Origin of the sequence: Brevibacillus sp. BC25 (assembly GCF_000282075.1) — a bacterium.
GTDB lineage: Bacteria > Bacillota > Bacilli > Brevibacillales > Brevibacillaceae > Brevibacillus.
The window spans coordinates 1-57,671 of record NZ_AKIX01000062.1 but is presented as its reverse complement, the minus strand read 5'-3'; the positions used below and the strand labels follow the sequence as shown (position 1 = coordinate 57,671).

Sequence of the window (57,671 nt, the reverse complement as noted above, 5' to 3'; positions counted from 1 at the left end):
CTGGCAACATCATTTACCTCGATTCCAGCAACTGGTACCTGTCTGGTGGCGGATTAGTATCCACTGCTGGCATGGCAGAAGAAGTTCTGAAAGAAGTTAAATGGTAAGAGGCTAGAAAGGAAAGTGGCGACAGCCGAAGGGAGTAAGACATTCCCTGGGCTGTCGCCTTTTCATTTTTTAGAGCGTGCTGATTTATACCCGGGGCTCCTGTTTTGCAAACTCCTGTAACATCGCTTTTATTTGTTCTACTAATAAAGCAGGTGCCTTCTTTGGTGAACCTGAGTCAAACGGCGGCTGGGGATCGTATTCCAAAATCAACTGGACTCCTTTACTCATATCTTCTCCCAATTCCCATGCAACTAATTGGAGTGCCATGTCGATACCAGAGGAAACACCGGCCGCTGTAACGATTTTGCCCTGACGAACGACTCTTTCCTCTGTTGGAGTGGTTCCAAGGGATTGGAGTAGTTCGAAGGAACCCCAATGAGTGGTGGCAACGGCTCCTTGTAACAAGCCTGCGGCGCTCAAGATCAGAGAGCCATTGCAAACAGACGTAGTCCATTTCGTTGTTTCATGTATGTGTCGAATCCACTGTAGGGTTTCTTCGTCATTCATAGGGGTTTTATAATTGGGTGGACTGCAACCGGGAACAACAAGAATATCAGCGGAAGTAACTTCAGAAAAACTGTAATCGGCATGTAAATAACCCATATTGGAGTCAAGTTTGATTAACCCCTGTTTCTTAGCGACAAACTTCACTTCACATTTCAGCGTAGCAGCGAATACATCGTATGGACCAATTGCATCTAATGCGGTGATGCCGTCGAAAAGCAAGATTGCAACCTTCATGATGATCTCTCCTTTGAAATGGAATATTTTTCTGGCAAACAAATACTAACATACCTATACGGGGTATATCTATGTCGGGATTGTGACTAACTGTAAGGTTTTCTAATCCCGTGTAACGAAGAGGGATAAACAATAGGTATAGCAAAAAGCCGGTTACACCGTAAAACATGGTGAAAACCGGCTTTTTGCTAGCGGATTCTAACAATTATCTGGCTCCAACCAGCTTGCGCTCTTCCGTGTAAACAGGTTGGGTAGTGTTTTCGTTTGGTTGCTTTTGATCCACAGCATGAGACAGCTCATAAGGGAGGCAGAGCGGTACACCCGTGCGAGGATCAATAAGGATGTCTGCTTCGATGTTGAATACCTTACGCAGCATCTCAGGCGTCATGACTTCAACAGGGCTTCCCTCAGCGACAACGGTACCGCGAGAGATTGCAACCATGTGCTGTGCATAACGGGTTGCGTGGTTCAGATCGTGGACGACCATGACGATCGTACGATTTTCTTCGTCATTCAGCTTTTGCAGAAGCTTGAGAACCTCCAGCTGGTGAGCCATATCCAGGAATGTCGTAGGCTCATCCAGGAACAGGATGTCTGTTCCTTGCGCCAGTGCCATCGCAATCCAGGCGCGCTGGCGCTGACCACCGGACAGCTGGTCAACCGGACGATCATGGAAATCGACCATGCCGGTCATGGAGATAGCCCAATTTACAATCTCCTTGTCTTCCTTGCTCAAAGAGCCGAAGCCTTTTTGATGGGGGAAGCGGCCATACGTAACGAGCTCAGACACGGTCAAGCCATCGGGTGCGGTTGGGTTTTGCGGCAAAATCGCCAGTTGCTTGGCGACTTCCTTGGTCGATTGCTGGTGGATCGATTTTCCGTCCAAAAATACTTGTCCGCCGGTTGGTTTCATAATTCGGGCGAGAGTTTTGAGGATCGTCGATTTACCAGAACCATTTGCACCGACCAGGGCAGTGATTTTTCCAGAAGGAATGCTGATGTTCAAGTCTTTGACAATGGAAAGCTCACCGTATCCGATGTCCAGCTTTTGCGTGTATAAGCGCTCCACAATGGGCCAACTCCTTTTTAAAAAAGTATGTACGTATATAATCAATCGTAGTAATGATAATCATTTTCACTAAGTTAAAGTATATAACGGAACGAGGTCAAATTCAATATGTAAAAAGCCAACCTGCTCACATGCGTGAACAAATTGGCCTTGGGTTAACAAATGATTATCCAGTGTTAGTAGGTGATATGAGCGATGATCCCTTGTTCGTCGTCCAATACCAGCTCGATACCGGCAGAATAAGGGTTGCGCTGCATCTGGGTCTCCAGGTAGTAGCGAATCGCTTCAATCATATTCATCTCGATGAAGACTTGTTGGCGTTCCATCCAGTGTACTTCAGCAGAGAAGCCATACTCTTCGTCCCACATCAGCTCGACGGAGATGTCTTGTGGCTTCAGCTGCTTTTTGTAGGCTGCGTGAATGCAGATCGCATTAATGATATCTTGTTCGGAAAATGTTATCTTTTCCATGCGTTCAGTTCCTGTTCTTTCTCACGCTTGTTTTTGAAGTAGACGATCACTTTGCGGATCAGGATAATCACAGCGAGGATCGCCATCAGGTTGATCATGAAGCCAAGGATGGAGCCCAGGATACCCATGTCACCGAACAGGGACCCGAACAGCAAACCTGCCAGACCACCAATCATGAGACCTTTCATGAATCCGCCGCTTTTGCTTGCTGTAGCAGCAGGAGTTGTTGTTGTACCTTTATTAGTTGAAGCATTTACATTCGTATCTGCTTTGTTAGGCGTTTGCGTGTTCGTAGGAGCAGTATTAGAGTTGAAGGATTTTTTCCCGGACTTATAGCCTTTCGCGTCGGCATGATCAATGAATCCTCCGGCTGGAGCGAGTACGAGCATTACGGCAACCAACATCATGATGAGTTTTTTCATGTTATTTGAGTAGCCCCTCTCATTTAAATGACTTGTATATATAAGTTTACATGAATATCGAGCGGAATTCCAACGAACTTTCAGTGACGATCGGTCTAAATACCTACAAAAAAGCCCCTGACAAGCGATCTCGTCAGGGGTTCTTCGATTTACGCGCTCTTTTTCAGTTTTCGGGCTGCCCAGTTACCCAACGATTGAATGAGCTGTACCAGGACGACGAGGATAATGACGGTAATGATCATGACTTCGATGTCCCATTGCTGGTAGCCGTAGCGCAAGGCGAGATCGCCGAGTCCGCCGGCACCTACTGCCCCAGCCATAGCAGTAGCCCCAATCAAACCGATGGTTGCGATTGTCAGGCAGAGGACGATGCCAGGCCGTGCTTCACGCAGCATGATGCGAAAAATAATCTGCGTCCGGGATGCGCCCATCGCCTGGTACGCTTCGATAACGCCACGATCTACGTCATGCAGGGCCGTTTCCATAAGACGTGAGATGTAAGGTGACGTATAGACGATGAGCGGTACTATTGCTCCTTCAATCCCAATCGAAGTGCCCACGATCAACTCCGTAAAAGGAATGATGGCGACCATCAGGATGATAAAAGGCAGCGAACGCACAATGTTGATGATCGTATTCAGGGTGTGATAGATGATTTTGTTCGGGAAAAGGTGATTCGCTTGTGTGATGACCAACAGAATCCCGAGCGGAATTCCGATCAACGTCGCAATGAACAAAGAAATTCCAACCATGATGACAGTTTCTTGCAGAGATTGCCCGAATACCGGAATCATTTCAATCAGACGCTCCATTAGCTCCGCACCTCCTCTGGTGACACAATATCTACACGGTAGACGGATTCGCGCAAGTAGCGAATGCCATCCTGAATGGCCTGGTCTTCACCAGAAATGTGCAAAAGCAAAATGCCGAGCGCCGTTCCCTTAATGGTTGTAATCGAGCCGTACAACAGATTCGTACTAATCGGAAAACGTGCCGACAAGGTACCAAGAACAGGATCGAGAGCAGCATCACCGCGAAAGGCAACGCGAACAATTTTGGAAACGGGTCCGGTTTCTTTTATCTTGGACAAAATCTCCTGTGGTACCTGATCGTCGAAAACCGTTTTGATAAAATTACGGGTCGTTTGCTCTTGCGGATTGCTGAAAACATCCAGAACAGAGCCTTGCTCGATGACGACGCCATTTTCCATGATGGCTACCTGGTCGCAGATTTTTTTGATGACCTGCATTTCATGCGTAATTAGCACGATGGTCAGGTTGAACTTTCGATTGATGTCGAGCAACAGCTCCAGAATCGATTCGGTCGTCTGCGGGTCGAGAGCGGAAGTCGCTTCGTCACAGAGCAGGATTTCCGGATCAGTCGCAAGCGCACGAGCGATGCCCACCCGTTGCTTTTGTCCACCGGATAGCTGAGAAGGATAAGCGTTTGCTTTATCAGACAAGCCAACCAAGCCGAGAAGGTCTTCTACCTTGCGCTTAATGACATCTTTGGGGACGCGATTCATCCGCAAGATTTCCGCGACATTGTCAAAGACATTATAGGAAGAGAGCAGGTTGAAGTGTTGAAAAATAATCCCGATCTTTTTGCGAGCTTGCCGCAGCTCTTTTTCCTTGAGGGTCAGCATGTTCTGGCCATTGACGATCACAGAACCGCTAGTCGGCTTCTCCAACAGGTTGATGGTACGGAGCAGGGTACTTTTCCCTGCTCCGCTAAAGCCGATAACCCCGTAGATTTGCCCTTTTTCCACCTGCAGGGATACGCCCTTCAATGCTTCTACCTGCTTGTTTCCTACTTGATACGACTTATGAATATCGGTTAGCTGTATCATAACTAGTTCTCCTTGTTGTTCTTGATGTTCCTGGCGTCGACCTTACCAGGACGGCAGTACAGCTCCTTCAAAACGTTCGTCGATGAATTTTTTCACTTCTTCCGAACGGTAGATGTCCACCAGCTTTTTGACAGCTGGGTTGTCTTTGTTGGTTTCGTTGGCTGCCAAAATGTTTACATAGGGAGAGTCGGCCGTCTCAGCGAAGATCGCATCTTTTTGCGGGGAGTAGCCGGCTTCCATTGCGAAGTTCGTATTAATCGAAGCGACTTCTACGTTCTTCAGCGAGCGTGCCAGGAAAGCAGCCTCCAGCTCTTTGAATTGCAAATTTTTTGGATTTTCTACGATGTCCAGTGGTGTTGCGTTGTCACCCACGCCATCCTTGAGCTTAATCAAACCAGCTGCCTGATAGAGCAGCAGGGCACGTGCTCGGTTGGTCGGGTCGTTTTGAATGCCGACAACGCCGCCAGCAGGGATGTCCTCGACTTTTTTATGCTTGGTGGAGTACAGGCCCATCGGGTACGTCACGGTTTTTCCGACCTCGACGATCTTTGTTTTGTGATCTTGATTGAACTTCGCCAAGAACGGGATGGTTTGGAAGCTGTTTACATCGAGATTTCCTTTATCGAGAGCTTGGTTCGGCTGTACGTAATCGTTGAAAACGACGACTTCGACGTCGAGCCCTTTGCCTTTTGCGACTTCTTTTACTTTGTTGAGAATCTCTTCGTGCGGGCCGCCAGTGACGCCTACCTTGAGTGAGGTTTGTTCAGCAGCAGTGCCGCCGTTAGCAGGTGCAGCTTCTTGTTTACCGCCGCAAGCCGTTATGAGCGATGCAGCGAGCAGCAGTGTAGTGAGCAGTAGACCAGTCTTTTTCATGAAAATACCCCTTTTCTCTGGATGTAAGATGGAATAGAAAAAGCCTCTTCCGACAGAAGAGGCGAAGACTGCGAGTATGTATCCACACTGCAACAATACCTCTCTTATCTGTCGGAATAAATTCCGCTGGATTTGGCACCGTATCGTTTGCGATAGGTTGCCGAGGTGTCATAGGGCCAGTCCCTCAACCTCTCTTCATAAGAGAATGTGCTATGAAATTATCATTCCAAACATTGTTGTTAATTCTTATTTGGATAGTTGGATTATAACGACTGATTTTTTAGGTGTCAACTGTTTTTGCAAACGAATGACTTGGTGGAAAAATGTGAAATTGATCTAAATACGAATATTCTATTGAAGAATTGAAAAATCATTTGTATAATGAGAGCGAATGAACCCGATACCAGCTATCGCAGGTGATGACATGACTCTAGTGGACTCCAATGAAACCAGAAAAAAGCTGTCTGCCATCTATAATGAGATAGCAAAAGAGTTGTTCGGATTTGGAACGACTCTGCTCCGAGTCACGATTGAAAATCAGATGATTACGTTCCAAGCCAAGCATCGCCGCTCTCCGCGCTCACAAGCGTTGGAAGGAGAAGCACCGGCCCTCAAGCTCGAAGTCGATTTTCGGATGTCCCTTCTTTATAAGAAGAGACTGCGGGAGCGATTGGAAGAAGAGATGGGGTTGCCGTTGGAAGCCGTGCTGCGGGACTATGATGCGCCTACACAGTGGGCGATCACAAATGTTATTTTAGCTGAATCAGAACTGAATACCTGACGCAATCGTTCGGATTTTTTCTTTTGATCTATCTTAAGGGGAGACCGTAGACTTTGCGTAAAAACGGGTGTCACTTCTCTTTGTTTACGAAGAAAAGTGCTCTTGTTTAGAATGATAAGTTCTAATCAAGGGTACTTTTCTTTTTATTGTATCACCATATTTTGTCATCAAATGAACCCAACTGGAGGAGAATTACGATGAAAAAATTACTTGCTGGAATCCTGTCTTTTTCTATGATGTCACTGGCTCTCGCTGGCTGTGGCAGCAATGATCAACCACAAGCGGGAGGAGCTGGCGGCGAAGCCAAGGGTGAGCCACAAAAGCTGGTCATCTCCACATGGGGCTTTTCCGAAGACTTTTTCCGCAAAGAAGTATATGAGCCGTTTGAAAAAGAACATAACGTGAAAATTGTGCTGGAAATCGGGAACAACGCAGAGCGTCTGAACAAAATTCGCCAAGGAAGCTCCGATGTAGACTTGATCTACCTCTCTGACTACTATGCACAGCAAGGGATTGAGAGTGGCGCATTTGAAAAAATCGACCGCAGCCGCATCCCGAACATGGATCAAATCTACGACATCGCCAAAGCACCACTGGGCGAGGAGTACGGTCCAGCTTACACGATTGGCCAATTCGGGATTGCCTACAATCCAAAGCTCGTGAAAACCGAGATCAAGGATTGGAAAGACCTGTGGAACCCAGAGCTGACGGGCAAGCTGACACTGCCTAGCATTACGTCCACAACTGGCCCGATGGTTCTCGACAGTGCTTCTACGGTCGCGGGCAGCAAGGAATTTAACGAGGATCAAGCCTTCGCGAAAATGAAAGAAGTCAACCAAAGTGTAGTGAAGTTCTACGATAAGACTTCCGAATACGTGAACATGTTTGGTCAAGAAGAAATCGGCGTAGGACCGATCATGGAAATGTACTTCAAAGACATCAAAGCCGCTGTTCCAGAAGCTGTTTTCGTACAACCTGCAAGCGGCGGATATGCGGTCATGAATACGGTTAACATCGTAAAAGGCTCGAAAAACAAAGCACTGGCTGAAGACTTCATTAACTACCAGCTGAGCAAGGAAGTTCAGGAAAAAACAGCAAAAGCAAAAATCGATTCTCCTGTAAACAAGTCTGTTCAACTGACAGAAGAAGAAGCAAAAGGCGTAACGTACGGGGAAGAAACCGTAAGCAAGCTGAAAATGCTGGACATGAAATTCGTTAACGAGCACTCCAAAGCATGGATTGACCGTTGGAATCGTGAAATCACGCAATAACGAACGATAGAAAAACAAAGGTCGAGGGTATAGACAATTTCGGATATACCCTCGTTTTCATGATGAACGTGAGGAGGACCACTCGTGCAAAAGATCATTCTTGACGTGGATACGGGCATTGATGATGCGCTTGGCATTATTCTCGCTGTGAAGAGCGGGCAATTTGATCTGGTTGGCATCACTACGGTGAATGGCAACGTATCGCTACGAAAAGCCACAGAAAACACATGCAAAATTCTCGATTTCTTGCAAGTCGGCGAGCAAATCCCTGTTGTCTGTGGAGCATCTGAACCTCTGCTGCGGCCGTTGTTTTTCGAGCACGCTGTACATGGTGAAGATGGCTTGGGAGGTGCCCTTGCCGGAGTTCCGATTTACAAGGAACCGACTGCTGGCTTTGCTCCTGATTTCATTGTGGAAAACGTACTCGCGCATTCCGGAGAGATTACGCTCATCATGACGGGGCCGCTGACCAATTTGGCACTGGCGGTGAAAAAATGCCCAGAGCTGGTCCAACACGTCAAGGAAGTCATTTTCATGGGTGGAGTGGTCCGCGAGCATGGCAATGTGACGCCGGTTGCGGAGTATAACATGTACGTCGATCCTGAGGCAGCCAAGGTTGTGTTTCATGCTGGATTCCCGCAATTGACGCTGGTTGGATTAGATGTGACGCGAAGAGTGTTGCTAAACGAGGAGCATATTCGCGAGCTAGGAGATACACCGATGGGCGAGTACGTAAGACAGAGTACGTCTGATTACCTCCATCGCTATTTCGGGCGAAATGGCGTCTATGCGTGCGCCATGCATGATCCATTGGCTGTCGCAGTCGCACTCGATCCCAAGCTGGTGAAGACGCAGAAACTGTATGTAGATATCGAAACGAGAAGTGAGCTGTGTGATGGGCAAACGGTTTGCGACTTTCAAAACCGCCTGAAAAAAGAACCGAACATAAACGTCTGTCTGGACGTAGATGCAGATGCGTTCTTTGCGCGTTTTATCGGCGCATTGAAAGCCTGACGATACCGTGAACAGGAGTTAATCAGATGAGAAAAACGGGTCTTTATTTATTGCTGTTGCCGGGTGTGCTGTTTTTGACGCTGTTCATGGTCATTCCAATCGTGATGACGATTGCATCCACCTTTTATCAAGATGGTAGCTTTACGATTCAAGGCTATCTGCAATTTCTTACCGACGCGTACTTCCTGAAAATTATGCTGACAACGCTACAGGTCAGTCTGGTCACGACGATTGCGTGTGTTCTGATTGGTTTTCCTGCCGCGTACTACATTTCCAAGCTGGGCCCACGCAAAAAGGGTATCTTGCTGGCATTGGCGATTTTTCCTTTGCTGACTAGCTCTGTCGTGCGGTCGTTCTCTTGGATGATTATTCTCGGAAAAAAGGGCTTATTGAACAGCTCGTTGCTTGCAATCGGGCTCATCGATAAGCCGTTGGAAATATTGTATACGCCGACTGCGATGATGATTGGTTTGATTCATCTGTTCCTGCCGCTGATCATTATTACGCTGGTAGGGGTGATGGAAAACATCGACCCAGATTTGCTGAAGGCGGCGGAGAGCTTGGGTGCTTCCAAGTTAACTGCCTTCTGGAAGGTCATTGTGCCACTTAGTGTACCGGGACTCATCATCGGTAGCATTCTGGTGTTTGTCGGAAGCTTGACCGCCTACACCACGCCTGCCCTGCTAGGTGGAAAACAGCGGGTCATCTCCACGTTCCTGTATCAAAATGCGATTACGCTCAATGACTGGCATTTGGCATCCGTCATTGCCACGATCATGATTGTCATTACATTTGTCGTCATCTATTTCATGAACAAGCTGGCGACGAAATTAAATCCGAAGGGGTAGAAGCTATGCAGGAGAAAAATCGCGGGTTGGCCCTGTTTACCTCTCTCGTCTTTCTGTTTTTGTTAGGGCCGCTCATTATCATTTCTTTTACGTCGTTTGAGCCGGGGAGCGTCTTGAAGTTTCCGCCGGAGGGCTTTTCCTGGCGGTGGTACGAAAACATTTTCAATGTAGAAATGTTCATGACGACATTCAAGACGTCGATGTTCGTTTCCTTGCTGGGGAATCTCTTGGCGCTCTTGTTGGGGATTCCAGCAGCCTATGCGCTCAGTCGCTTTGATTTTCGTGGCAAGGGCATTTTGAATGGCATTTTCATCTCACCTGTCCTGATTCCAGGTATTGTTATGGGCTTTGCCATGCTGAAATACGTCATTGTCGTATACAATTTGCCGATTTATGCGGGACTTCTCGTCGGTCATACGGTGCTGATGCTTCCGTTTATCATTCGCGTCATTGCATCTTCCTTGTCCAATTTTGACTTCGCTATTGAAGAAGCGGCTTTAAGCCTTGGGGCAGGTCGTCTCGAAACCTTTTTCAAAGTCGTCTTGCCGAATATTCGCTCCGGAATTATTGCTGCGATTCTGATCGCTTTTCTGGAGTCGTTCAACAACGTAGATATCTCTGTTTTCATGACGGGACCAGGGGTAAGCACGCTGCCAATCCAGATGCTGACGTACGTAGAAAACAACTTCGATCCGACGATCGCCGCTATTTCCGTGCTGCTCATGATTTTTACGGCTATTCTCATGTTTATCATTGAACGTCTGATGGGGCTTTCCTACTTTACAAAACGATAACGGAGGCATCAACTCATGGCATTGCTCACGCTGGAAAACGTATCGGTTGCCTATGACAATCAATATATTTTGCAAAACTTCAATCTCAATATCGAAAAAGGACAGCTCATCTCTTTGCTCGGTCCGAGCGGTTGCGGAAAGACGACGACACTCCGACTGATTGCAGGTTTTCTGGAAGCAAAAGATGGCCGTTTCATGTTTGACGGAAAAGATTATACGCGGGTTCCGGTCAACAAGCGCAACTTCGGGTTTGTGTTCCAGAGCTATGCGCTGTTTCCACACCTTTCTGTTTTCGATAACGTGGCATTCGGCTTGCGCCTGCGCAAGGTCAATGAAACAGAGGTAAAGACCCGGGTGCAGCAAATTCTCGAAGTCGTGAGTCTCGGCGGCTATGAAAAGCGTTTCCCGAAGGAGCTGTCCGGTGGTCAAAGACAGCGCGTGGCGATTGCTCGGGCACTGGTGATTCAGCCTGACCTGCTGTTGTTCGATGAGCCGCTCAGTAACCTCGATGCCAACCTGCGGATCAACATGCGCGTAGAAATCCGTCGCATTCAGCAGGAGCTGGGAATTACGACTGTGTACGTATCGCATGATCAGGAGGAGTGCTTCTCCATCTCGGATCAGGTAGCGATCATGAACAAGGGTGTGATCGAGCAGCTCGACGATCCAGCCACGATTTTCAAATATCCGAAGACGGAGTTTATCGCTCGCTTTATCGGTTTTACCAACTTCATCGACTTCGCAGAGCGCACCGAGCAGAACGGAGAAATTGGCCTGCGTGTCGGTGACCATCATTTTACCGCGTCCAAAAATCCGGGCACGGCGAATCCGTCTGGCAAAAAATGCGCAATGCGACCAGATGACCTCCTTGTGACAACAGAAGAGAGCACCGAGTCGGGAATGAACCGTCTGCGCGGAACGGTAAAGGTAAGCACGTTTTTGGGACGCAGCTATCAATATGTCGTGGAAACAGAGTTGGGCGACTTCACGGTCAATCAGGAAATGGAGACGCCGTACAAGACTGGCCTGAACGTCAATCTGCTGTTTCCAAAAGACAAAGTGATACTCGTGGACTAAAGACAGGAGGTTATTTTCGTGAAGGTCGATTTGTTGATTCAAGACGTCCAAGTGTTTAATAGCTATTTTAAAAAGTTCATCAAAGGAAACGTCGCTGTTTTGGATGGACGATTCTTCTATATTGGGGAGCGGAGTACGGAAACATTTGAAGCTGCCGAGATCGTGGACGGACAGGGCCGCTACATGATTCCTGGTTTGGTCGATATTCACTTGCATATTGAGAGCACGATGGTGACGCCTGAGACATTTTCCTTTGGTTTGATTCAAAACGGAGTGACGACGATCGTACCAGAGCCGCATGAGATGGCCAATGTGTTCGGAATCGAAGGGATCAAAGAGATGATTCGTGCGAGCCGTGATTGTGTCGTTGATATGTTGTACGCGATCCCGAGCTCCGTACCAGCTACCTCGATGGAAACGACAGGTGGGTCTGTCGAGATTGCAGATATGGACGAGCTCTTGCGTTCCGAAGAGATCATTTGCCTCGGCGAAATCATGAATTACGTAGACATCATCAAGGACCCTGACTGCAAGACGAATCGCATCCTGGAGCATATCCGCAAGACGTATCCAAAGCTCGTCATCGAGGGGCACGTCCCGAAATTGCTTGATTTGGACCTGCATCGCGTCATTTATGCGGGAGTGGACTCCGATCATACGCACCAGACACGTGAGGGCATGGAAGCGAGAATTGCAGCGGGCATGTTTCTGGAGATTCAAGAAAAATCAATGACGGATGAAGTCATGGACTTTTTTGTAAAGGAAGATGTTTCTGAGCATTTTTGTTTTGTGACGGATGATGTGATGACCGATTCTTTGGTTAATCGTGGACATTTGAACCATATCGTGAAAAAAGCCATTAAAATGGGCATGCAGCCAGAGCGCGCGATCTACGCGAGTACATTTACCCCAGCCAGACGTATGAACATGACGGATCGAGGGGCGATTGCTCCTGGTAAAATAGCGGACTTCCTGTTGGTGTCTGATCTGCATGAACTCAATATCGAACGCGTCTATAAAAATGGGAAGAAAGCTTACGACGTCAAGGAAGAGTACCGACAAGTGGTCAAAGAGAAGCAGTTTCCTGCGCACTTTTATGAGAGCATCAAGCTATCGCCACTTACAGAGCAAGACTTCCACGTCACAGTAGATGTGCCGGACAATCGTTATCCATGTCGGGTCATGCTCGTTCAAAACGGTTCTACTTTTACAGAGGATCACCGTGGAATCGCTGAGGTGCGGGAAGGACAACTCTTGTGGGAGGAGAGCCCGTACGGCTTAATCGCCGTCTTTGAACGCTATGGCAAAAACGGTAACCGCGGCTATGGCTTGATCAGCGGCGATACGATCAAGCGAGGGGCTGTAGCCACCAGTTATTCGCATGACAACCACAATCTCTTGGTTGTCGGACACAATCCGCACGATATGATGGTCGCAGCCAATGAAGTCATCCGCAACCAGGGCGGCTTTTATGTAGTCGAGGATGGCAAGGTGATCGCGAGCCTTCATTTGCCGGTCGGAGGCATTTTGACAGAGGAACCATTGGAAAAAACCGCAAAGGAAGTCGAACAACTACGCCGTGCTATGGAGTCGCTCGGTTACGATCACTACAACCCGATCATGTCGATCAGCACGCATTCCTTACCGGTCAGTCCAGCCTTGAAGCTGACGGATCTGGGGTTGATCGATGTAAATGACGGGAAAATAGTTCCGTTGCTTTTGATGTGATAAAAGTTGTCTGCTGAGAATATTATTTTCGGCAGGCAACTTTTTTTGATCAAAAAGTCCCGAAAGATGCATATAAATTTTCATGCATAGGTATACACTCCTGAATAATCTCCTATTTCCTTACTGGAATTCAGGTAATTGGTAGGTTTTGGTTTAGGTATTCAGAATCTGTAATACTGGAAAAATTTTCTGTAATATGGTATTCGATCCTAATCCAGAAAAGAGGAGATAAATAAATGGATAACGTAGGGTTGAGAAACAAACTGTTCAGTAAAGGGCTGTCGCTTTTGTTCATGCTGGCAATGATGCTGGTGGCGGGCGCAGCTACTCTCGTGTTCGCTGAGAAGGCCTCAGCTCACGGGTACATCGAATCACCAGCGAGTCGCTCTTACTTGTGTAAGACGGGGCAAAACACAGGCTGCGGTCAAATCCAGTATGAACCGCAAAGCGTGGAGGGAATCGGTTCGTTCCCGCAATCGGGTCCTGCCGATGGTGAATTTACCGGTGCAGGCCGTTATCCTGAGCTTTACACACAAACAGCAGATCGCTGGACCAAGGTTACCTTGCAGGGTGGACAAAATGCGTTTACTTGGAATCTAACAGCCCCGCATAGTACAGCGGAGTGGAAATATTACATCACGAAAAAAGATTGGAATCCTAACAAACCGCTTGCCCGAGCGGATCTGGAACTGTTCTGCTCGTTCCAGGACGGAGGGAAAAGACCGCCATTCACGGTAACGCATTCGTGCAATGTACCGACAGATCGTAGCGGTTACCACATTATTTTGGGTGTTTGGGAAATTGCTGATACGGGCATGGCCTTTTACCAAGCAATTGACGTGAATTTGATTAACAATGGAACAGGTATCATAGAAAAGCCTACCGTTCCTGGCAATGTGACTTCTGTATCACAAACAGCTACAAGCATTGAGCTTGGCTGGACAAAATCCGTGGCAACTGACGGAATCAAGCAGTACGATGTGTATCGCGATGGCAAATTAATCGCATCTACCAAAGAACCAGCATACACGGACAAAGATTTGACGCCTGCTACGGCTTACAGCTACACCGTTGTGGCAGTCGATGGCAAAGGGAAAGAGTCTAACGCTAGCAAAGCACTAACCGTTCGCACAAAAGCAGAAGATATCGTGGATACAGAAGCACCGACGGCACCAGCAGGAATCATGACTCACCATCCAACAGAGACAGAAATCGACCTCATGTGGAGTCCTTCCCGTGACAATGTTGGTGTGGTGAAATATGAGATTTACCGTGATGGCTCCCACGTAGGAACAGTTGAGCGGCCTTCCTTTGTCGATAAAGGATTAACGGCAGGAACATCTTATACGTATACGATCAAGGCAGTTGATGCTGCAGGAAATATTTCCGAAGAGAGCGCACCTTTTGCTGCAAGCACAACGGAGAAAAAGCCTGAAGTACCAGGTGAAATTGCTGAGTGGGATTCCTCTGCTGTGTATGTACAGGGCAACCGTGTCTTGTATGATGGAATGGAATTCGTAGCAAAATGGTGGGTTACTGGTGAACAGCCAGACCGTTCCGATGCGTGGAAACTGGTGAGCGATGTCGTACTGTCGTGGGATTCCAGCAAAGCGTATGATGGTGGAGCGCAAGTGAACTACGGAGACAAGGTTTATGAAGCAAAATGGTGGACCAAGGGCGAAGAGCCAGGGAAAGCCGATGTATGGAAGCTGGCTGAATAATGTAGCAAAGCCCGGGTGAACTGCCTGGGCTTTGTTGTGTAAATGCAGCCACTATTTTGCTGATTCCTACTTGTTTTGATATACTTATAATTTGAACGATAAACAGTCTCCGACCACAGTTGATGCGGGATTGTTTGCCCATCTTATAAGGTTAGAAGGAAATGAAAAATGAATGAAACCTATTCGCTAAAAGAAAAATGGCGACAGTTTTTGGCTGTTTTGCTTCCGATCTTGATATCACAACTGGCGCTGTTTTCGATGACGTTCGCTGATACCATCATGTCTGGACATGCCAGTCCGACAGATTTGGCGGGGGTAGCGATTGGGGCTAGTCTATGGACACCTGTTCAAGCAGGCTTGACGGGGATTCTGATGGCTGTCATGCCGATGGTTGCACAGATGGTTGGGGCAGGGAAACAAAATCAGGTGCCTTACACGGTCATGCAGGCCTTGTATTTGAGTGTAGGGATTGCGGTCGGTGTCATCATCGTCGGTGGTTTGGTGCTTGATCCGATCCTGAACTGGATGCAATTGGAGACTGAGGTGCGCACGATTGCTCGCGGCTTCCTGCATGCAATCGCTATTGGAATTATTCCGATGTTTCTTTATACGGTGTTCCGTTGCTTTATCGACGCATTAGGACAAACACGGGTAACGATGTTCATTACCCTGCTTTCGTTGCCGATTAACGTACTACTGAACTACGCTCTTATCTTTGGTAACTTTGGTTTGCCTCGACTGGGTGGAATCGGTGCCGGGCTTGCATCTGGCATAACGTACTGGTGTATTTTGCTGATTACTCTGTTTGTCGTGAATCGTGTACATCCATTCGTTGAGTTCGGTTTGTTCTCCCACTTTCATCGGATCTCGATGAAAGCATGGAAAGAGCTGCTGAAGCTGGGGCTTCCCATCGGATTCTCGATCTTTTGCGAGGTTAGCATTTTTGCGGCCGTCACTTTGTTCATGAGTGAATACAGCACGATTACGATTGCGGCGCATCAGGCCGCGATGAACTTCGCTTCATTCCTGTACATGGTGCCATTGAGCATATCCATGGCGTTGACGATTGTCGTCGGCTTTGAGGTTGGAGCCAAAAGGTTCCGGGACGCGAAGCAGTACAGTTATTTGGGGATAGGTATCGCTCTTGGTATCGCCCTTTTGTTCGGAATCAGCTTGCTGATGTTTAGCAAGCAGGTGGCTGGTTTTTACACGACCGACATCGAGGTGTTGGAGCTTGCCCAGCATTTCTTGATGTACTCGATCCTCTTCCTGATCTCTGATGCCGTCGCGGCTCCTATTCAAGGGGTACTGCGCGGGTACAAGGACGTGACCATTACCTTTATCGTTGCGCTGATATCTTATTGGGTGATTGGCTTGCCTTTGGGATACATTCTGGCGAAATTCACTTCGCTTGCAGCATTCGGATACTGGATTGGTCTGATTACGGGGTTGGCTGCTGGTGCCATCTTCCTTTTTGGACGTCTGCTGTCGTTACAGAAACGCATGATTCGCAGCCATTCATAAGGAAACAGATAAGCGGAAAATCCCTAATGTGGGGGTTTTCCGCTTTTTGCATGAAGAATGAAAGCCCCGTTTACACTAGATGAAAGACCAGATATACTTCTTATCATAGACGATGGAAGATAACCTGACATCAATGCAGATGGGGGGAGAGACTCATGTCACTCTCGGTATTCACGACGTATGATTTTTTGCTAAAACTAGGAGTTGCACTATTTCTAGGCTTGATGATTGGTATGGATCGGCAGCTCAAGCACAAGCCGCTGGGTGTAAAAACCAGCATGGTTATTTCGGTTGCGAGCTGTCTCATTACGATTGTCTCGATTGAATCCGTGCATCGGTTCTCCGTTCCTGGACACACGAATATGGACCCGCTGCGCTTGGCTGCTCAAATTGTGAGCGGTGTAGGTTTCCTTGGGGCTGGTGTTATTCTACGCCGGAGTAATGATGTCATTTCGGGTTTGACCACAGCATCGATGGTCTGGGCAGCTTCTGGACTTGGGATTGCAGTAGGAGCAGGATTTTATTTTGAGGCAGTGACCGCGACGCTCCTCATTATTTTGGCGATTAATTTGTTCCCGATCATTCTTCGCTTGATTGGTCCAGAATCGCTTAGACAAAGAGATTTGTCGATCAAGATTGTGGTCGAAGGCGGGGGCGATTTGGATTTGGTGTTCAAGCAGATTAAGCACCTCGAACTGCAAGTCAAGCGGGTGAAGGTCAAAGACTTGGACAATAGTTTGCAAAAGCTGGAAATGATGATTACAGCATCGGAAAATACGTATACGACGGATATATACAGCTTGCTGAAGGCCGTCGATCATGTCATTTCGGTAGAAGTAGAAAGCAGATAATAAGGAATACTAGAAGACGGAGGCCATGTGTGGCTTTCGTCTTTTTTATTTCAAGTGGCTGTAGTGAGGGAAGAAGCGCATTTCCAGTCTACGCTTCGGCCTCCGCCCTGCTGATGGTGAAGACTGTCCGCTCCGGAAAAAATGGCGGGAGCGCTTCAAACGTAGATGTTTCGAAGAAGGATTTCATAAGTGAAGCTGAAATTCCCCGCCATTTTTCCCTGCGCTGGGTCGGGCTCCAGAGGCGCTTGGACTGGAAATGCGCTTCTTCTACGCGGCTTTTGTTTACTTCTTGAAAGGGTGCTCATGAAGTCTCCCTGAATCACTTACAAAACGTTGTAAAAGCTCCTACTACACTCAATCGATGCGAAAGCACTGTCACATGTCTGGAAGGAGACCGCCCGAACGAAGAGAGGATACAGGCGACTGGAAGACATGTGGCAGGGCTTCCCCCGACCCCAACCGTTTGAGGGCAACATTATTTTTCATTTTTCCAGAAAAAACACTTCATCCCTTGATAACAAGAATGAAAATCATTATCATTTTAATAGAGAAGAACTGCTTCATTTCCTTTTTGACATAAGTAAAATGTTCGATATTGAGGAGGATGCGAGATGGAATTCAGAATTGAAAAGGACACGATTGGAGAAATCAAGGTTCCGGCGGATAAGCTGTGGGGCCCCCAAACACAACGCAGCTTCCAAAACTTTGAAATCGGCGAAGAAAAAATGCCGCTTCCACTGATTCGCATGTTTGCCATCCTGAAAAAAAGCGCTGCTCTAGCGAATCAAAAGCTGGGCAAGCTCGACAATGAAAAGTCAGAAGCGATTGTGGCGGCAGCAGATGAAGTGATCCAAGGAAAATGGGATGAGCATTTCCCGCTGGTTGTCTGGCAAACTGGCAGCGGCACGCAATCCAACATGAACGTCAACGAAGTCATTGCTCACCGCGCGAACCAATTGCTGCAAGAGAAGGGCAGCTCGACTCGCATCCACGCCAACGATGATGTGAATAAATCGCAGAGCTCCAATGATACATTCCCGACAGCGATGCACATGGCTGGACTGGTCGCTATCGAGGAGCAAGTACTGCCTGCAATTAAGCTGCTACAAGCAACGCTGAAAGAAAAAAGCGAAGCCTATATGGATATCATCAAAATTGGTCGTACGCATTTGCAGGACGCGACTCCGCTGACGCTGGGCCAAGAATTCAGCGGTTGGGTACGCATGCTGGAAAAATCGGAAAAGATGATCAAGGAGAGCAATGAGTACCTGCGTGAGTTGGCGATTGGCGGTACAGCGGTAGGAACAGGCATCAATGCGCACCCGCGCTTCGGTGAAATGGTCGCAGCAGAAATCAGCAAGGAAACCAACCACCAATTCGTGACCGCAGAAAACAAGTTCCACGCGCTGACCAGCCATGACGAGCTTGTTCATGTACATGGCGCCCTGAAAGCACTGGCTGCGGATCTGATGAAAATCGCCAACGACGTGAGATGGCTGGCGAGCGGCCCACGTTGCGGAATCGGTGAACTTATCATTCCGGCGAACGAGCCAGGCAGCTCCATCATGCCAGGGAAGGTGAATCCGACACAAAGCGAAGCGATGACGATGGTCGTATGCCAAGTGATGGGCAACGATGCTGCCATTGGCTTTGCTGCTAGCCAGGGGAACTTTGAACTGAATGTGTTTAAGCCAGTGATTATCTACAACTTCCTGCAATCCGCAAGATTGTTGGCAGACGCGATGAAGTCCTTCAATGACAATTGCGCAGTAGGTATCGAGCCTGATCTGACAGTGATCAAAGAAAACCTGAACAACTCGCTGATGCTGGTGACGGCACTGAACCCGCATATCGGCTATGAAAATGCGGCAGCAGTTGCGAAGCTGGCTCACAAAGAAGGCATCACACTCAAGGAAGCGGCGATCAAGAGCAATTTGCTGACCGAAGAGCAATTCGATCAAGTCGTGCGTCCTGAACAAATGATTCATCCAAAAGAATAGCATCTTCATAAACAAAACCGATGGTCCCGTGATTGTGGCCATCGGTTATTTTTTTAAGAACCATTACAGATGCGATCCGCCACTGGCGTCAATCAATTGACCGGTTACCCAACGGCTGTCCGAGGAAGCGAGAAAGGCGGCAATATCCGCTACATCACCAGGCTCTCCCCATCTGTTGAAGGTGGAAAGTCCAGCGGCGTACTTCTGCCCATCCGGATTATTTTGCAACGTGCCGGCATTCATCTCCGTGTTAATAATGCCAGGCAGGATCGCGTTTACCGTAATGTGACGGCTCCCCAGTTGTTTAGCCAGAGCTAGCGTTAGTGTGTTAACAGCCCCCTTCGATATACTATAAGTGAACACACTTGGGGAAGCTGCACGAGTCACAAAGGATGAGAGATTGATGATGCGGCCTTCCTCTCTTAAGCGAGGCAAAGCTTGTTGGATCATAAAAAACGGCGCTTTGACATTGATGTTCATGACCTCGTCAAACGATTCCTCGGTAGCCTCTTCCAATGTTAAGATTTGTCCGATCCCAGCGTTATTGACGAGAATGTCAAAACGATGATCTCCTGTACGTTTCTGCAGTGCTTCGTCCAATGTCGCATATAAATCGCGAATGCCATCAAGGGTACGCAAGTCCGCACCGATTGCGAAAGCTTGGCCTCCCGTTCGTTCAATCTCATGTACGACTGCTTCTGCTTCTTCTTGTCGTCTTCCATAGTGTACGACGACCAATGCGCCATCCTGTGCCAGACGTAATGCGATGCCACGACCAATCCCACGGCTTGCTCCGGTTACCAATGCAATTTTCCCTTTTAAATTACTCATGGTTTCATCTCCCTTGATTGAAATTCAAGTTAGTTATAACACAAGGGGATGTTTGAAATATTGCTCTCTCATTCGCTCGGTTGGTCTCGTGAACGGAATGGCGATAATGTTAGAGAACAATTACTTGCTTTACCTTTTCTTTAACAATTCTTGTTATAGTGATGCTATCTATATCTACCATGTACGAGTTCGGAGGTGTTTGTCCGTGAGGATTTTGATTGTAGATGACGACAAAGAGATTGTAGAGCTGATGGCGATATATTTGAGCAACGAAGGGTATGAGATCGAAAAGGCTTTTGACGGTCTGGAAGCGATGGAGAGGCTGGGGCAGAAGCCGATCGATCTCGTCATTCTGGATGTGATGATGCCGAATCTGGATGGGCTGGAAGTTACCAAGCGAATACGAAAAAACTCGACCATCCCCATTCTGATGGCGAGTGCCAAAACGAATGATATGGACAAAATCCTGGGCTTGATGACGGGCGCAGACGATTACGTGGCGAAGCCGTTTAATCCGCTGGAAGTGATTGCGCGGGTCAAGTCTCTCCTGCGACGGTCGAACTACACGCAGCCAAGCAAACAGGATCATGTGATTGAGGCGGGGCCATTGATTATCGACAAGCAAAGTCACTTCGTGCAGACAAAAGAAGGCACCCCGATCAAGCTGACGGCATTGGAATTTTCCGTCCTGCATCTTCTGGCAAGTCATCCGAATCGAGTATTCAGCTCGGAAGAAATTTTTGACCGCTGCTGGAAAATGGAGAATTTCGTTTCCTACAAGACGGTGATGGTTCACATCAGCAACCTGCGGGAAAAACTGGAGAAGGCGACCAATGGCGAAAAGGTGATACAGACGGTCTGGGGGGTCGGCTATAAAATTGAAGCTTAGAGCCAAGGATTTTATCCGCATCCTTTTCGATTTGCTGCTTGGCCTCATGATCATCTACGCTGTTTTTCAGTTGGCTGCTTTTCTCGCTAACAACTATTTCTACAACATCCCGCAAATCAGAGATTACATCTGGAAGCTGCGGGTCAATTTCGATATCAATTCCTTTAAAATCCCGATTATTTTAATCGCGACGGGTATGTTTGTAGCGTGGTCTGTCATTCGTATCCGCAAGTACCTGGAACAAAAGCAGATGGAGCAAATCATAAACGAACTGCATTTCATTGCGAAAGGCAATTATCATCACCAGATTTCCATTCGTCCGAACGGCAGCTTGGGCCAAGTCGTCGATAGCATCCATGCTCTGGTCAAAAGCGCCTTGGATGCGATGGAGGAGGAGCGGCGGCTGGAACAATCGAAGGATGAATTGATTACCAATGTTTCCCATGATCTGCGAACGCCGTTGACCTCCATAATTGGCTACCTGGGACTGATTGAGCAGAACAAATACAAGGACGAGGAGAAGCTCAAGCATTACGCTCATATCGCCTATGAAAAGGCCAAACAGATGAACGTACTCGTCAATGATTTGTTTGAGTACACGAAGGTCCGCAATCGCGGGGCGTATTTGAAGCGAACGCAGTTTGACTTGGTAGAACTGGTTGAGCAAGTATCGGTCGGCTTTCGACTCGTGGCGAATGAGGCAGGGCTGCGTTTAATCGTAGATACGCCTGATCAAAAAATCGAAATGGCGGGAGATACCGACAAGCTCGTTCGTGTTCTGGAAAACCTCATTTCCAACGCTGTGAAATACGGACGCGATGGTACGGAAATTATCATTCGCGTCTTTCAGCAAGGAGAAGGTATCGCGATTTCTGTCGCCAATAACGGAGCGCCGATCCCGGCTGAATATGTGCCGAGCTTGTTTGAACGCTTTTTTCGGGTGGAGGGCTCACGCTCGAAAGAGACAGGAGGCTCGGGTCTCGGTCTCGCTATCGCCAAAAGCATCATCGATCTGCACCAAGGCAGCATTTCCGTCGAAAGCACAAACGAATGTACAACCTTTACCGTTTGGCTACCACGTACAATTTCAAGCATTTGAGAAAAGCTTTACTTTTTCTTTACCTTTCGTTTCCGTTAATTTTAATCGAAAAGTCTATCCTGACTGCATGAAGGTTACAGCCTTTGTTTTTGCAGATGTAGGAGGGCTTTTTTTATGAGGAAAACAACATGGGCTGTGCTCATGCTGACCATATTCGTCGGGTTGACGCTTTTGCGCGATTCAGACTCAGTAGAAGCAGATTGGAAATTCCAAGGACCCATTACGCTAACGGAAAAAACATACGAGAAGGTCGATGCACAGGCAGCGATTCTGTTGGATAGCCAGACAGGAGAAATCATGTACGAACAAAATGCCGATACGTCTTACCCGGTAGCAAGCATGTCAAAAATGCTGACCGAATATATGCTCCTCGAAGCCATTAAGGAAGAGCGAATCGATTGGGATGACGAGATCGTCGTATCTGGGAGTGCGGCTGCGACTGGGGGATCACGGGTCCATCTTGTCGCAGGAGAGGCCTATCCGATAAAAGACTTGTATGAAGCGATGGCGATTGGCTCTGCAAACAATGCAGCGGTGGCAATCGGCGAATATTTGGCGGGCAGCACCTCCGCCTTTGCGGAACAAATGAATTTGAAGGCAGCCGAACTGAATCTGAGGTCTTCCTCGTTTGTGAATACGACCGGATTGGATACTGGATATGGACAAAATGAAATGACAGCTCGCGATGTAGGAATGCTCGCGTACCACTTGCTCAACGACTTCCCCGATATTGTCAAATTGACGGTCGAGCCATCCGTGGAGCTGGCTTCCACCAAAGAGAATGTCGCTAATACAAACCTCATGCTCAATGGGGAAAACGCTGACTGGAGTGTCGCAGGGCTAGACGGGCTCAAAACGGGTTATACGACTGCTGCGGGGTATTGCTTCACGGGTACAGCGAAGCGGGGGGACAAGCGGCTCATTTCTGTCGTAATGGGCGCTGAAGAAGATGCCACTCGTTTTACAGAGACAAAAAAGCTAATGGAGAGAGGGTTTGACAATGGATAACGTGCAAAAAATGGAGAGACCGACAGAACTGCTTGCTATTGCTGGTTATGCAGTGTTTGCCCTTTACTTGTTTCTCGTCGTGAAGGTACTGCTGTTTAAATTCGGCAGTTTGGATGTCACCTTGCTATTAGATCAGTGGAAAATCATTTGGAGCGATCCGTCTGTGATTGTGGAGCGGTTGCGCTACCGAAGTAATTTGGTGCCGTTTCATGAAATCGAAAACTATGTCAGATTGATTCGAAATAACCAAAGCTGGCATAGTGCGGTGAACTTCGTAGGCAACGTGATCGCCTTCATGCCACTAGGATTCCTGCTGCCACTCCTGTTTCCAAAAAAAGCCGGTTCCCTGTTCAGAGTCATCCTGCTATCCCTGATGCTTAGTCTCGGTGTCGAACTGACACAGCTCGTGATGGATGTAGGAACGTTTGATGTCGATGATTTGCTCCTGAATACAGCGGGCGGGATATTCGGGTATATCGTGTACTTGTTCATTTGGGTCATACAGAAAAAACGGTTCATCTATTCGGTAACTTCATAGGCTACTTATTAGGCACCCATGTGGTGCTTTTTTGATATTTGATAGTATGAGAGGTATCGATAAACGACCAAAGCTGGTGAGAAGAAAAAGCACAGGGCTCGCAGACCTTGACAACGCCTACCCAGTCGGAACTTAAAAAAGGGGACCACGCTTGTCGAACACCTCTTCCTTGAGAAACTTCCGCCCGTAGGGTGGCTTTGGCTCGACGGTCCCCTTTTTTAAGTGTAGACGGCCAGTGAATCCCTCCATGCTGGCGTGTCAGAGTCGAAGAGAACTGTGCTTTTTCTTCTCCTCCACCATGTTGACCCAAACACAGCAGCCCCCTTGTTTTGTCCCAATCCCTATGTTTAAACTAGTAGAAACCCATTGAAAATCTGTCGAAAGAGAAGGTGATTCTCTTTGTTAGATAAAGCACAAGAGATTTTACGAAAGTACTTTGGCTACGAATCATTTCGAGAAGGCCAGAAAAAAATCATCACGAGCCTGTTAGCTGGACATGACACCGTAGGCATCATGCCCACAGGTGGCGGGAAATCCATCTGTTATCAAGTCCCAGCGATGCTCCAGGACGGCGTAACCATCGTGATCTCCCCACTCATCTCGCTGATGAAGGATCAGGTCGACGTGCTGGTCAGCATGGGCATTCCCGCCACCCAAATTAACAGCTCACTGGATTATAGCGAGGTTCGCGACCGACTGCGTATGGCGGCTCGAGGAGAGTACAAGCTGTTGTATATCGCTCCAGAGCGTTTGGAATCCGAGGCGTTCCAAAACCTGATTCAGGATGTACCGATTTCGTTTATAGCAGTGGACGAAGCGCATTGCGTCTCGCAGTGGGGGCACGATTTCCGTCCGAGCTATTTGGCGATTGCCCGTTTTCTTCAATCCTTGCCACAGCGCCCACTCGTCGCAGCCTTGACGGCGACAGCGACTCCGGAAGTAACAGAGGACATCAAGCTACAGCTACAATTACAGGACGAGCGCCTTTTTATCACAGGGTTTGGTAGAGACAATCTCATCTTGTCTGTACGCAAGGGGGAGAACCGTAGAGAATTCATTCAGGCGTACTTGCGAGCGAATAAGCAGCAGGCGGGCATTATTTATGCGGCAACGAGAAAAGACGTGGACGCCTTGCATGCAGATTTGGACAAGCGTGGCTTTGCTGTGACCAAATACCATGCAGGACTGACGGAAGAGGAGCGTGCGGCCAATCAGGAAGCATTCCTGTACGATGATGTCCGGACGATGATCGCGACCAACGCATTTGGTATGGGCATCGACAAGTCCAATGTGCGCTACGTCATTCATTACAACATGCCGAAAAACCTGGAGGCGTATTACCAAGAAGCAGGCCGTGCGGGACGCGATGGGGAGCCAAGTGAGTGTATTCTACTGTTTCAGCCACAGGATATCCAGACGCAAACGTTTTTCATCGAGCAGAATCAACTGCTGGACGAGCGCAAGGAGCTTGAGTACAAAAAGCTGTACGCGATGATCGACTATTGCCGGACGCCGCGCTGCTTGCAGCAAAATATCGTGCAGTACTTCGGCGAAACAGATGCTGCCGTATGTGGACGATGCGCGAACTGCACCGATGAGACTGAGCTGTCCGATATTACGCTCGAAGCGCAGAAGATTTTCTCCTGCGTCAAGCGTATGAGAGAGCGCTTCGGTGCCGCACTCGTCGCGCAGGTACTCAAAGGCTCCAAGAATAAAAAGGTTACCCAGTTTTCCTTCGATCAGTTGCCTACGTACGGTCTGATGAAGGAATACAAGGAAAAAGAGATCGCAGACTTGATCCAGCTCCTCATTGCCGAAGGCTATTTGCAAGTGACGGAGAGCCAATATCCAATCGTAAAGCTGGGGGAGCGGGCATTGCCAGTTCTGCGGGGCGAAGAGCGCGTCGTGCAAAAAATCGCGATACGTCCTGTGCAACTGACAGAGGATGACGAGTTGTTCGAGCATCTGCGTGCATTGCGCAAGGAAATCTCGACACGACAAAAGGTACCACCGTACGTGATTTTCCCAGACAGTACCTTGAAGGAAATGAGCAGTGTTTGTCCGACTGACAAACAGGCCATGCTCCAGATCAAAGGAGTAGGCGAGGCGAAATTCGAGAAGTACGGAGAACTCTTTTTGGAGTGTTTGCAGAACTATGCAGCGATCAAGTCGTGACATTTACGTCACGGCTTTTTTTGCTATTTTTCCTTTCATATGCCTGCTATAGTTAGATAGCAAACCAGAATTTTCATACATAAAAGAATAGGAGGACAATAAGAGTAACACCATTGAGGGCACTGACAGATTAAGAGAGACAGAGGGGAAAATTATGAAAAAACTAGCGAAGGGCTTATTAAGTGTAGCACTTACAACTATGGTGCTAGGCAGTGCGATGATGGGGATCGCCGCACCGGTAAAGGCCGCAGAAACACCTACCAAAATTACGTTGCTGGGTACATCTGACATTCACGGACGATTCATGCCGTGGGATTATGCTCTGGATGGCCCGAATCCAAATGGCAGCATGACGCAGTTGTTCACGATGATTAAAGAGATTCGCAAAGAAAATCCGAACACCGTGTTGCTGGATGCAGGCGATTCGATCCAAGACAACTCGGCAGAGCTGTTCAACGACCAACCGCAGTCTCCTATCATGGTCGCGATGAACGAAATGAACTATGACGCGTGGGCTTTTGGCAATCATGAATTTAATTTTGGACTCGATGTATTGGATAAGGTCAGTAGCCAATACAAAGGCTCTGTTTTGGCAGGGAACATTTACAAGGAAAATGGCGAGCGTTTCTTGCCTGCGTACACGATCATTGAGCGTGGCGGTGTAAAAATCGGCGTCATTGGGATGAACACGCCGATGATTACTGATTTCGAAAAAGGAACCGATCATCTGGATGGCCTCGTGATCAAAAATCCGGTAGAAGAAACCAAGAAAGCCGTAAAAGAGTTGGAAGGCAAAGTAGACGTCATGATCGGTCTCATGCACATGGGCATCGAGAATGAAAACGGTATTCCGGGTACGGGCGTAGCAGATATCGCAAACGCCGTTCCAGAACTGACTGCGATTTTTGCAGGTCACATGCACAAGCTCGTGAAAAAGGAAGAGATCAACGGCGTCCTGATCACAGAGCCAGACAAATACGGTACGCATCTCTCTCGCATTGACCTGACTTTCGAAAAGAAAGACGGCAAGGTCGTGCTGACTAACAAGGAAGCGACTGCGGTCCCTGTAAAAGGCGCAGATGGCACACCAGCAGTATCCGATGCAGCGCTGGAGACCAAGCTCAAGCCTTTCCATGAGTTCGCACGTGCAGATGCCAACATCGTCGTAGCAGAGCTCAAAGGCATGAACCTGGTACCGAAAAACGAGGTCGAGGGCATCCCGACGGTACAAATTCAGGAGACGCCGCTATCCGACTTTTTCCATGAAGTGATGCTCTACTATAGCAAAGCAGACGTGGTTGCTCACCAGATCGATAACGACAAAGCAAAGCTGGACGTAGGTCCGATCAAGAAAAAGGATATCGCCTACAACTACCAATATGCGGGTGGCGAGATTACCGTTTACAAAGTAACCGGAAAAGACTTGAAAGACTACATGGAATGGGCTGTGGGCTACTTCAATTCCACGCGCCCTGGTGATGTGACAGTTAGCTTTGATCCAAAACGCCGCGCTTCCAAATACAGCACCAACGATTTCTTCGGTGGCGTGAAATACGAAATCGACCTGACCAAGCCATACGGTAGCCGCATCACGAACCTGCGCAAGCTCGATGAGACACCGATCAAGGCTGAAGATACCTTGAAGCTCGGAATGAACTCATACCGGATGGAAGCTTTGCAGGCAAAAGGTGGCGCATTGGAAGGACGCAAGTTCGAACAGCTGTGGTCTTCCAAAGACAACAGTGCGTTTGGTGAAACGGGTGGAACGATCCGCAACCGTGCTATTGCGTACCTGAAAGAAGTGAAAAAGGGCGTTTACGAGCCAAAAGTACAAAACAACTGGAAGATTACAGGTGTGGACACCACAGCACCTGAACGCAAGGACATAGTTGAGCTGATCAATGCAGGCATTCTGAGCGTTCCGAAAACAGCGGATGGCAAATACACCAATATCGCTTCCATCAACATAAAGGACGCGGTAACTAAAGAAGAAATCACCGAGCTGTCTGCAAAAGCAAAAGTCGATGCAGCGAAGTTCGCGACAATCAAAACAAAAGGTGAATTTTATCATCAACTGAACGAAGCAAGAAAGGCTACAGAGAAATCGGTCACACCGCCAACCAAAACGCAGCAAAAGAAATAACAGAGATGAGCGCAAGAAAGCCGTGACGCGAGTAGTCACGGCTTTTTCTTTTTCTATGACGCCAATCTGTCAACGAACAATTCTTCTGCGATACTTTACCAAGTACAATAGGAACCCGAGCAACAGCAACCCTTGACCAACAATCGCACCAGAGACGGAGATGCCGATATAGGTGATCAGGTAGTAAATGCCGGAGCCTACTGCCATTAGCAGATTCTCGATGAAGTTCTGAATCGCAATCGTTTTCCCGGAACCGACCATCCGCTTGCCTTCGTCCTGCAAGACGGTATTCATCGGGATAATGAACACGCCGCCCATGAAACCGACGAGAAGCAATAGACAGATGGCAACAAAGGTGATGTTCGTCCAAGGGAATAGCACGATGATGAGAAACATTCCGAATCCGTATGTCAGCGATCGAGTGAAATGAGACAAAGGAATGAGCTTGGGTGCGAGAAAAGCTCCGGCAATAATTCCGATGGATGTCGTTGCGAGAATCAGCGATACAGAGAAGCTCTCCGGGTTAATCCCAAGCGCGAGGGGAATCCAGGCCAGAACGGCCACGCGCAGGACAGCAGAGGACATCCAGAACGCTCCGGTTCCAATCAGGGCAAAACTCGTTTCTGGGCGATTCATCAGGTGCTGGAAGTCGATGAAAAAGCGTCGTGCTTCTGCCCCATAGCGAATGGATGCATCCCCTCTCATACGAGGAATGAAGAAAGTCATACCAAGCGACAGTAGATAGATCAGCAGACAAATTCCTGACGAGATTAGCGGCGCTGTCATGTTCGCGATGGCTCCACCACCACCGATTCCTGTCAAAATCGCAAAGATCGTATAGGCTTCGATGCGTGCATTCGCATGAAACAGTTCATCTTCATTTCGAGTCAGCTCCGGCAAGATTCCATACTTGGCCGGAGAATACACGACCGCTCCGACTCCTACTGTGAAGTAACACAACATCAGCATCAAGATGCTCGACTGATCAATGAAAAACAGCAGGACGACACCAAGCGCTTTAATCAGGTTGCCGATCACCAGCACGATAGACTTGGCATGCTTGTCGGCAAAAGGCCCAACCAGTGGAGCGAGAAAGACGTAAGGAAGAAAGAATGAAATAGATACGAGTGCAAGCATCGCGGGAGAAAAACCGTTCTCCCGCAGCAGATTCGCGATGACAAACAAAATCATGTTGTCGGCAAAGGCCGATAGAAATTGAGTGAAGTACAGGGCTTGTAGTGGTTTTAATCGTATGTTCACATCATTTTCCTCCCGTTTCGGCCAACTGTTTCAGACTGACGTAATCCGTTTTGCCGCTACCGAGAAGTGGTAGAGCTTTGATTACTTGCATCGTACCTGGTATGAGCAGTGGCGAGTATTGTTTTTCCGTCAAATACGCGCGCAATTGGCTCAGCTGAACCGATTCATCTGTGGTAAAAAGCAGGACACGCTCACCTTTTCGCTGATCATTCACTGTGATCGCAGCAAAACCAGAGTGTCCGAAGCATTGCATAGCCAGTTCTTCAACCAGATTGAGCGAAACCATCTCGCCGCCGATTTTGGCGAAGCGCTTCAGACGGGATTGGATGCTGAGAAAGCCGTCCTTGTCAGCTGTAACCAAATCACCTGTGTGGTACCATTCCTCAGCGGGAACAAAGCCTTTTCCGTGAATCATATAACCCTTCATGACGTTTGGACCCTTCACCAAAAGCTCTCCGCCAGCATCGATTCCTTCTACTGCTTCCAGCTTGGCGGACATTCCTGGCATTAAACGCCCGACGGTTCCTGGTTTATTAGCCAGCGGGGTGTTGAGCGACAGGATCGGTGCTGTTTCCGTTGCCCCATAGCCTTCAAAAATCCGCACACCGAACTTTTCCATCCACAGATTGCGAACATCGTCCTTCAGTTTTTCTGCTCCTGCAAATACGTAGCGCAGGGAGTAGAAGTTGTAAGGGTGGGCCATACGTCCGTAACCAGCCATAAAAGTTGAGGTTCCGAAGAGAATCGTTGCGTTTTGATCATAGACCAATTCCGAAATCGCCTTGTAATGCAACGGACTTGGGTACAGATAGACTGGAATTCCTTTGACGACTGGCACAAGCGTTCCTACGGTTAATCCGAAGCTGTGGAACATCGGCAGTGCATTGAAAAACTTGTCGCGACTCGTGATATCGATCACGCTGGTCACTTGTTGGATGTTTGCGTACAGATTCGTATGCGTCAGGATGACACCTTTTGGCTTGCTCTCACTACCGGAGGTGAAGAGGATCAGCTCGTTCTTAGCCGCTGAAGCTTTTTTCTTCCGCAAATAAGAGAAGAGTGCAGACACTTTGTCAAAAGCAGTCGCGGATGCTTTCAAATCCTCGAGATAAATAATTTTCATGCTCGGTGAAAGACCTGCGATGATGTGTTCCAGCTTTCCTTTTTCAATGAATACACGCGAGGTCAGGATCGTATCGATATGAGCAGTCTCACAGCAATCCAGAAGCGAACGAATGCCAAGTGAAAAGTTCAGGATGGCTGGAGTGGTTCCGATGCGGAACAACGATAGTAACGTTACGAGATGACCTACTGAATTGGGAAGGAATATACCGACAACCGGTTTTCCTAAGAGTATTGGCTGCAATTTATTGCCGAGTAAGTAGCTGCCGATTAACAAGGTCTTGTAGTCGATCGCTGACGTCAGATCCTTGGCGATTTCCATTTTTGCACCATTCAGGCGAGCTGCTTCGAGAACTTCATCAAACAGATTCACGTTTTGTTTCATCCTGCTCTCGAACAAGCCTTCTTGGAGAATACGCAGAATACGATCATTGGCCGTGGCTTTTTGTTCGCGCATCGATAGGTTCTGATCGCGCTCGATGGTGAACGGAGTGCCTACTGTCATGGTCACATCTGGGAACCAGGAGAGCTTCAGCTTACCTTTCAAGTACGAGAAGATCGAACGTTCCAGGCCTTTAATGATGATCGGGTAAACCGTTACGCCAGTTCGCAGAGCGAGATAGCCGACACCACTGTAGATTTTCATGATACCGCCCGTCGTGGTGATCCGACCTTCTGGAAAAATCACCAGCGTATGTCCGTTGCGGAGGACGCGGAGCATGTGGCGGATGGAGTACGGGTTGAGCGGGTCAATCGCGATATGCTTGCGAAAGCGGAGAAAAAACGCAAACCGCTTGGCGATCTCCGTGTTGACGACAAAGGTCGCTTCTTTTGGCAAGCAAAAGGATAGGAGTACCGCATCTAGCAAGGAGACGTGATTGGGGGTGATAAGAGATGGCTTCGACAAGTCGATTTTGGAGAGTCCAAGCACACGAGGACGAAACCACAGCATCAGTATCGATTTTAAGAAAGAATAAATAAGGGCCATGTGGACCACACCTTTACAAGGGATAATGTCGTTGCTCTATAGCTTTCATTGTAAGGAGTGGAGCATGTAAAAAAAGTACCAACATTCATTGGTACCTGGTAATAAGACCTAGAATAGCTTTTTTTGGCTGGCTTTTGCGGCGGCTTCCTTGCTTGTTTTGACGCCCATTTTTTTGAGGATTCGGTTGATGTGATTTTTGATCGTACGCTTCGTGATGTGGAGAGATTGTTCAATCTGCGTTTGCGTATGACCTTGGTGGATTAGTTGTAGGATATCCCTTTCTGCGGGAGATAACAGTTTTTGATTTTCATCGTTTTTCAAACGCAAAAATTCGTTGCGCAGTGCCGCAGCTGCCGTAGGGTGAATGGCAGATTGGCTGTTGTGAGCAGCACGGATAGCGTCGGGAATTTCCTTGAAGCTCGATTTGCTGATGTAATTGACGGCACCCGCTGAGAAGGATTCCACGATCACTGCCTCGTCTGTCAGAGAGGTGAGCATGATGATTTTACTATCAGCTTGGAGTGCCATGAATTCGATTGCCGTCTCGATTCCGTCCAGATTGTTCTCGGTCAAGTTAATGTCCATTAAGACGACATCCGCTTTGGCAGGCAAAAAGCGCTCGATTGCTTCTGCTTTGAACCCGGCCTCCCCTACTACAGTGAGATCCGGTTCTTTGTTCAGGAAGTCAATGAGACCTTTGCGCCAGACGGGGTCGTCCTCTACTAAAAATACCCTGATTGGATTCATGTTTGTGAGTGTCCTTTCGCTATTCAGAGTCGGTTATGATGACGCGCTTTTTCGGGAAGAACAGGAAAACGGTGGTTCCTTTGCCTTGCTCACTGTAGATTTCCAATTGGCCCTGATGTTTTTGCATGACATTGTAGCAGTAGGAGAGCCCAAGACCAAAGTTTTGTCCTGTCCTTTTTGTCGAGAAAAAAGGATCGAGTACATGAGGCAGGTTCTCTTTCGTAATGCCTGTGCCTGTGTCCGCGACAGTGATGATGAGATGCTTGTGGGACAAAAATAGCTGAAGATGAAGCTTGCCGCCCGACTTCATGGCTTCCAGCGCATTCATGCTCAAGTTGGTGATGACTTCGCGCAGTTGTACTCCATCGCCATACAAGCGAAGTGTTTCGTCCAATTCACTTACGACTTCTACCTGTTGTTTCAGGATATAGGGCGTCAGATTTTGTGTGACTTGCCCGATAATTTGGCCGGGGTCACATGGTTCTTCGCGCAGCTCGACGTCCCGCAGCTGGTTTTGAATCCGATTCATCATGTCCAGCATATGCTGCGAGGATTGCATCAGGACAAGCGCGTCTTCTTTTAGCGACGGCTGGTTGGTTTCATCCGCATATGTCTCGATACGGTCGGCATACAGCGAGATTTTGCCTACTTCATTTTTGATCGTATGGTTAATGATTTGGGCACCGGACGTCAAGGCGCGCAAGGTGCTGTCCAGACGTCTTTTTTCTACGCGGAGACGGACGCCAAGGAAGCCGTATTTCAAGCTGATGGCAACGATCAGGATAAACTGGATCGTGACTACGAGCATGTTGTAGCGCCAAGCCTCGTAATCGTTCTGGATACGCATGATGTAGATGAAAATAAAGACGAAAAACAACGGAATGATGATGAGTACGTTCGTGAAAAAGCTGTTCTTTTTCACGAGTGGGTCTTTTTCTCGCATGTACTGCACGACAAGCAGCGTACAGGAGAACAGAAAAAACGGAATCACCCATGCCACCATAATCCAGTAGTTAAAAAGCAGCTCGGGATAAACGGGTGTCATCCAAAGCATCCCAAGCGGCAGGATGAGAGCAACGTATTGTATCGTCAGTTTTACTCTGCGAGACAAAAATTCAGTTGAGTGTACAGCAAACATGAGAAACGTGTAGGGCAAACCCACTTGGCAAATAAAAGAAGAGATGCGACTTACCAATATCAGAGTGTTCGTGGTCCCGGGCTTTGCGGCCAGGTAATCTGCAAAATAGGGCATGATCGTCTCGTCAATCACGCCTGAGATAAAGCCCCCAGCCCCAACAAAGGCAGTCGCACAAGCCCAGCGGATCGACGTTCGTTTCGGGTCTGTGAACAGTACGAACAGACCTAATGCCCATATGGTAAACAAGATGAAAACCATCATGGATTTGCTATCTCCTGTCAATCATTATTTATCTATTATATCGTACATAAGTCAAAGGACACGGAAAAATTAAAGGATAGACAAGTGTGCAGGTGTTTATATTCAGAATATACATAGCTATCCGTAAGCTTCGAAATCGCCTATGATGGTAATCGTGCAATTAAAAGTAAGCGTCATCATTTGTTCATCATAAGGCACGGGGGAGAAGCGAGCGGATGGTATCATTCATGAAAAAGCATTTGATTGTCCGTATTTTGTGTGTCATCATCGCCGTTTTGATCTTACTTGCGGCGGGGAGTGTTGCTACACAGGTTGTGCAGACCAGATCCGCTGTGGAGGATGGAATCAATAGCTACAATTTGCGTATTGTGGAGAGCTACGCGGCTCAAATGAATACTGATCGATACGCTGAATTTTTAAGGCAGCCAGAGGAGACCGAGCTTTATTGGTCGTTACGTAAAGAGCTGGATGTGTTTCGAACGCAAATTGGAGCCATCTACGTGTATTTCGTACGGTTTGACGAGAACCAGGTTCCCAAAATTATGATTGATGGACGCCCGCCAAATGACCCTTCAGCTTCCCCAATCAATGAAGTGACAGATATGCCTCCTGCAGCTGTTCAGGCAGTTATGGCTGGTCAAAAGGCAAGCTCTCCGATCATCGAAAATCCAGAGTATGGAACGTACATATCTGCTTATGCACCGGTGAAGGACGCCAGCGGTTCGGTGATTGGCGCACTGGGTATAGATACGGATGTCGCCGTGTATGAGCAGCTCGTAACAAACGTGATCTGGAAAAGCACTCCTGTGTATGTGCTTATGCTTATCATCATACTTGCGGCAATTGGAGCGATTGTCTGGTTTGTGCAACGGGCGTTGGGGCCATTACATACGGTGAGGGCGAGCGCCGAGCAAATGGCATTGGGGGATTTGGCGAAAGCAGGGGCTATTTTGCGAGAAAAGCCTGTTCACTCCGAGGACGAAATTGGCACGGTCTATAAGGCGATGCTCACCATGTCCGAAAACTTGCATAGCCGTGTTCGTGGTTTGGTTGTCAATATGGAGAAGACCTCTGATCAGTTGGTTGTATCTTCGAAGGATTTAGCCAATAGTGCAGATCATTTGCTCGAGATGGGCCAGCACGTGAATGAAAATGTAAAGGCGATATACGAAGGGGCCAATTCGCAGATGAAAAGTGCAGCCGACAGTGCCACTGCCATCGAAGAAATTACGGTGGGCATTAGCCGAATTGCAGAGTCATCTGCAACCGTATCTGATGCTTCTGTCCATGCTCTCGAGATGGCTCATTCTGGTGATTTCGCGATGAAAAGAATGAATAGCCAAATGAAAGATATTTCGGATTCGGCTGCACAGACATTGGACATTGCTATGCAATTGAAGCACGATTCCAATCAGATTGAAAACGTACTTGGTACGATTCGCGGGTTCACCGAGCAAACCAAGATTTTGGCCCTGAATGCTTCGATTGAAGCGGCTAGAGCAGGAGAGCACGGTCTGGGCTTTACAGTGGTGGCCAAAGAGGTGAGCAAGCTGGCGGACGCCTCTGCAACGTCCGTACATCAAATTGCAGCTTTGCTAGACAGAATTTGCAGGGAGTCAGAGAAGATCAGTGAGGAAATGGAAAACGTGGCACGAGAAATCGAAACGGGTGTCGGTCTTTCTATCGAAGCAGAACAATCCTTCCTGCATGCAGTCCAGGCATTCCGACTCGTCAGTGAACAGGTGCAAGAAGTATCGGCTACAACGGAGGAGCTGTCCGCGGGGTCAGAAGAAGTGGCGGCTACTGTCAACAGCATTGCACAGATTGCAAGCCGAGTCACCGAACAAACGAATCAAATTCGAATGCTAACGAATCAGAACCTAGAAATGATGAAGCAGGTGCACAAGGCTTCCAGTTCGATGAATGACAATACGTTGGACATGAGACAAGCGATTCAACAAGTCAATGTGTAAAAAGTAAGGAAATAGAAGGCTGATCTTGGTTTACGACAAGATTGGCCTTTTTTACAAGGACGTATATATGCCCATCATATTCATAGGAAAGCAGGTTTTTCCAAATATTCGTGGAATTGAAAAGGATTGGATGTGCATTTCGTGACTTTCTATCTATTCAACGGTGGGTGATAGAGTGAAACGATTAGACTTAATATTCCAGACGTTAGTAGACGCTGGTCCTGATAAAAAAGTAAGCGCTTCAGAGTTGGCTGAGCGGCTTGGTTTGAGTCGAGCGAATGTGAGCAGTGATTTGAACCGTTTGTGGAAGGAAGGCCGAATCGAGAAGGAAGAAGGGCGTCCGACGCTGTTTTTTGCCAAGCAAGGAAACGATTCGCTCTATTTGGCGGAGACGTCGCTGGACAGGCTGGCGAAAACCAACAAGAGCTTGATCACGCGTATTGAGCAGGCAAAGGCCGCCGTTTTGTATCCGCCGCGAGGGATGCATTGCTTGATTTTGGGGGAAACCGGCGTGGGCAAATCGTGGTTTGCAGGGATGATTCACGAGTTTGCCGTTGATATTGGACGCCTGGATAAGCATGCTCCTTTCGTGATTTTTAACTGCGCCGATTATGCTAATAACCCGCAGCTCTTAATCAGTCAATTGTTCGGAGTCAAAAAAGGGGCGTACACCGGAGCGGAGATGGACCGCAAAGGACTAGTGGAAAAGGCAGACGGTGGCATTCTATTTCTCGATGAAGTGCATCGGCTGCCAGCGGAAGGACAGGAAATCTTTTTTACCTTTATGGATAAGGGCATATTCCGCCGCGTAGGGGAAACAGAGATGGAGCGGACGGCCCACGTCCAGATTGTGATGGCCACGACAGAAAATCCGGAGTCGAGTCTCTTAAAAACGTTTATGAGGCGTATTCCCATGGTCATCAAGCTGCCCTCTTTAGTTGAGCGTGGCTTGGAAGAGCGCTTTAGTATTACGATGGAGATTTTTCAAGAAGAGGCTTTTCGGTTGGGGAGAGAGATTCAGATATCGGCCAATGCTGTGCAGGCATTCTTGTGCTATCACTGCCCGAATAACATTGGACAGTTAAAAACGGATATTCAGCTCACCTGCGCCAGCGCCTACGCCGAATTCATTTCGTTAAAAAAGAATCAGCTGCACGTGTCGGTTCAGGACCTGCCGCATCATGTGAAGCAAGGGCTGCTTTTGGTGAAGGATTACAAGCAGGAGCTAGATGAAATCATTGGGACGGAGCACAATTGCTTTGTCGTGCAGCCATCAAAAGAGGGCATCTGGATCGGACGAGAAACAGGGGATACGACGGACAGTGTCTATGAAAAAATCGAGCAGAAAATATATGAACTGCAAAACCTCGGTGTGAGTGAAGAAGAATTGGAGTTTGACATCGAGAATTATTTTACGACCTTTATCAAAGGCGTCCACCAACGAGTGAATAAGGGCGACATGGCCCGGATTATCGACCCGTTCATCATTCACCTTGTGGAAGAGATCGTTCGCTTCGCAGAGGCCAAGCTGGAGAAGATTTTGAGCCAGAAGGTAATCTTTGGTCTCGCGCTACATATTCAGACATCGAAGGAGCGCCTCGCACAAGGCAAACAGATCGTAAATCCGCAAATCAACCATGTGCGAATCAAATACAAGAAAGAGTTTGCTGTGGCGCTAGAGTGCGTGCGCATGATAGAAGAAGCGATACTCATGGATCTGCCGATTGGTGAGGCCGGATATTTGACCATGTTTTTCGTACTCGACGATGTCAGCATGGAGGAAGAACGGGAAACAATCGGGGTGCTCGTGATTACGCACGGCAGCGGCGGTGCGACAGCGATGGTCGATGTGACGAACCGATTGCTGGTCACACAATATGCGAGAGCCATCGATCTGCCGCTCGAAGAAGATTCCATGAGTGTTTTGGAAAAAGCACTAAAAGTAGCCAGAGAGATCGGGAGCAAGGCTGGACTGCTGTTGCTTGTAGATATGGGGTCGCTGCTCGGCTTTGGCGAGATCATCGAGCGGGAGATGGGCATTTCGGTCAAAGTCATACCGATGGTCAGCACGCCACATGTGATTGAGGCCACTCGAAAGGCGATGCTCGGTCATTCACTGGAGGATGTTTACCGAGATGTCTTGGGCATTTCACTCTACCAGCGGGAGGAGCAGTCGAAAGAGCAGGCGCAAAAGCATGTTCCGGCGCTGACGATCGTCGCAGCCTGCCTGTCTGGGGAAGGCAGTGCCTTGTTCTTAAAAAAGCTACTGGAATCGAGGCTCAGGTACGATGATAACCTGTTGGAATTTGTGCCGCTGCAACTGATCGATAAGGCACAGGCCCGCAGTCAGCTTCGAAAAATCAAGGAGGAGAGAAAAATTCTCTTCGTGGTGAGCAATTACATTCTCGACCGCGAGTTGCGCCACCATAGCATGGACGATGTTTTGAACGGAGAGGCGATGTCTGATATCCAGAAAGTGATCGATCTGGAAGAGGCCTACCTGAAGATGCAAGAGTCGCTGGGGGAGCACCTGCAAATGGTAGACGGACAAGATATTCTCGCTGACGTGAGGATGTGTGTCGGCCGTATGGAGGAGCGACTGAACAATTCTTTGGTTTTTGACACGCGAATTGGGGCCTACTTGCACATCTGCTGCCTGGTTGATCGCTTGAAAGCAGGGACGCAATCAGTGGCGTATATTCAAAAAGACAGTTTTTTGCTGGAGAACCGCAAGCTGTACAGCTTAATCCGACATGAATTATTGCCGCTAGAAGACAAGTATGAGGTAGTGATCAGCGAAGACGACGTTTGTTTTATCATGAATTTCTTCATACACAATAAAACACTGGCGTAACCAGTGTTTTATTTTTTGTCTTTTCCATATTCAAAATCAAACACTACAGCGCTTACATAAAAACACTAATGAAGATGACAGGCGATGAGGTCACGAAATATGCCTAACCATGCGGTTTTTTCGGTAAGCGCATACATTTTTTGGTGTTTTGGCACGTAACTTGCTCTTACAATAAGGCATCACTCGTCGAGAGGAGGGGGTACAATCAATGAATATTTTATTGTGTTGCGCAGCGGGTATGTCGACAAGCTTGCTGGTTCAAAAAATGGAGGAAGCTGCCAGAGAAAAAGGGTTGGACGCTAAAATATGGGCAGTTTCCGCAGATGATGTGAAAAATCATATTGATCAAGCAGCAGTGCTCTTGTTGGGGCCACAAGTTCGTTACAAACTGACAGAGATGAAAAAAGAAGGGGCATCCAGAGGAATTCCTGTAGACGTGATCAGTACCGTTGATTACGGAACGTTGAACGGGAAAAACGTGCTTGAATTTGCACTTCGTCTAAAACAGTAGGAGGGGGATGCGTATGGGCGGATTTGTTTCATTTATGGAAAACCGCATGATGCCGATAGCAGGAAAAATGGCGGAACAAAAGCATCTGCAGGCCATTCGTGACGGAATTATCCTTACTTTGCCTTTGTTGATCATTGGTTCACTGTTCCTCATCATTGGCTTCATACCGATACCTGGTTATGACGAATTCATGGGCGGAGTTTTCGGCGAAAACTGGCGGACGAAGCTGCTGTATCCGGTTGGCGCTACTTTTGACATCATGGGATTGATTGTCAGTTTTGGCGTCGCTTACCGACTAGCAGAGAAATACAAGGTCGATCCGCTGTCGGCTGGAGCGATTTCTGTTGCTTCCTTCTTGCTCGCTACTCCGTATAAAGTAATGTTCACCCCTGAGGGAGTGAGTGCAGCCCAAGAGGTAGGCGGAGTCATTCCAGTTACGCTAATGGGTAGCCAGGGATTGTTCGTAGCCATGATATTGGCGATTTTAGGAACCGAGATTTATCGCAAAATCATCCAAATGAAAATCGTCATTTCCATGCCACCCGGAGTTCCCCCTGCTGTTTCCCGCTCTTTTGTGGCATTGATCCCTGCGGGTGCTGTGCTTATCGTTGTCTGGCTGATTCGGATTCTGCTAGAAAACACCTCTTTCGAGAGTATTCATAATATTGTAAAAGATCTTCTTGTCGGACCATTGAGTGTGGTCGGCAGCAGCTTGATTGGCGCCATTATCTGCGTGTTGCTTATTCATATACTCTGGGCAGTTGGTTTGCATGGTGCGGCGATAGTCGGTGGCATTATGAGCCCCATCTGGCTGACACTGATGGACCAGAACAGAGCGGCGTTTCAGGCAAATCCAAACGGTGAATTGCCGAACGTCGTCACCACGCAATTTTTTGACATGTGGATATATGCAGGGGGATCGGGTGCCACTTTGGCTCTCGTTGTCCTGATGGTATTCATGGCGCGAAGCAAACAGATGAAAAACATCGGTAGACTCTCGATCGGACCTGGTCTGTTTAACATCAATGAACCGGTCATCTTCGGAATGCCGATCGTCATGAACCCGCTCTTGATTATTCCGTTTGTGATTACCCCTGTCATATTGGTCATTATCAGCTATTTTGCGATGTCGCTCGGATGGGTAGCAAAGCCAAGCGGAGTATCTGTTCCGTGGACGACACCATTATTTGTAAGCGGATATTTGGCTACAGGCGGAAAAGTGTCGGGGATGGTTCTTCAAGCGGTGAACTTCCTCATCTCGCTCGCGATCTACTATCCGTTCTTCCGCTTGTGGGATAAACAAAAGGTAAGTGAAGAAAAAGCTGGTACTGCTTCCGATACAGCTGTGACTATGTAATCGCTAGAGGAGAGGCTATCTATGAAACTGATTGTGAATGCAGACGATTTTGGGTATTCCAAAGGCGTCAATCTGGGTATCGTCGAAGCGCATCGGGAAGGAGTCGTTACTTCTGCGACCTTGATGGTCAATATGGAGGGGTTCGAGCACGCTGTAGGGCTGGCCAAAGAACATCCAACGCTCGGAGTAGGCATTCATCTGGTACTCACATGCGGATCGCCAGTTAGTCAGGATGTACCATCGCTAACGGATGGAGAGGGGCGTTTTCGACGCGGGCAAGATCATTTGATTTCTGCTGCACCGGAGGATATCGAGCGGGAGCTGCGGGCTCAATTGGAGGTGTTCGTGGCGTCGGGGCTAAAGCTGACGCATATCGACAGCCACCACCATGTGCATGCACATCCAGCCGTTTTGCCGATTGTTCTGAAGCTGGCAGAGGAATATAGAGTGCCAGTTCGCTATCCCTGGATGTTCGGGACACAGGAGCAGCGGGACCAGTTGAGTGTTTTGACGACAGAAGGCTTTTCTCATCATTTTTATGGAGACGACCTAACCGTACAATCCTTCGTCAGGATCGTAGAGGATATGGCAGATTATCCTGTAGTTGAGATCATGACGCACCCTGCTTATTTGGACGAAGCGGTACTGACAGGCAGTTCATACGCAAAGCAACGAACCACAGAATTGAAAATCTTAACAGCAGCAGAGTTAAAGCAATACATTCGTGATCAAAAAATACAGCTCGTGACTTTTAGCGAACTTGGATAGGTGGAGATAGATTTGGACCATACAGACGTTATTTTTCAACTAATACTTCACGGAGGAAACGCGCGGAGTCTGGCAATGGAAGCGATCGCTCTGGCAAAAAATAGAGACTTGTCAGGAGCAGAGGATGCGTTGAAGCGTGCAGGAGAAGAGCTCGGTCGTGCACACCAAAATCAAACGGCACTGATCCAAAAGGAGATAGCGGGCGAAAAGACTGAGATCAGCATGCTCTTGATTCACGCCCAGGATCATTTGATGAACGCGATAACAGTCAAGGATTTGGCTACGGAGTTTGTCGAGCTGTACAGCCAAATCCATGAAGGCAAGGAGGCAGGAGTATGAGCGGAATCAAAATTGTAACGATCGGTGGAGGGTCTAGCTATACACCTGAGCTGGTGGAAGGCTTCATCAAGCGCTACGATGAGTTGCCCGTCCGAGAGTTGTGGCTGGTGGATATTCCGGAGGGCGAGAAAAAGCTGCAAACAGTAGGGGCCCTGGCAAAAAGGATGGTAGAGAAGGCAGGGGTGCCTATCGAGATCCATTTGACGATGGATCGGCGGAAAGCACTTGAGGGCGCAGATTTTGTTACAACACAAATGCGCGTGGGTCTCTTGGAAGCGCGGATCAAGGATGAGCGTATTCCTTTGAAATACGGAGTAATCGGTCAGGAAACCAATGGTCCCGGCGGCTTGTTCAAAGGCTTGCGTACCATTCCGGTCATTATGGACATTTGTCGTGACATGGAAGAGCTATGTCCAGATGCTTGGCTGATTAACTTCACGAATCCGGCTGGTATGGTCACAGAGGCAGTGCTGCGACATACCAACCGTAAAAAGGTCATTGGACTGTGTAATGTTCCCATTGGGATGAAAATGGGTGTTGCCACTGTTTTAGGGGTCGAGCAATCACGGGTTCATATTGATTTTGCCGGATTGAATCATATGATCTTCGGACTGGGTGTGTACCTGGATGGGGAAAACGTCATTTCCCAGGTAATCGATAAGATAACGGGCGACCAATCCGGTATTACGATGCAAAACATTTTGGACCTTGGTTGGGATAAAGATTTCATCAAAGCATTGGGGATTCTCCCGTGCCCGTATCATCGTTACTACTATCAGACCCGTACGATGCTTGAGCACGAGCTGGAAGAAGCGGAGCAGAAGGGTACGCGGGCTGAAGTGGTCAAGCAGGTGGAAGCGGAGCTATTCGCACTCTACGAAGACCCGGACTTAGATATCAAGCCTCCGCAGTTGGAGAAGCGTGGCGGTGCCTATTACAGTGAGGCTGCCTGCAATTTGATCTACTCCATTTACAACGACAAGCGCGATATCCAGACGGTAAATGTTCGCAACAATGGAGCGATTGCCAGCATTCCGGATGATTCGGCAGTCGAAGTGAACTGCGTTATTACAAGAGAAGGACCGATTCCTTTGGCTGTTGGTGATTTGCCTGTTTCCGTGCGTGGACTCGTACAGCAAATCAAGTCGTTTGAGCGAGTGGCAGCTGAGGCAGCTGTAACGGGTGATTACCATAAGGCGCTATTGGCGATGAATATTAACCCGCTGGTGCCGTCTGATGTGATCGCCAAAAAAATACTCGATGAGATGCTGGAGGCGCACAAGGAGTATTTGCCCCAGTTTTTCAAGCCCGTCACATAAGGATGGGACTCGTGTGAAATACAAACTCCTCGCTTTGGATGTGGACGGAACGATTTTGATGTCGAACCATACCTTATCCAAAGTAACAGAGCGGGCCATTACCCAGTTAGTGAAGCAAGGAGTCCACGTCACACTGGCAACCGGCAGGGCATACCCATCGGCCAAATCGTTGGCGCAGCAGTTCCAGATCAGCACACCACTTGTTTCCCATGATGGCGCATACGTCGCAGATCCCAAGACGGATCAGGTGCTATACGTACAGCGTATTCCGTATGAGATAGCGGCGAGGATTACAGATATACTCGTATCGCATGGCTTGGATGTCATGCTGCTTCATGAGTCTTATGCTGTCACGAATCGCACGTGGAAGTGGACGGACTTGTTTCCGCTGTTAAATGCCTGGACACTGCGCCAGCTCTGGAAAAATCAATACCCGCTCAAAATCCAGGCTTCGCGGTTAATAGCCGGATACGTTCGAAAACAGGAAGTGTGTGCCCCAAAAATATTCGTCACGGGTGACGAGAAGCGCCTGTTGGCAGCAAGACAAGAGCTGGAGAAAGCCGAACTTTCGGGGGTTCGCGTGACGGCATCGGGCGCGAATAATTTGGAAATATTGCCTGTGGGCATCTCCAAGGCAAGTGGTCTTGCGGTAGTGAGTGAGAAGCTTGCGATTCAGCCTGACGAGATCGTTGCTGTAGGCGACAATTACAATGATGTAGAGATGCTCCGATTCGCCGGACTGGGTGTGGCGATGGGAAATGCTCCTGATGATCTGAAACAGCTGGCTCGACATGTCACGGAAACGAACGATCGGCATGGGGTAGCAGAAGTCATTGAGAAGTTTTTCTTGTAAGAGGACAGGAAGGGAGGCGTGAAATTGATCCGAATGAATCTGGAAGTAGCCGTGAGTGGAGGTCTCCATGCTCGCCCTGCTTCTGTCTTGGTGAACCTGCTCAATCAATACAGCTCGTCGGTCAAGATGATCTACAATGACAAGCAGGCAAATGGCAAAAGCATCCTCAGCGTAATGGCTCTGGGGGCAAAGACCGGAGATGAAATTATGTTTGAGGTGGAGGGTGCCGACGAGCAAGAGGTGGCTGCCAGTATTGAGTCCCTATTTGAAAGGAACTTTGCCATCTAACAGGGTGAAGCCACGTAATAAAGCCAGTGCCGGATGATCGGGCACTGGCTTTTCTCTTTGATCCTTACGTGTGTTTGCGGAATACGACAATGACTTTGAAGTAATCGCCATCAATATCGATCGACAGCCTGCCACCTTGCAATTCTACGATGCTTTTTGCGATAGCCAAGCCGAGGCCAGAGCCTTCAGTATGTCGAGATTGATCAGCGCGCTTGAACCGTTCAAACAGTTCCTGCGCATCAAAGTCGATTTCATAGGCGGAGACATTTTTGAACGTCAGGATGACCTCATCCTGTGTTTCTGCCAAATGGATCAGGACGCGTGTATTCGGCATGGAATACTTCAGGGCGTTGCCGATCAGATTTTCAAATACGCGCCACGTTTTCTTGCCATCCAGAGGGGCGACAATCTTTGGCTGCTCCGTCGTTACGCGGAAGGTGAGCGTCGATTGCTCGATTTTGTCACTGAATTCTGCAATGGATTGGTTGAGCAGGGAGGCGACATTCACTTGCTCGATATTCAGTTCCACCGCGCCGCTGGACATTTTGGCTGCGTCAAACAGGTCATCGATGAGCACGCGCAGTCGATCTGCTTTGCGATCCAAAATATCGACGTAGCTCTTGCGTTCCTCTGGTGCCAAATTTTCCTGCTTGAGCAGGGTAACGTAGTTAATAATCGACGTCAGCGGTGTTTTTAAATCATGGGAAACATTTGTGATCAATTCGGATTTCATTCGCTCGCTTTTCATCTGCTCTTCCATCGCGTGCTTGAGTCCCTTTGTGATGTTGTTGAGAGAGTGCGCGAGATCAGATAACTTTCCTTTTTTTACCTTTTGGATCGTGGTGTTCAGATTGCCTCCAGCCATTTCAGAGGCACCGTGCATGATGCGGTTCATCAGTCCCAAGCGTCTAAGTGAGTATGGGAAAACTACGATCATGTAAAACATGCCATACAAAAAGCTGAAAAACAGTAAGCCACCAGACCCTTCGACAAGCCCGACGAATCCGAAACCGATACTCATACCGAACATGACAGTCAGGATGAACAACGTGGATACTTTGAAGAACATGCCACGATTGGTGTAGCTTTCTTGAAGAAGGACACGTTGTCTGGCAAAAATACTCTTTTGCCATTGCTGCGTAAATCTCTCAGGCTGGTTGTACATAAGCCATGCCTCCATGAATTGTAGAAGCAGGTAAGCAGTAAACAACGAAACGAACGCAAGGGTGAAGAAATGATCACCATCAATTGGCAAGAAGAAAAAGCGCATGTTCGCGATCATAATGAAATACGTAAAGCCAAGTACGAAAGACAGTGCCATCCGAATATCCAACGGGATGAATCGGAACAGTGCCAGGCTTTTCGCTACAATCGGTACTTCTAACGCTTTGCTGACAGGCAAATACCAGTAGCAGAGTGCAAGGATGAACAGAGTGCCCCCGAGCAGGACAAACTCGCCAATCAGCCGATCCCGAATGGAATCGTAGTAAAGTGCATCTGTGTGGACCTGACTATATCCGTCTGGTTCTTTTGGGACATAAAAGATACCACTTAGTTGATTCAGTTGATAAGTGCGATTGATGCTTTCTAAATCACCAATCGTATTCGGGAGGTTGATTGTATGGCGCGCATATCGGGCCAGTTCCCATTCTGTAGGTTCTTGGGGGAGATTGGTGTAAACTTTGTTGTTCTTTTTATCAGTGACATAGTATTTGAAGGAGCCGCTTCGAAGGGTGAGGCTGTTTTTGCGTTCCTCGTACTCGGCATCTCTTTCGGCGATTCTGTTGTTCACTTGGTCCTGATAATTCGACGTTGCTTTCGCGATGTCTTCTTGCAAGCTACGTGAATGTTCTTCGGTTAATTGGGCGACTCTCTCGTGGTCCCCCTCTCTTTTTGCCTGTTCTATCATATCTGAGAGCTGGTTATCTTCCTTAATCGACCGGAGGGTTTCCTCATGCTCTTTTTTGAGCTGATTCGCTGTCTTCTCGTCGAGCTTTCCTGGAGTGTAGTTTGAATAATCTACATGAACGTCTTTCACCAGCTCGGCAAATGTATCTAATTCACGATTGAAGCCTGAGCTTTGAAAGTAATTATCCTCTTGGAGATTCTCGCGTTTATGGTACAGATCGGCCATCGTTAGGAAAGCGAGCGAAATACTCACGATCATAACAATGAGCACGGGCACCGCAAAGCGTTTATTTTTCGATTTTGTATCCAATTCCCCATACCACCTTCAAGTATTTAGGTTCCTTCGGGTTGATCTCTATTTTTTCCCGAATGCGTCTCACGTGGACAGCCACCGTGTTTTCCGCGTTCATATAAGGCTCTCTCCAGACCCGTTCATAAATTTCCTCGATCGAAAATACCCGTCCCTTGTTTTCCATCAACAGCTCCAAGATTTTGTACTCGGTAGCAGTCAGGCGAACCTCGTTACCGTCAATCGCAACATTTTTTGTGCTTTTGTTCAAGGTCAAGCCGCGTACCTGAATCTCATCTTCTGTCATTTGAGCACTTCCGAGATTGGTAAAACGTCTTAACTGAGATTTGACTCTGGCGATGAGTTCCAAGGGATTAAAAGGTTTCGTCACATAGTCATCGGCACCGATGTTGAGCCCGAGGATTTTATCGGTATCCTCCGATTTGGCAGAGAGCATGATGATCGGGATGTTTTTTTTCTGGCGAATTTGAAAGGTGGCGGTCATCCCGTCCATTTTTGGCATCATGATGTCCATCAGGATGAGTTGGATCTCTTCGCGTTCCAGTACGTCCAGCGCTTCCAGTCCATTGCTAGCCTTGAATACGGTCATGGATTCATTTTTGAGATAGATTTCGATTGCGTCGCGGATTTCTTCCTCGTCGTCGACTACGAGGACTTGATATTTGGTCATGATTCGTCCCACCTTATGAATGCATTCATGGTACTATCTTAACGCCCAGCTCTAACAAAACAGTAATGAAATGTCTTACAAATTTCTTAATAAACCGTGTTCAGGAAATGCTAGCTGATAGGATCGAGCCGATAAATAAGGTAAGATGTGAGGAAGAATACGAGAAAATTGGTGATGGCTTTGCTGGAATGGACAGGGGAGAGAATCATCCCCAAGCTGTTAAAATCTACGAATGGCATGCTACTGGAACATATAGCCAGATATTATTTTGCCGCGCCTTATGTAAAAGGTCGAGTGCTGGATATCGCTTGCGGTACCGGCTACGGATGTCATATGATCGCAAAGGATCGAAAACGAGAGCTGACGGAATTGATCGGAGTCGACAACGATGAGGCGACGATATTGTACGCCAATCGGGAATACAACCATCAAAAGATTACGTATCAGCAGGGTGACGCACTTGATCCGGCGCTTCCCGAGCAATTGGGGTTGTTTGATACGATTTTGAGCTTTGAGACGATTGAGCATGTCGCAGACGATTTGCTGTTTATGGATAACTTGTATCGGATGCTGAAACCAGGTGGTACGCTGGTGCTGTCCAGTCCATTTGGCAGAGGACGGGGCATGCAGACGAGTGAGCCCTTCCATGTTCATCAGCTGACGCCGGAAGAGTTCGCGGAGCTGTTTGTACGCTATTCTGACGTGGATATGTATTATCAGAGAGGCGTTACATTTGAAAAAACACCTCGCGATGGCGTACGATATTTTATCGGCATGGCAGTATGTACGAAATAATAACGGATCGATTTATGAATGGAGATGGCGAAACTGGCTGATTTTTTGAGATTGGGAATACATAAGGAACTAATAGGTGCTCTGCAAGCAAACGGGATTACCGAGCCTACACCGATTCAGGAAAAAGCAATTCCTGTTGTGCTGGAAGGAAAAGATGTAATCGCGCAAGCACAGACGGGAACCGGGAAGACACTCGCATTTGTCCTGCCGATCTTGGAAAAAACGGATCCACAAGCGACGCATGTTCAGGCGTTGATTCTTACCCCTACGCGGGAGCTTGCCTTGCAAATTACGGCAGAGGTAAAGAAGCTGACGGAAAAGCTGGAAGACATCCAAGTACTCGCGGTTTATGGTGGACAAGATGTCAATCAGCAACTGAAAAAGCTGAAAGGAAAAATACATGTGGTCATCGCGACACCGGGACGTTTGCTGGATCATCTGCGAAGAGGGACGATTGATTTATCGCAAGTTTCGATGTTTGTCCTGGATGAGGCGGATCAAATGCTTCATATGGGTTTTTTGCCTGAGGTAGAAGATATTATGGCAAATACGCCTTTTGAAAAACAGACCTTGCTGTTTTCGGCCACCATGTCGGAACAGGTGCAATCTCTTGCGAAGCGCTTTATGCAAACGCCGGAAAACATCAAAGTGCAGGGCAAGCGAATTACGTTAGATGATATTCGCCAAATTGCAGTGGAGACCACAGATCGTGCGAAGCAAGCTACGTTGTGCAGTCTGCTGGATGAACAACGGCCGTTTCTGGCGGTGATCTTTTGCCGAACAAAGCGCAGAGCTAGTAAGTTAAATGCAGAGCTGCAAGGTCTCGATTATATGTCTGACGAGCTGCACGGCGATTTGTCACAGGCGAAGCGCGAGGATGTCATGAAGAGATTCCGCGAGGCCAGGATTCAGTACTTGGTTGCAACGGATGTGGCAGCGCGCGGGCTTGATGTCGAGGGAGTCACGCACGTTTTCAATTACGACATTCCGGAAGATGTGGACAGCTATATACACCGGATCGGCAGAACGGGGCGAGCCAAGGAAAAAGGGACCGCTTTTACCTTGGTAGCGGCGAAGGATTGGGGGCAGCTCAGGGAGATTGAAGAAGGGATCAATCTGTCTCTGGAGCGGCGTGAAATGGATCGTGGAGAGTCGGGCGATCAGAAAAAGCAAAAGCCTGAGAGGGAGCGAGCCGAGAAAGCAGATCGGCGCGGGGACAAGCAGGGCAGAGAGGCAAGAGGGAAAGGAAAGTCCGCTGAGGGAAGACAGCAAGGCTCTAGGGAGCGTCGTGATGGAGATGGACGACGTCAATCAAAGGGTGGCAGTTCTGAGCGTAATTCAGGGAAACGTGAACGCGTAGAAGGTCGCTTTGAGAGCAAGGCGAAAGGCAGAGACCGTACAGCAGGCGGGTTCGAGCGCAAGCCGAAGGACGGTAACCGAGCGACAACAGGTGGCTTTGAGTACAAACCAAAGGACGGTAACCGAGCAACAACAGGTGGCTTTGATCGTAAACCAAAGGATGGTAACCGAGCACCAGGTGGCTTTGATCGAAAGCCAAAGGACGGTAACCGAGCAACAGGTGGCTTTGATCGAAAGCCAAAGGATGGTAACCGAGCACCAGGTGGGTTCGAACGCAAGTCGAGCAATTCCAAGGGCAAGCCAGTAGCTGCTCAACGCGGCTCAGCACGCCCGAATGCAAAACAAGGCAATCGAGCAAGCAATGCTCCTGCAAATCGTACCTCTCGCAAAAAATCGAGATAGTCATCCAAACAAAAAAAGACCGTTCCAGCCAGCAAAAAGGCAGGAGCGGTCTTTCTTTTATTCCGGTTGCATGTCTGGAAATACCCGTGAACGTGTGAGGAAGCGTACCCCCTCGGGTCCTTCCAGCGAAAACATTCCGCCCCGCCCATTCACGACGTCAATGATGAGCTGCGTATGCTTCCAATACTCATACTGCGCTTTGCCCATGTAGAACGGGCAGCCACCAATCTCCCCCAACAGGACGTCCTGCTCACCCACGAGAAATTCTCCGAGCGGGTAACACATGGGGGAACTGCCATCGCAGCAGCCCCCTGACTGGTGAAACATCAGGTCACCGTGTTTGGCGCGAAGTCGTTCAATTAGTGCCAGTGCAGCATCTGTCGCGAGCACTTTTTCAGGCTGGCTCATTGATCAAAAGAAGCCCAGAGCTTGATCGCTATAGCTGACCAGCAGGTTTTTCGTTTGTTGGTAGTGAGACAGCATCATTTTGTGATTCTCGCGGCCGATACCGGACATTTTGTAACCGCCAAATGCTGCGTGAGCTGGGTAAGCGTGGTAGCAGTTGGTCCACACGCGACCAGCCTGGATTTCGCGGCCCATACGGTAGGCTGTGTTCGTGTCGCGTGTCCATACACCAGCACCCAAGCCATACAGCGTATCATTTGCCATGGCGAGCGCTTCATCTGTATCCTTGAATGTCGTTACAGAGACGACCGGACCGAAGATTTCTTCCTGGAAGATGCGCATCTTGTTGTGGCCTTTAAAGACAGTTGGCTGGATGTAGTAGCCGCCCTCGAGATCACCTGCAAGCTGTGCACGAGCGCCGCCAATCAGGCATTCGGCACCTTCTTGTTTGCCGATATCCAGGTAGGAGAGGATTTTTTCTACCTGCTCCAAAGAAGCCTGTGCGCCGATCATCGTATCTGTATCGAGCGGATTTCCTTGCTTGATATTGGCTACGCGTTGCAGGGCACGCTCCATGAATTGGTCGTAAATGCTTTCGTGAATGAGTGCGCGGGATGGGCATGTGCAAACCTCGCCTTGGTTGAGCGCAAACAGTACGAATCCTTCAATCGCTTTGTTAAAGAAGGCATCGTCTTTTGCAGCCACATCCGGGAAGAAGATGTTTGGCGATTTTCCGCCCAGCTCCAGCGTCACCGGAATGATATTTTGGGAAGCGTATTGCATGATCAAGCGTCCTGTCGTCGTTTCACCCGTAAAGGCGATTTTCGCGATGCGGTTGCTTGAAGCGAGAGGTTTACCCGCTTCCAGACCGAAGCCGTTCACGACGTTGATGACGCCAGGAGGGAGCAGGTCGCCGATCAGCTCCATCAGCACCATGATGGATGCAGGTGTTTGCTCCGCAGGCTTGAGGACGACGCAGTTGCCCGCAGCCAAGGCTGGAGCCAGCTTCCATGTAGCCATGAGGAGCGGGAAGTTCCACGGAATAATTTGACCAACGACACCGAGTGGCTCATGGAAATGGTAAGCGACCGTGTCGTTATCGATTTCACCGAGTGTACTTTCTTGAGCGCGGATCGCTCCGGCGAAGTAACGGAAATGGTCAATCGCCAGTGGGATGTCGGCCGCGAGTGTTTCACGAACGGGCTTGCCGTTTTCCCACGTCTCTGCGTTTGCCAGCATCTCCAGATTTGCTTCCATCCGATCCGCGATTTTTAACAAAATATTCGCGCGCTGTGCAACAGAGGTACGACCCCACGCGTCTTTTGCCTCATGGGCAGCGTCCAGTGCCAGCTCAATATCTTCGGCTGTCGAACGGGCTACCTCGCAAAAGACCTTGCCTGTTACAGGTGATACGTTTTCGAAATACTCACCTTTTACTGGCGGAACCCAATTACCCCCGATGTAGTTTTCATAACGATTTTTGAAAGTCACCTTGGAACCAGCTTGGCCGGGCTGAGCATAGATCATTGCGAGCGCCTCCTCATTTATCACATATTTCTTTACAGCCCTCTCTAAAAGCAAGTCTCGTACCAACGTGAAAAAGCTCAAAATGACAGCGTTTTCTTGAACGGATGAGGGTAGAAATTGTTCCATAATGGACCATGTCGTGTTCCGTATTGGGACAAATGTGCTCGTGGTTCGACTGGTTTTTCTATAGCAAAGACTCTCATGTTATACTGAGAAGGAATGATTTTTGGGGGAGGGAATCGTGTTGTCGACGATTGTTCAGCAATCTTGGAAGCGCTGTCAGGAATCGAACCTCAAGGTTACGGAGAAGGCCAATGATCAAATCATTTCTGCCCGACGAATCAAAGAAATCATTCAGGATAATCACCCTCTGATTCGCGAAAGTCTCCCGCTTTTTAACAAGCTTGCTCCCTTTTTGTTATCGACAGAGCACATCGCACTCTTGTCTGACCGGGAAGGAAATATTATTCAAACGATCGGGGACCCAGTCTTCGCCAACCAGGCACAAAAAGTACAGCTGCAAATCGGAGCGAACTGGACAGAAGACTACAAAGGAACTAATGCGATTGGGACAGCACTGATCGCACAACAGCCGATTCAGGTACAGGGAGAGCAACACTACTTCTTGGAAAATCGCTTTCTTACATGCTCAGCCGCACCTATTTTTTCACCTGCGGGTGAGCTGTTGGGCATCATTGACATTAGTACGCGTAAAGAATATTCCCATCCGTTTGCACTAACAATTGCTTGCATGATCGCAGAGGCTCTGCAAAACCGCTTTTTGTTAGAAGATGCGGAGCGCGTGATTGCCATACCAACTCTATCAAGCCGAGGAGATGGTCGAGAAAAGCTGGCACTCGTCGGTTTGGATCGGGACGAGCGTATCGTGGGTCTAAATGAGGCCGCGCAGCAGCAGCTCGGAAAGGAAGCCTTGGGAACTAGAGTAAGTGCGGAGCAAGAGCGTGCCGGCCGTAATGTGAAAGATCATCGGCCGCGTTTTTGGTCTGCGGCACCCAAAGAACAGCTGAAGCCGTTTCCGCGTCTAGCTGGTTCATGCCCGCTCTTCATGCAGGCAAAGATGCTCGGACAAAAGGCAGCGCAGGTAGATTTTCCTGTAATCATATTGGGGGAAAGCGGTACAGGAAAAGAGCTGTTTGCTCAAATGGTCCATGAGACAGGTCCACGCGCGCATGAGCCTTTTATTGCAGTGAACTGTAGTTCGATTCCAGAAAATTTAATCGAGAGTGAATTGTTTGGATATGAAAGTGGGTCATTCACAGGGGCACATCGGGAAGGAAGAATCGGAAAGTTTGAAGCGGCGAAAAAGGGCACGATCTTTTTGGATGAGATCGGGGATATGTCTTTGCGTGCGCAAGCGGCACTTCTGCGCGTTTTGCAGGAAAAGGTCGTCACCCCAGTGGGGAGCAATCAATCCCGCCCTATTTATGCACGGATCATTGCCGCTACGCATCGAAACCTGTCAGAGGAGATCAAGGCGGGACGTTTTCGGGCTGACCTGTACTACCGGCTCAAAGGGGTCTCCATTCATTTGCCGTCATTGAAAAAGCGCAGTGATATCATCCAGGTGGCGGAGCATCTATTGCAGCAAATCGACACAGAACAACCGTACATACTAACCACCGAGGCAAAGGATAAGCTGTGTGCTTATTCGTGGCCGGGCAATATCCGGGAACTGCAAGGAGTGCTGATTCAAGCGGTGTTTTTGGCAGAGGGGGACACCATTGATTGCGATCACATCCAGCTGGAGGGATTGATAGAAGCCGATTCGCCTGAGACTTTGGATCATGCCATTCCTTCTTTGCGTGAAACAGAGAGAATCGCAATCAAAAAGGCGCTCGAGAAAAGTGGCGGTAATGTCAGTAAAGCGGCCAAAATGCTGCAAATCGGACGCAATACCTTGTATCGCAAAATAGAAGAATTCCAGATTGGGGCACCGATTAATCAGGAATAGTCATAATGGGGTACATCCGAGATACGAGTAATTCTGGGTCACACACTTACAAAAAATGGTGATTGCATTTATTACGTAAGAAAAAGAGAATCAGGAATAATCATTCCTGATTCTCCTTTTTGAAAGAAGGTGATATTTATGAAGAATAAATTAATCGTGTCTTTGGCTGCAACAGCAATAGTTGTGGTGCTAGTATTTGGATTTTTATATGTGGGGACTGGAAATGATTACTATAGATTTTCTGATGGAGCATCCTCAGAACAGATAGAAGCTTTAAAGAGTAATAAAATAGATTATATGATCAAAGAAGACGGATCTTTATGGATAAGAAGAAGTGATGAATTGAAAGTAGCACAATGTTGTACATAGTTATGTTGAGTAACCAAAATGAGAGATACAACAGCAACCGGATTTATGAATGGTTGCTGTTTCTTTTCCATCAAAGGAAAGCCGTAGCACATCTAGGGGTACAGCCGAGATACGAGTAATTTTGGGTCGCAAGCTTACAGAAATTCTCATTTTTCGAATGCAGTTTGTGGCATGGCAGGAGAATTCGATAAAATCATCATTTGGAAATAAAAGTAAGACTATGACCCCTTTTTGCATGTATCTCGGCTGTACCCGATAATGGATGAAACGGTATAGCTTGGCGTGAACAAATGTTGCAATGCGTGTTGCAACATTTTGTTGCGTTTGTTTTGCAATGTAACCGGACAAGTGAGGCATGGAGAGAACGGATGATAGACTTTTATCCGGTTAGGGGTATAATACGGAGCTTGGCATTAATCATGCAAGGGATAGTGTGGTATAAAGTCAAAAAATTTAGATTTTTAGGAGGGAGACTGTTGCTTCACTATTCCATTGCAGTAATTCCAGGAGACGGAATCGGTCCCGAGGTCATGGAAGAAGGCCTAAAGGTGTTGGGAGCCATAGAAGAGAGTCACGGCGGCATTCGGTTTGCTCGTGATGTCATGGATTGGAATTGTAGCTACTATCTCCAACACGGCAAAATGATGCCGGAGAATGGACTCCATATTTTAAAAGACTATGATTTGATTCTGCTTGGTGCAATCGGTGCGCCCGAGGTTCCTGACCATGTCTCTGTATGGGAGTTGATCTTGCCGATTCGGCGGGCATTCCAGCAGTATGTGAACCTTCGCCCGGTCAAGCTGCTCAAAGGTCTGGAAAGCCCTCTTCGCTATAAAGGGCATGCTGATCTCGATTTCGTCGTGGTACGGGAGAATACGGAGGGTGAGTACTCCAATATGGGAGGGCGCATGCACCAGGGGACACCGTACGAAATGGCGGTGCAGAACAACGTATTTACCCGGTATGGCACAGAGCGCATCCTCAAATACGCTTACGCACTGGCGGAAAAACGTTCGAAAAAGAGCGTAACCGCGGCTACGAAGTCCAACGGCATCAACCATTCCATGCCGTTTTGGGATGAGATCGTCAAGGAAGTCAGTCAGGAATACCCAGGTATCCAGACCAATCTGTATCATATCGACGCACTCGCTGCGTATTTCATCACGCGACCAGAAACGTTTGACGTCGTTGTCGCGAGCAACTTGTTTGGAGACATTTTGACCGATCTCGGGGCGGCGATCGTCGGAGGTTTGGGCTTGGCTCCTTCCGCGAACATCAATCCGGAGCGCAAGTATCCATCCATGTTTGAGCCCATTCACGGTTCTGCGCCAGATATTGCGGGGAAAGGAATCGCCAATCCAATCGCACAAATATGGAGCCTCGCCATGATGATGGATCATCTCGATCTGCCAGAGCTCAGTGCTGTCATCATGAACGCTATCGAAAACGTGTTGCAAGATGGCAAGGTGCTCACTCCTGATCTTGGGGGGACGGCGACAACAAAAGAATTGGGAGACGAAATCGTTCGCCACATCTATCAAACAACGAGATAAATATAAGGGAGGAAGAGGACATGGAAGCGAGATCGTATGATTTGTACATTGGCGGAGAATGGGTGAAAACCGAGAGCTACATTCCCGTCCTTCACAAGTACACGGGCGAGTGCATCGCGCATATCGCCAAGGCCTGTCAGCAGCATGTAACAGAAGCGGTGGAAGCTGCGTGGGAGACGTTTAAGGCGGACAAATTGACTCCTTTTCAACGATACAAAATCTTGCTGAAAGCCTCTGAGCTAATGGAGGAACGCCGGGACGAGATGGAGCAATCCTTGATTCGCGAAGTGGGCAAAACGCGCAAGGACGCGATGAATGAGCTGGATCGGACGATCAATACACTGCGCTTGTCGGCAGAGGAAGCCAAGAAAATTCACGGGGAAATGATTCCACTGCAAGCGACAGAAGGCTCGGAAAACCGTCTGGGATTTACCATTCGGGTGCCAAAGGGAGTAATCGGTGCCATTACGCCGTTTAACTATCCCTTGCTGCTCAGCACGCACAAGATCGCGCCTGCGCTAGCCGCAGGAAATACGCTGGTGGTTAAGCCAGCTACAGTCACACCTATCGCAACCTTTCTGTTGGTGGAGATTCTGGAGGAAGCGGGCTTGCCAAAAGGCTATGTAAATATCGTGACGGGGGCAGGCAGTCAGGTAGGGGAATGGCTGATGGATGAAGAGCGCATCGCTATGTACACCTTTACCGGGTCAGGAGAAGTCGGTCGCCGCATCAAGGAGCGAAGTGGCATGCGTCCCGTTGCGCTGGAGCTGGGCAACAACTCTCCCAATATCGTGCACCTCGATGCAGATTTGGAGCTGGCAGCCCGTCAAACGGCCGCCCGCAGCTTTCACAATGCTGGTCAGGCGTGCATTGCTGTCCAGCGCATTTACGTGCATGAATCGGTTATGCAGGTGTTCAGTGACTTGTATATCTCACATGTCCATCAGTTGAAGGTAGGGAACCCGGAAGATCCGGACACGGATGTCGGCCCGATGATCAGTGAAAAAGAGGCGAGCCGTACAGAGGAATGGGTACAGGAAGCGATTAGCCAAGGGGCAAGATCGCTCATGCCTGTCAAACGGGAAGGGGCACTCTTCTATCCCGCTGTGTTGGTGGATACAAGGCCAGAGATGAAGGTGGTATGCCGGGAAGTGTTCGCGCCCGTCGTCACGATCATTCCGTACAGTGACCTTGAAGATGCTTTTACACAAGCCAATGATTCGGAGTACGGCTTGCAGGCGGGGATTTTTACCCGTGATTTGAACGTCGCAATGAAAGCTGCACGCGTACTGGAATACGGTGGCGTGGTGATCAACGACGTATCGACCTATCGGAATGACGTCATGCCATACGGCGGAATCAAAAACAGCGGACTGGGCAAGGAAGGTCCGCGTTACGCAGTCGAAGAGATGACGGAAGAGCGAATGGTGGTGATCAACCTATGAGCGGGCAACTTTTGCAAGGAAAAACGGCGATTGTAACAGGGGCCGCGTCAGGAATGGGCAAGGCCATTGCGAAGCTTTTTGCGGACGAGGGAGCCAACGTCATCCTGGCTGATTTGAACAAGGAGGCGGCAGTAGTGGTCGCTCAAGAGCTGCCACAAGGAAAAGGTCATGCGGTGCAAACGGATGTGGCAGACGATACTAGCGTTGCTGCACTCGTGAAGGAAACGCTCGAAGTGTACGGCTCGATCGATGTCCTGGTCAACTGCGCGGGTGTTCCCCAAGCGTTTACCCCCATTGAGGAGCTGACCTTAGAGCAGTGGGATCGCATCATGTCTGTGAACACGAAATCGATCTTTTTGACGACAAGGCATGCGGTTCCCCACATGAAGGAGAAGGGGAAAGGGAAAGGCAGCATCATCAATATCGCTTCGATTGCCGGGATCAGAGCCCGTCCGGGGCTGAATGCGTACTGCGCGTCCAAGGGGGCCGCTATCATGTTGAGCAAGGCATTGGCGATTGAGCTCGCTCCTTTTCAAATCCGGGTCAATGTCATCAATCCAGGGCCGGCAGAGACACCGATGCTGGGTAAGTTTATCAATGGTGATGAAGCGGAAGTAGAGGCCGGGAAAAAAGATATTTTCATCAGCAGTGTTCCATTGGGCATGTTGATTCAGCCGGAGGATATCGCGCAGGCGGCTCTCTATTTGGCTTCTGATCTATCCAAAATTGTCACGGGCGAGGTCATGAATGTAGACGGTGGAAGAGGGATCTAAACAAAAGAATCAACAGGGGGTACTATCGCATGTTTCGGAAGAAGGGGAGCTTCGTGCTAGCGAGCATCATGTCATTGTCTTTATTTCTGGCGGCGTGCGGAGGAGGAGGCGGTCAACAGACTGCTCCGCCTGCGGGACAAGCTGGGGGGACTGAAGCGCCGAAAAGTGACGGCCAAAGCTATGTATTCAAAGCAGGGCATTCACTGACGGAAGATCATCCATACCATTTGGCATTGAAAAAAATGGCCGAGGATGTCGACAAGCGCTCGAATGGAAAAGTGAAAATCGAGGTGTATCCGCTGAGCCAGCTAGGAGCGGAGCGAGAATTGACAGAGGCGCTGACCTTTGGAACGGCGGATATGTCGATTACCTCGACTGCGCCCGTAATGAACTTCCATCCAAAGCTGGGCGTGCTTGATCTCCCGTTCTTGTTTGAGAGCCGTGAGCAGGCGTACAAGGTACTCGACGGACAAGTCGGGCAGGACATCCTCAAGGATTTGGAAAACGCCAATCTGGTCGGGCTGGCTTGGGCTGAAAACGGCTTCCGCCATATTACGAACGGTTCGAAGGTGATCAAGAAG

At 48.5% G+C, this 57,671-nt stretch carries 51 protein-coding genes and 1 riboswitch (1 of these 52 running past the window's edge); of the genes, 35 read left to right on the top strand and 16 right to left on the bottom strand.

Annotated features, from left to right (window positions below; all coding sequences use genetic code 11):
* Positions 1–107: the end of a siderophore ABC transporter substrate-binding protein gene (locus PMI05_RS18035; RefSeq protein WP_007724648.1), read on the top strand. The gene continues 883 nt to the left of window position 1, outside the view; 107 of the gene's 990 nt are visible here — the last part of the coding sequence; the start codon falls outside the window, past its left edge; it ends in the stop codon at positions 105–107.
* Between the two features lie 85 nt (positions 108–192).
* Here the strand turns inward: PMI05_RS18035 and PMI05_RS18030 are convergent, their stop codons facing one another.
* The 7 genes from PMI05_RS18030 to PMI05_RS18000 all read right to left on the bottom strand — a co-directional run bounded on the left by PMI05_RS18030 (position 193) and on the right by PMI05_RS18000 (position 5,532).
* Entirely contained in the window at positions 193–849 is a 657-nt protein-coding gene (locus tag PMI05_RS18030) for a DJ-1/PfpI family protein (protein WP_007724645.1), read from the bottom strand.
* 205 nt (positions 850–1,054) lie between these two features.
* Positions 1,055–1,918, bottom strand: a complete 864-nt coding sequence (locus PMI05_RS18025; protein WP_007724642.1) for an ABC transporter ATP-binding protein — start codon at positions 1,916–1,918, stop codon at positions 1,055–1,057.
* 176 nt (positions 1,919–2,094) lie between these two features.
* Complete coding sequence (locus PMI05_RS18020) at positions 2,095–2,388, bottom strand: YxcD family protein (RefSeq protein ID WP_007724639.1); 294 nt, start codon at positions 2,386–2,388, stop codon at positions 2,095–2,097.
* Positions 2,376–2,810, bottom strand: coding sequence for a hypothetical protein (locus PMI05_RS18015; protein WP_007724637.1), 435 nt, complete (start codon positions 2,808–2,810; stop codon positions 2,376–2,378). The genes PMI05_RS18020 and PMI05_RS18015 overlap by 13 nt, the downstream gene beginning before the upstream one ends.
* Positions 2,811–2,959: 149 nt before the next feature.
* A complete protein-coding gene (locus PMI05_RS18010) occupies positions 2,960–3,622 on the bottom strand; it encodes a methionine ABC transporter permease (protein WP_007724634.1) in 663 nt (220 codons plus the stop codon).
* Complete coding sequence (locus tag PMI05_RS18005) at positions 3,622–4,659, bottom strand: methionine ABC transporter ATP-binding protein (RefSeq protein ID WP_007724631.1); 1,038 nt, start codon at positions 4,657–4,659, stop codon at positions 3,622–3,624. Before PMI05_RS18005 ends, PMI05_RS18010 begins: the two co-directional genes overlap by 1 nt.
* 42 nt (positions 4,660–4,701) lie before the next feature.
* Positions 4,702–5,532 (bottom strand): MetQ/NlpA family ABC transporter substrate-binding protein, encoded by an 831-nt coding sequence (locus tag PMI05_RS18000; RefSeq protein WP_007724628.1) that lies wholly within the window; start codon positions 5,530–5,532, stop codon positions 4,702–4,704.
* A 101-nt stretch (positions 5,533–5,633) separates the two neighbouring features.
* Positions 5,634–5,736: riboswitch (SAM riboswitch) on the bottom strand.
* A 220-nt stretch (positions 5,737–5,956) separates the two neighbouring features.
* Between PMI05_RS18000 and PMI05_RS17995 the strand changes: the two genes are divergently transcribed.
* The 11 genes from PMI05_RS17995 (at position 5,957) to fumC (ending at position 19,141) form a co-directional block, all read left to right on the top strand.
* A complete protein-coding gene (locus tag PMI05_RS17995; RefSeq protein ID WP_015893853.1) occupies positions 5,957–6,313 on the top strand; it encodes a hypothetical protein in 357 nt (118 codons plus the stop codon).
* 197 nt (positions 6,314–6,510) lie between these two features.
* Positions 6,511–7,584: an ABC transporter substrate-binding protein gene (locus PMI05_RS17990; protein WP_007724619.1), complete on the top strand. Its 1,074-nt coding sequence runs from the start codon at positions 6,511–6,513 to the stop codon at positions 7,582–7,584.
* A gap of 84 nt (positions 7,585–7,668) precedes the next feature.
* Complete coding sequence (locus PMI05_RS17985) at positions 7,669–8,598, top strand: nucleoside hydrolase (RefSeq protein WP_007724618.1); 930 nt, start codon at positions 7,669–7,671, stop codon at positions 8,596–8,598.
* A 26-nt stretch (positions 8,599–8,624) separates the two neighbouring features.
* Positions 8,625–9,446 carry an ABC transporter permease gene (locus PMI05_RS17980; protein WP_007724617.1) on the top strand — a complete coding sequence of 274 codons (822 nt, stop codon included), beginning with the start codon at positions 8,625–8,627 and terminating at the stop codon, positions 9,444–9,446.
* A gap of 5 nt (positions 9,447–9,451) precedes the next feature.
* Positions 9,452–10,240, top strand: coding sequence for an ABC transporter permease (locus PMI05_RS17975; RefSeq protein WP_007724616.1), 789 nt, complete (start codon positions 9,452–9,454; stop codon positions 10,238–10,240).
* A gap of 15 nt (positions 10,241–10,255) precedes the next feature.
* A complete protein-coding gene (locus PMI05_RS17970) occupies positions 10,256–11,317 on the top strand; it encodes an ABC transporter ATP-binding protein (protein WP_007724615.1) in 1,062 nt (353 codons plus the stop codon).
* A gap of 18 nt (positions 11,318–11,335) precedes the next feature.
* Positions 11,336–13,045: an adenine deaminase gene (locus tag PMI05_RS17965; protein ID WP_007724614.1), complete on the top strand. Its 1,710-nt coding sequence runs from the start codon at positions 11,336–11,338 to the stop codon at positions 13,043–13,045.
* A 236-nt stretch (positions 13,046–13,281) separates the two neighbouring features.
* On the top strand, positions 13,282–14,766 hold the full coding sequence (locus tag PMI05_RS17960; protein ID WP_007724611.1) for a lytic polysaccharide monooxygenase: 1,485 nt from the start codon (positions 13,282–13,284) through the stop codon (positions 14,764–14,766).
* A 168-nt stretch (positions 14,767–14,934) separates the two neighbouring features.
* On the top strand, positions 14,935–16,290 hold the full coding sequence (locus PMI05_RS17955) for an MATE family efflux transporter (protein WP_007724609.1): 1,356 nt from the start codon (positions 14,935–14,937) through the stop codon (positions 16,288–16,290).
* Positions 16,291–16,445: 155 nt separating this feature from the next.
* Positions 16,446–17,141 (top strand): MgtC/SapB family protein, encoded by a 696-nt coding sequence (locus tag PMI05_RS17950; protein WP_007724607.1) that lies wholly within the window; start codon positions 16,446–16,448, stop codon positions 17,139–17,141.
* Between the two features lie 611 nt (positions 17,142–17,752).
* A complete protein-coding gene (fumC, locus tag PMI05_RS17940) occupies positions 17,753–19,141 on the top strand; it encodes a class II fumarate hydratase (protein WP_007724605.1) in 1,389 nt (462 codons plus the stop codon).
* 63 nt (positions 19,142–19,204) lie between these two features.
* Here the strand turns inward: fumC and PMI05_RS17935 are convergent, their stop codons facing one another.
* The gene (locus PMI05_RS17935) at positions 19,205–19,972 is read right to left on the bottom strand and encodes an SDR family oxidoreductase (RefSeq protein WP_007724604.1); all 768 of its coding nucleotides are present in this window, start codon (positions 19,970–19,972) and stop codon (positions 19,205–19,207) included.
* 199 nt (positions 19,973–20,171) lie between these two features.
* Here PMI05_RS17935 and PMI05_RS17930 point away from each other — a divergent pair, with 199 nt between their 5' ends.
* The 6 genes from PMI05_RS17930 to PMI05_RS17905 all read left to right on the top strand — a co-directional run bounded on the left by PMI05_RS17930 (position 20,172) and on the right by PMI05_RS17905 (position 27,824).
* Positions 20,172–20,861, top strand: a complete 690-nt coding sequence (locus PMI05_RS17930) for a response regulator transcription factor (RefSeq protein WP_238543321.1) — start codon at positions 20,172–20,174, stop codon at positions 20,859–20,861.
* Positions 20,851–21,960: a cell wall metabolism sensor histidine kinase WalK gene (locus PMI05_RS17925; protein WP_007724601.1), complete on the top strand. Its 1,110-nt coding sequence runs from the start codon at positions 20,851–20,853 to the stop codon at positions 21,958–21,960. Before PMI05_RS17930 ends, PMI05_RS17925 begins: the two co-directional genes overlap by 11 nt.
* A 114-nt stretch (positions 21,961–22,074) precedes the next feature.
* The gene (locus PMI05_RS17920; protein ID WP_007724599.1) at positions 22,075–22,968 is read left to right on the top strand and encodes a D-alanyl-D-alanine carboxypeptidase family protein; all 894 of its coding nucleotides are present in this window, start codon (positions 22,075–22,077) and stop codon (positions 22,966–22,968) included.
* Positions 22,961–23,506, top strand: a complete 546-nt coding sequence (locus PMI05_RS17915) for a VanZ family protein (RefSeq protein WP_007724598.1) — start codon at positions 22,961–22,963, stop codon at positions 23,504–23,506. The genes PMI05_RS17920 and PMI05_RS17915 overlap by 8 nt, the downstream gene beginning before the upstream one ends.
* 399 nt (positions 23,507–23,905) lie before the next feature.
* On the top strand, positions 23,906–25,681 hold the full coding sequence (gene recQ, locus PMI05_RS17910; RefSeq protein WP_007724594.1) for a DNA helicase RecQ: 1,776 nt from the start codon (positions 23,906–23,908) through the stop codon (positions 25,679–25,681).
* A 154-nt stretch (positions 25,682–25,835) separates the two neighbouring features.
* Positions 25,836–27,824 carry a bifunctional UDP-sugar hydrolase/5'-nucleotidase gene (locus PMI05_RS17905; RefSeq protein WP_007724588.1) on the top strand — a complete coding sequence of 663 codons (1,989 nt, stop codon included), beginning with the start codon at positions 25,836–25,838 and terminating at the stop codon, positions 27,822–27,824.
* A gap of 69 nt (positions 27,825–27,893) precedes the next feature.
* On the opposite strand, the gene lplT is transcribed toward PMI05_RS17905, so the two are convergent.
* The 4 genes from lplT to PMI05_RS17885 all read right to left on the bottom strand — a co-directional run bounded on the left by lplT (position 27,894) and on the right by PMI05_RS17885 (position 33,340).
* The gene (lplT, locus tag PMI05_RS17900) at positions 27,894–29,084 is read right to left on the bottom strand and encodes a lysophospholipid transporter LplT (protein ID WP_007724586.1); all 1,191 of its coding nucleotides are present in this window, start codon (positions 29,082–29,084) and stop codon (positions 27,894–27,896) included.
* A gap of 1 nt (position 29,085) precedes the next feature.
* Positions 29,086–31,194, bottom strand: coding sequence for an AMP-binding protein (locus tag PMI05_RS17895; protein ID WP_007724581.1), 2,109 nt, complete (start codon positions 31,192–31,194; stop codon positions 29,086–29,088).
* 108 nt (positions 31,195–31,302) lie between these two features.
* Positions 31,303–31,941, bottom strand: coding sequence for a response regulator transcription factor (locus PMI05_RS17890; protein WP_007724579.1), 639 nt, complete (start codon positions 31,939–31,941; stop codon positions 31,303–31,305).
* A gap of 19 nt (positions 31,942–31,960) precedes the next feature.
* Positions 31,961–33,340 carry a HAMP domain-containing sensor histidine kinase gene (locus tag PMI05_RS17885; RefSeq protein ID WP_007724577.1) on the bottom strand — a complete coding sequence of 460 codons (1,380 nt, stop codon included), beginning with the start codon at positions 33,338–33,340 and terminating at the stop codon, positions 31,961–31,963.
* Between the two features lie 215 nt (positions 33,341–33,555).
* Here PMI05_RS17885 and PMI05_RS17880 point away from each other — a divergent pair, with 215 nt between their 5' ends.
* The 9 genes from PMI05_RS17880 (at position 33,556) to PMI05_RS17840 (ending at position 43,602) form a co-directional block, all read left to right on the top strand.
* The gene (locus PMI05_RS17880; RefSeq protein WP_007724574.1) at positions 33,556–35,313 is read left to right on the top strand and encodes a methyl-accepting chemotaxis protein; all 1,758 of its coding nucleotides are present in this window, start codon (positions 33,556–33,558) and stop codon (positions 35,311–35,313) included.
* A gap of 175 nt (positions 35,314–35,488) precedes the next feature.
* Positions 35,489–38,167, top strand: coding sequence for a sigma-54-dependent transcriptional regulator (locus PMI05_RS17875; protein ID WP_007724571.1), 2,679 nt, complete (start codon positions 35,489–35,491; stop codon positions 38,165–38,167).
* A 208-nt stretch (positions 38,168–38,375) separates the two neighbouring features.
* Positions 38,376–38,678 (top strand): PTS sugar transporter subunit IIB, encoded by a 303-nt coding sequence (locus PMI05_RS17870; RefSeq protein ID WP_007724569.1) that lies wholly within the window; start codon positions 38,376–38,378, stop codon positions 38,676–38,678.
* A 7-nt stretch (positions 38,679–38,685) separates the two neighbouring features.
* Positions 38,686–40,035: a PTS cellobiose transporter subunit IIC gene (gene celB / locus PMI05_RS17865; RefSeq protein ID WP_085972486.1), complete on the top strand. Its 1,350-nt coding sequence runs from the start codon at positions 38,686–38,688 to the stop codon at positions 40,033–40,035.
* A 21-nt stretch (positions 40,036–40,056) separates the two neighbouring features.
* On the top strand, positions 40,057–40,803 hold the full coding sequence (chbG, locus tag PMI05_RS17860) for a chitin disaccharide deacetylase (protein ID WP_007724565.1): 747 nt from the start codon (positions 40,057–40,059) through the stop codon (positions 40,801–40,803).
* 12 nt (positions 40,804–40,815) lie between these two features.
* Positions 40,816–41,142, top strand: a complete 327-nt coding sequence (locus tag PMI05_RS17855) for a PTS lactose/cellobiose transporter subunit IIA (protein ID WP_039960970.1) — start codon at positions 40,816–40,818, stop codon at positions 41,140–41,142.
* The gene (locus tag PMI05_RS17850; RefSeq protein ID WP_007724561.1) at positions 41,139–42,461 is read left to right on the top strand and encodes a 6-phospho-beta-glucosidase; all 1,323 of its coding nucleotides are present in this window, start codon (positions 41,139–41,141) and stop codon (positions 42,459–42,461) included. The genes PMI05_RS17855 and PMI05_RS17850 overlap by 4 nt, the downstream gene beginning before the upstream one ends.
* Positions 42,462–42,474: 13 nt before the next feature.
* A complete protein-coding gene (locus PMI05_RS17845; RefSeq protein WP_007724559.1) occupies positions 42,475–43,314 on the top strand; it encodes a Cof-type HAD-IIB family hydrolase in 840 nt (279 codons plus the stop codon).
* A gap of 24 nt (positions 43,315–43,338) precedes the next feature.
* Positions 43,339–43,602 (top strand): HPr family phosphocarrier protein, encoded by a 264-nt coding sequence (locus tag PMI05_RS17840; protein WP_007724557.1) that lies wholly within the window; start codon positions 43,339–43,341, stop codon positions 43,600–43,602.
* A 64-nt stretch (positions 43,603–43,666) separates the two neighbouring features.
* On the opposite strand, the gene PMI05_RS17835 is transcribed toward PMI05_RS17840, so the two are convergent.
* Together PMI05_RS17835 and PMI05_RS17830 are read right to left on the bottom strand one after the other, a co-directional pair.
* Positions 43,667–45,820, bottom strand: coding sequence for a histidine kinase dimerization/phospho-acceptor domain-containing protein (locus PMI05_RS17835; protein WP_007724556.1), 2,154 nt, complete (start codon positions 45,818–45,820; stop codon positions 43,667–43,669).
* Complete coding sequence (locus PMI05_RS17830; protein ID WP_007724555.1) at positions 45,798–46,490, bottom strand: response regulator transcription factor; 693 nt, start codon at positions 46,488–46,490, stop codon at positions 45,798–45,800. Before PMI05_RS17830 ends, PMI05_RS17835 begins: the two co-directional genes overlap by 23 nt.
* Positions 46,491–46,664: 174 nt before the next feature.
* Here PMI05_RS17830 and PMI05_RS17825 point away from each other — a divergent pair, with 174 nt between their 5' ends.
* On the top strand, positions 46,665–47,285 hold the full coding sequence (locus PMI05_RS17825) for a bifunctional 2-polyprenyl-6-hydroxyphenol methylase/3-demethylubiquinol 3-O-methyltransferase UbiG (protein ID WP_007724554.1): 621 nt from the start codon (positions 46,665–46,667) through the stop codon (positions 47,283–47,285).
* An 18-nt stretch (positions 47,286–47,303) separates the two neighbouring features.
* On the top strand, positions 47,304–49,046 hold the full coding sequence (locus tag PMI05_RS17820) for a DEAD/DEAH box helicase (RefSeq protein WP_007724553.1): 1,743 nt from the start codon (positions 47,304–47,306) through the stop codon (positions 49,044–49,046).
* Positions 49,047–49,103: 57 nt separating this feature from the next.
* Here the strand turns inward: PMI05_RS17820 and PMI05_RS17815 are convergent, their stop codons facing one another.
* Together PMI05_RS17815 and adh are read right to left on the bottom strand one after the other, a co-directional pair.
* Positions 49,104–49,454 carry a DUF779 domain-containing protein gene (locus tag PMI05_RS17815; protein ID WP_007724552.1) on the bottom strand — a complete coding sequence of 117 codons (351 nt, stop codon included), beginning with the start codon at positions 49,452–49,454 and terminating at the stop codon, positions 49,104–49,106.
* Between the two features lie 3 nt (positions 49,455–49,457).
* Complete coding sequence (gene adh / locus PMI05_RS17810; protein ID WP_007724551.1) at positions 49,458–50,978, bottom strand: aldehyde dehydrogenase; 1,521 nt, start codon at positions 50,976–50,978, stop codon at positions 49,458–49,460.
* Positions 50,979–51,222: 244 nt separating this feature from the next.
* Between adh and PMI05_RS17805 the strand changes: the two genes are divergently transcribed.
* The 6 genes from PMI05_RS17805 to dctP all read left to right on the top strand — a co-directional run.
* Positions 51,223–52,950, top strand: a complete 1,728-nt coding sequence (locus PMI05_RS17805) for a sigma-54-dependent Fis family transcriptional regulator (RefSeq protein ID WP_039960974.1) — start codon at positions 51,223–51,225, stop codon at positions 52,948–52,950.
* A 138-nt stretch (positions 52,951–53,088) separates the two neighbouring features.
* Positions 53,089–53,319 (top strand): hypothetical protein, encoded by a 231-nt coding sequence (locus PMI05_RS17800; protein ID WP_007724549.1) that lies wholly within the window; start codon positions 53,089–53,091, stop codon positions 53,317–53,319.
* Between the two features lie 476 nt (positions 53,320–53,795).
* A complete protein-coding gene (locus PMI05_RS17795; RefSeq protein ID WP_039960966.1) occupies positions 53,796–54,872 on the top strand; it encodes a tartrate dehydrogenase in 1,077 nt (358 codons plus the stop codon).
* A 20-nt stretch (positions 54,873–54,892) separates the two neighbouring features.
* A complete protein-coding gene (locus tag PMI05_RS17790; RefSeq protein WP_007724545.1) occupies positions 54,893–56,317 on the top strand; it encodes an aldehyde dehydrogenase family protein in 1,425 nt (474 codons plus the stop codon).
* Positions 56,314–57,090, top strand: a complete 777-nt coding sequence (locus PMI05_RS17785; protein ID WP_007724543.1) for an SDR family oxidoreductase — start codon at positions 56,314–56,316, stop codon at positions 57,088–57,090. Before PMI05_RS17790 ends, PMI05_RS17785 begins: the two co-directional genes overlap by 4 nt.
* Before the next feature lie 29 nt (positions 57,091–57,119).
* Positions 57,120–57,671: TRAP transporter substrate-binding protein DctP (gene dctP / locus PMI05_RS17780; RefSeq protein ID WP_007724542.1), on the top strand; the 552-nt coding region annotated here is incomplete at its 3' end.

Bases quoted from the DNA above. Each gene is read 5' to 3' on its own strand.
- PMI05_RS17785 (WP_007724543.1), top strand. From the start codon at position 56,314: ATGAGCGGGCAACTTTTGCAAGGAAAAACGGCGATTGTAACAGGGGCC.
- PMI05_RS18030 (WP_007724645.1), bottom strand. From the start codon at position 849: ATGAAGGTTGCAATCTTGCTTTTCGACGGCATCACCGCATTAGATGCA.
- PMI05_RS17970 (WP_007724615.1), top strand. From the start codon at position 10,256: ATGGCATTGCTCACGCTGGAAAACGTATCGGTTGCCTATGACAATCAA.
- PMI05_RS17820 (WP_007724553.1), top strand. From the start codon at position 47,304: ATGGAGATGGCGAAACTGGCTGATTTTTTGAGATTGGGAATACATAAG.
- PMI05_RS17800 (WP_007724549.1), top strand. From the start codon at position 53,089: ATGAAGAATAAATTAATCGTGTCTTTGGCTGCAACAGCAATAGTTGTG.
- PMI05_RS17915 (WP_007724598.1), top strand. From the start codon at position 22,961: ATGGATAACGTGCAAAAAATGGAGAGACCGACAGAACTGCTTGCTATT.
- PMI05_RS17920 (WP_007724599.1), top strand. From the start codon at position 22,075: ATGAGGAAAACAACATGGGCTGTGCTCATGCTGACCATATTCGTCGGG.
- fumC (WP_007724605.1), top strand. From the start codon at position 17,753: ATGGAATTCAGAATTGAAAAGGACACGATTGGAGAAATCAAGGTTCCG.
- PMI05_RS17935 (WP_007724604.1), bottom strand. From the start codon at position 19,972: ATGAGTAATTTAAAAGGGAAAATTGCATTGGTAACCGGAGCAAGCCGT.
- PMI05_RS17885 (WP_007724577.1), bottom strand. From the start codon at position 33,340: ATGATGGTTTTCATCTTGTTTACCATATGGGCATTAGGTCTGTTCGTA.
- celB (WP_085972486.1), top strand. From the start codon at position 38,686: ATGCGTATGGGCGGATTTGTTTCATTTATGGAAAACCGCATGATGCCG.
- PMI05_RS17870 (WP_007724569.1), top strand. From the start codon at position 38,376: ATGAATATTTTATTGTGTTGCGCAGCGGGTATGTCGACAAGCTTGCTG.
- PMI05_RS17980 (WP_007724617.1), top strand. From the start codon at position 8,625: ATGAGAAAAACGGGTCTTTATTTATTGCTGTTGCCGGGTGTGCTGTTT.
- PMI05_RS17790 (WP_007724545.1), top strand. From the start codon at position 54,893: ATGGAAGCGAGATCGTATGATTTGTACATTGGCGGAGAATGGGTGAAA.
- PMI05_RS17960 (WP_007724611.1), top strand. From the start codon at position 13,282: ATGGATAACGTAGGGTTGAGAAACAAACTGTTCAGTAAAGGGCTGTCG.
- PMI05_RS18005 (WP_007724631.1), bottom strand. From the start codon at position 4,659: ATGATACAGCTAACCGATATTCATAAGTCGTATCAAGTAGGAAACAAG.
- PMI05_RS17955 (WP_007724609.1), top strand. From the start codon at position 14,935: ATGAATGAAACCTATTCGCTAAAAGAAAAATGGCGACAGTTTTTGGCT.
- PMI05_RS17905 (WP_007724588.1), top strand. From the start codon at position 25,836: ATGAAAAAACTAGCGAAGGGCTTATTAAGTGTAGCACTTACAACTATG.
- PMI05_RS17975 (WP_007724616.1), top strand. From the start codon at position 9,452: ATGCAGGAGAAAAATCGCGGGTTGGCCCTGTTTACCTCTCTCGTCTTT.
- PMI05_RS18000 (WP_007724628.1), bottom strand. From the start codon at position 5,532: ATGAAAAAGACTGGTCTACTGCTCACTACACTGCTGCTCGCTGCATCG.
- chbG (WP_007724565.1), top strand. From the start codon at position 40,057: ATGAAACTGATTGTGAATGCAGACGATTTTGGGTATTCCAAAGGCGTC.
- PMI05_RS17815 (WP_007724552.1), bottom strand. From the start codon at position 49,454: ATGAGCCAGCCTGAAAAAGTGCTCGCGACAGATGCTGCACTGGCACTA.
- PMI05_RS18020 (WP_007724639.1), bottom strand. From the start codon at position 2,388: ATGGAAAAGATAACATTTTCCGAACAAGATATCATTAATGCGATCTGC.
- PMI05_RS18015 (WP_007724637.1), bottom strand. From the start codon at position 2,810: ATGAAAAAACTCATCATGATGTTGGTTGCCGTAATGCTCGTACTCGCT.
- PMI05_RS17950 (WP_007724607.1), top strand. From the start codon at position 16,446: ATGTCACTCTCGGTATTCACGACGTATGATTTTTTGCTAAAACTAGGA.
- PMI05_RS17825 (WP_007724554.1), top strand. From the start codon at position 46,665: ATGGCTTTGCTGGAATGGACAGGGGAGAGAATCATCCCCAAGCTGTTA.
- PMI05_RS17850 (WP_007724561.1), top strand. From the start codon at position 41,139: ATGAGCGGAATCAAAATTGTAACGATCGGTGGAGGGTCTAGCTATACA.
- PMI05_RS17990 (WP_007724619.1), top strand. From the start codon at position 6,511: ATGAAAAAATTACTTGCTGGAATCCTGTCTTTTTCTATGATGTCACTG.
- PMI05_RS17995 (WP_015893853.1), top strand. From the start codon at position 5,957: ATGACTCTAGTGGACTCCAATGAAACCAGAAAAAAGCTGTCTGCCATC.
- PMI05_RS17890 (WP_007724579.1), bottom strand. From the start codon at position 31,941: ATGAATCCAATCAGGGTATTTTTAGTAGAGGACGACCCCGTCTGGCGC.
- PMI05_RS18010 (WP_007724634.1), bottom strand. From the start codon at position 3,622: ATGGAGCGTCTGATTGAAATGATTCCGGTATTCGGGCAATCTCTGCAA.
- adh (WP_007724551.1), bottom strand. From the start codon at position 50,978: ATGATCTATGCTCAGCCCGGCCAAGCTGGTTCCAAGGTGACTTTCAAA.
- PMI05_RS17830 (WP_007724555.1), bottom strand. From the start codon at position 46,490: ATGACCAAATATCAAGTCCTCGTAGTCGACGACGAGGAAGAAATCCGC.
- PMI05_RS17880 (WP_007724574.1), top strand. From the start codon at position 33,556: ATGGTATCATTCATGAAAAAGCATTTGATTGTCCGTATTTTGTGTGTC.
- PMI05_RS17895 (WP_007724581.1), bottom strand. From the start codon at position 31,194: ATGGCCCTTATTTATTCTTTCTTAAAATCGATACTGATGCTGTGGTTT.